The organism is Stenotrophomonas sp. PvP093, from assembly GCF_017876915.1.
In the GTDB taxonomy this organism is placed as follows: domain Bacteria; phylum Pseudomonadota; class Gammaproteobacteria; order Xanthomonadales; family Xanthomonadaceae; genus Stenotrophomonas; species Stenotrophomonas muris.
This window is the reverse complement of sequence record NZ_JAGIOX010000003.1, coordinates 1-55,447: the sequence shown is the minus strand read 5'-3', so window position 1 is coordinate 55,447 and position 55,447 is coordinate 1. Positions and strand designations below refer to the sequence as shown.

62 protein-coding genes (1 of these 62 cut by a window edge) are annotated in these 55,447 nt (G+C 61.2%); 29 read left to right on the top strand and 33 right to left on the bottom strand.

The window, feature by feature from the left end:
• Together J3A72_RS02705 and J3A72_RS22930 are read right to left on the bottom strand one after the other, a co-directional pair.
• Positions 1-989, bottom strand: the 5' portion of a protein-coding gene (locus tag J3A72_RS02705) for a PilN family type IVB pilus formation outer membrane protein (protein ID WP_164076459.1). The gene continues 613 nt to the left of window position 1, outside the view; the window shows 989 of its 1,602 coding nt (coding positions 1-989); it begins with the start codon at positions 987-989; its stop codon lies beyond the left edge, outside the window.
• A 104-nt stretch (positions 990-1,093) separates the two neighbouring features.
• Positions 1,094-1,750, bottom strand: coding sequence for a toxin co-regulated pilus biosynthesis Q family protein (locus J3A72_RS22930; RefSeq protein ID WP_245336356.1), 657 nt, complete (start codon positions 1,748-1,750; stop codon positions 1,094-1,096).
• Between the two features lie 217 nt (positions 1,751-1,967).
• On the opposite strand from J3A72_RS22930, the gene J3A72_RS02695 reads away from it, so the two are divergent.
• The 26 genes from J3A72_RS02695 (at position 1,968) to J3A72_RS02570 (ending at position 24,206) form a co-directional block, all read left to right on the top strand.
• Positions 1,968-2,828: a lytic transglycosylase domain-containing protein gene (locus J3A72_RS02695; protein WP_209571948.1), complete on the top strand. Its 861-nt coding sequence runs from the start codon at positions 1,968-1,970 to the stop codon at positions 2,826-2,828.
• Positions 2,825-3,244 (top strand): hypothetical protein, encoded by a 420-nt coding sequence (locus J3A72_RS02690; protein WP_088435643.1) that lies wholly within the window; start codon positions 2,825-2,827, stop codon positions 3,242-3,244. The genes J3A72_RS02695 and J3A72_RS02690 overlap by 4 nt, the downstream gene beginning before the upstream one ends.
• Complete coding sequence (locus J3A72_RS02685; RefSeq protein ID WP_209571946.1) at positions 3,201-4,130, top strand: TrbG/VirB9 family P-type conjugative transfer protein; 930 nt, start codon at positions 3,201-3,203, stop codon at positions 4,128-4,130. Before J3A72_RS02690 ends, J3A72_RS02685 begins: the two co-directional genes overlap by 44 nt.
• Before the next feature lie 784 nt (positions 4,131-4,914).
• Positions 4,915-5,247: a hypothetical protein gene (locus tag J3A72_RS02680; protein WP_088435646.1), complete on the top strand. Its 333-nt coding sequence runs from the start codon at positions 4,915-4,917 to the stop codon at positions 5,245-5,247.
• Positions 5,248-5,263: 16 nt separating this feature from the next.
• Entirely contained in the window at positions 5,264-5,740 is a 477-nt protein-coding gene (locus tag J3A72_RS02675) for a hypothetical protein (protein ID WP_209571943.1), read from the top strand.
• Between the two features lie 334 nt (positions 5,741-6,074).
• Entirely contained in the window at positions 6,075-6,362 is a 288-nt protein-coding gene (locus J3A72_RS02670; RefSeq protein ID WP_209571941.1) for a hypothetical protein, read from the top strand.
• 17 nt (positions 6,363-6,379) lie between these two features.
• Complete coding sequence (locus J3A72_RS02665; protein ID WP_209571940.1) at positions 6,380-6,691, top strand: hypothetical protein; 312 nt, start codon at positions 6,380-6,382, stop codon at positions 6,689-6,691.
• A 224-nt stretch (positions 6,692-6,915) separates the two neighbouring features.
• Positions 6,916-7,203, top strand: coding sequence for a hypothetical protein (locus tag J3A72_RS02660; RefSeq protein WP_209571938.1), 288 nt, complete (start codon positions 6,916-6,918; stop codon positions 7,201-7,203).
• Positions 7,204-7,580: 377 nt separating this feature from the next.
• Complete coding sequence (locus J3A72_RS02655; protein ID WP_209571937.1) at positions 7,581-7,901, top strand: hypothetical protein; 321 nt, start codon at positions 7,581-7,583, stop codon at positions 7,899-7,901.
• A gap of 302 nt (positions 7,902-8,203) precedes the next feature.
• Positions 8,204-8,620: a hypothetical protein gene (locus J3A72_RS02650; protein WP_141097885.1), complete on the top strand. Its 417-nt coding sequence runs from the start codon at positions 8,204-8,206 to the stop codon at positions 8,618-8,620.
• Positions 8,621-8,625: 5 nt separating this feature from the next.
• A complete protein-coding gene (locus tag J3A72_RS02645; RefSeq protein WP_161801738.1) occupies positions 8,626-8,967 on the top strand; it encodes a TrbC/VirB2 family protein in 342 nt (113 codons plus the stop codon).
• 15 nt (positions 8,968-8,982) lie between these two features.
• On the top strand, positions 8,983-9,327 hold the full coding sequence (locus J3A72_RS02640) for a VirB3 family type IV secretion system protein (RefSeq protein WP_049396780.1): 345 nt from the start codon (positions 8,983-8,985) through the stop codon (positions 9,325-9,327).
• The gene (locus J3A72_RS02635) at positions 9,324-11,750 is read left to right on the top strand and encodes a VirB4 family type IV secretion/conjugal transfer ATPase (protein WP_209571935.1); all 2,427 of its coding nucleotides are present in this window, start codon (positions 9,324-9,326) and stop codon (positions 11,748-11,750) included. The genes J3A72_RS02640 and J3A72_RS02635 overlap by 4 nt, the downstream gene beginning before the upstream one ends.
• A complete protein-coding gene (locus J3A72_RS02630) occupies positions 11,750-12,400 on the top strand; it encodes a type IV secretion system protein (RefSeq protein WP_164167045.1) in 651 nt (216 codons plus the stop codon). The genes J3A72_RS02635 and J3A72_RS02630 overlap by 1 nt, the downstream gene beginning before the upstream one ends.
• Positions 12,397-12,783: a hypothetical protein gene (locus tag J3A72_RS02625; RefSeq protein ID WP_209571933.1), complete on the top strand. Its 387-nt coding sequence runs from the start codon at positions 12,397-12,399 to the stop codon at positions 12,781-12,783. Before J3A72_RS02630 ends, J3A72_RS02625 begins: the two co-directional genes overlap by 4 nt.
• A 3-nt stretch (positions 12,784-12,786) precedes the next feature.
• Positions 12,787-13,848, top strand: a complete 1,062-nt coding sequence (locus J3A72_RS02620) for a type IV secretion system protein (protein ID WP_005421408.1) — start codon at positions 12,787-12,789, stop codon at positions 13,846-13,848.
• A gap of 11 nt (positions 13,849-13,859) precedes the next feature.
• Positions 13,860-14,549, top strand: a complete 690-nt coding sequence (locus J3A72_RS02615; protein WP_209571932.1) for a VirB8/TrbF family protein — start codon at positions 13,860-13,862, stop codon at positions 14,547-14,549.
• Positions 14,549-15,229, top strand: a complete 681-nt coding sequence (locus tag J3A72_RS02610; protein ID WP_209571931.1) for a hypothetical protein — start codon at positions 14,549-14,551, stop codon at positions 15,227-15,229. The genes J3A72_RS02615 and J3A72_RS02610 overlap by 1 nt, the downstream gene beginning before the upstream one ends.
• 39 nt (positions 15,230-15,268) lie before the next feature.
• Entirely contained in the window at positions 15,269-15,895 is a 627-nt protein-coding gene (virB10, locus tag J3A72_RS02605; protein WP_209571930.1) for a type IV secretion system protein VirB10, read from the top strand.
• Complete coding sequence (gene virB11, locus J3A72_RS02600; protein WP_209571929.1) at positions 15,870-16,940, top strand: P-type DNA transfer ATPase VirB11; 1,071 nt, start codon at positions 15,870-15,872, stop codon at positions 16,938-16,940. The genes virB10 and virB11 overlap by 26 nt, the downstream gene beginning before the upstream one ends.
• Positions 16,906-18,897, top strand: coding sequence for a type IV secretory system conjugative DNA transfer family protein (locus J3A72_RS02595; RefSeq protein ID WP_209571928.1), 1,992 nt, complete (start codon positions 16,906-16,908; stop codon positions 18,895-18,897). Before virB11 ends, J3A72_RS02595 begins: the two co-directional genes overlap by 35 nt.
• Before the next feature lie 65 nt (positions 18,898-18,962).
• Positions 18,963-19,610 (top strand): LPD7 domain-containing protein, encoded by a 648-nt coding sequence (locus tag J3A72_RS02590; protein ID WP_049428272.1) that lies wholly within the window; start codon positions 18,963-18,965, stop codon positions 19,608-19,610.
• 57 nt (positions 19,611-19,667) lie between these two features.
• Positions 19,668-20,690, top strand: a complete 1,023-nt coding sequence (locus J3A72_RS02585) for an LPD7 domain-containing protein (protein WP_209571927.1) — start codon at positions 19,668-19,670, stop codon at positions 20,688-20,690.
• A gap of 6 nt (positions 20,691-20,696) precedes the next feature.
• Positions 20,697-22,796 (top strand): LPD7 domain-containing protein, encoded by a 2,100-nt coding sequence (locus J3A72_RS02580; RefSeq protein WP_209571926.1) that lies wholly within the window; start codon positions 20,697-20,699, stop codon positions 22,794-22,796.
• 14 nt (positions 22,797-22,810) lie between these two features.
• Positions 22,811-23,047: a hypothetical protein gene (locus J3A72_RS02575; RefSeq protein WP_049396797.1), complete on the top strand. Its 237-nt coding sequence runs from the start codon at positions 22,811-22,813 to the stop codon at positions 23,045-23,047.
• Positions 23,040-24,206, top strand: coding sequence for a zeta toxin family protein (locus J3A72_RS02570; RefSeq protein WP_209571925.1), 1,167 nt, complete (start codon positions 23,040-23,042; stop codon positions 24,204-24,206). Before J3A72_RS02575 ends, J3A72_RS02570 begins: the two co-directional genes overlap by 8 nt.
• 1,272 nt (positions 24,207-25,478) lie before the next feature.
• Here the strand turns inward: J3A72_RS02570 and J3A72_RS02565 are convergent.
• The 13 genes from J3A72_RS02565 to J3A72_RS02505 form a co-directional block, all read right to left on the bottom strand.
• Positions 25,479-26,579, bottom strand: a complete 1,101-nt coding sequence (locus J3A72_RS02565; RefSeq protein WP_209571923.1) for an acyltransferase — start codon at positions 26,577-26,579, stop codon at positions 25,479-25,481.
• 304 nt (positions 26,580-26,883) lie between these two features.
• Entirely contained in the window at positions 26,884-28,230 is a 1,347-nt protein-coding gene (locus tag J3A72_RS02560; protein WP_164076468.1) for a relaxase/mobilization nuclease domain-containing protein, read from the bottom strand.
• 14 nt (positions 28,231-28,244) lie between these two features.
• Positions 28,245-28,790: a hypothetical protein gene (locus J3A72_RS02555; protein ID WP_164076467.1), complete on the bottom strand. Its 546-nt coding sequence runs from the start codon at positions 28,788-28,790 to the stop codon at positions 28,245-28,247.
• A 611-nt stretch (positions 28,791-29,401) separates the two neighbouring features.
• A complete protein-coding gene (locus J3A72_RS02550) occupies positions 29,402-30,616 on the bottom strand; it encodes a ParB/RepB/Spo0J family partition protein (protein WP_209571921.1) in 1,215 nt (404 codons plus the stop codon).
• Positions 30,613-31,395 (bottom strand): ParA family protein, encoded by a 783-nt coding sequence (locus tag J3A72_RS02545; protein ID WP_049427394.1) that lies wholly within the window; start codon positions 31,393-31,395, stop codon positions 30,613-30,615. Before J3A72_RS02545 ends, J3A72_RS02550 begins: the two co-directional genes overlap by 4 nt.
• Positions 31,392-31,598: a hypothetical protein gene (locus tag J3A72_RS02540; protein ID WP_005421437.1), complete on the bottom strand. Its 207-nt coding sequence runs from the start codon at positions 31,596-31,598 to the stop codon at positions 31,392-31,394. Before J3A72_RS02540 ends, J3A72_RS02545 begins: the two co-directional genes overlap by 4 nt.
• Positions 31,585-31,884: a hypothetical protein gene (locus J3A72_RS02535; RefSeq protein ID WP_005421439.1), complete on the bottom strand. Its 300-nt coding sequence runs from the start codon at positions 31,882-31,884 to the stop codon at positions 31,585-31,587. The genes J3A72_RS02540 and J3A72_RS02535 overlap by 14 nt, the downstream gene beginning before the upstream one ends.
• Before the next feature lie 924 nt (positions 31,885-32,808).
• Positions 32,809-33,657 carry a plasmid replication initiator TrfA gene (trfA, locus tag J3A72_RS02530; protein ID WP_049396808.1) on the bottom strand — a complete coding sequence of 283 codons (849 nt, stop codon included), beginning with the start codon at positions 33,655-33,657 and terminating at the stop codon, positions 32,809-32,811.
• 232 nt (positions 33,658-33,889) lie between these two features.
• Positions 33,890-34,099 carry a hypothetical protein gene (locus J3A72_RS02525; RefSeq protein ID WP_049427396.1) on the bottom strand — a complete coding sequence of 70 codons (210 nt, stop codon included), beginning with the start codon at positions 34,097-34,099 and terminating at the stop codon, positions 33,890-33,892.
• Positions 34,100-34,162: 63 nt separating this feature from the next.
• A complete protein-coding gene (locus tag J3A72_RS02520; protein WP_141097890.1) occupies positions 34,163-34,405 on the bottom strand; it encodes a hypothetical protein in 243 nt (80 codons plus the stop codon).
• Between the two features lie 359 nt (positions 34,406-34,764).
• Entirely contained in the window at positions 34,765-35,616 is an 852-nt protein-coding gene (locus J3A72_RS02515; RefSeq protein ID WP_088435665.1) for an N-6 DNA methylase, read from the bottom strand.
• Positions 35,617-35,693: 77 nt separating this feature from the next.
• The gene (locus J3A72_RS02510; RefSeq protein WP_088435666.1) at positions 35,694-36,098 is read right to left on the bottom strand and encodes a hypothetical protein; all 405 of its coding nucleotides are present in this window, start codon (positions 36,096-36,098) and stop codon (positions 35,694-35,696) included.
• 14 nt (positions 36,099-36,112) lie between these two features.
• Positions 36,113-36,418 carry a hypothetical protein gene (locus J3A72_RS02505; protein ID WP_088435667.1) on the bottom strand — a complete coding sequence of 102 codons (306 nt, stop codon included), beginning with the start codon at positions 36,416-36,418 and terminating at the stop codon, positions 36,113-36,115.
• Between the two features lie 736 nt (positions 36,419-37,154).
• Here J3A72_RS02505 and J3A72_RS02500 point away from each other — a divergent pair.
• Entirely contained in the window at positions 37,155-37,346 is a 192-nt protein-coding gene (locus J3A72_RS02500) for a stability determinant (protein WP_088435622.1), read from the top strand.
• Positions 37,347-39,085: 1,739 nt separating this feature from the next.
• Here J3A72_RS02500 and J3A72_RS02490 read toward each other — a convergent pair.
• Together J3A72_RS02490 and J3A72_RS02485 are read right to left on the bottom strand one after the other, a co-directional pair.
• Entirely contained in the window at positions 39,086-39,532 is a 447-nt protein-coding gene (locus J3A72_RS02490; protein WP_209571919.1) for a hypothetical protein, read from the bottom strand.
• An 82-nt stretch (positions 39,533-39,614) separates the two neighbouring features.
• Entirely contained in the window at positions 39,615-40,061 is a 447-nt protein-coding gene (locus J3A72_RS02485; protein ID WP_209571917.1) for a hypothetical protein, read from the bottom strand.
• Between the two features lie 698 nt (positions 40,062-40,759).
• Here J3A72_RS02485 and J3A72_RS02480 point away from each other — a divergent pair.
• Positions 40,760-41,002 (top strand): hypothetical protein, encoded by a 243-nt coding sequence (locus J3A72_RS02480; protein WP_209571915.1) that lies wholly within the window; start codon positions 40,760-40,762, stop codon positions 41,000-41,002.
• 370 nt (positions 41,003-41,372) lie between these two features.
• On the opposite strand, the gene J3A72_RS02475 is transcribed toward J3A72_RS02480, so the two are convergent.
• The 11 genes from J3A72_RS02475 to J3A72_RS02425 form a co-directional block, all read right to left on the bottom strand.
• Positions 41,373-41,636 carry a hypothetical protein gene (locus J3A72_RS02475; protein ID WP_049428175.1) on the bottom strand — a complete coding sequence of 88 codons (264 nt, stop codon included), beginning with the start codon at positions 41,634-41,636 and terminating at the stop codon, positions 41,373-41,375.
• A gap of 103 nt (positions 41,637-41,739) precedes the next feature.
• Complete coding sequence (locus J3A72_RS02470; protein WP_209571914.1) at positions 41,740-43,101, bottom strand: DUF3560 domain-containing protein; 1,362 nt, start codon at positions 43,099-43,101, stop codon at positions 41,740-41,742.
• Between the two features lie 562 nt (positions 43,102-43,663).
• Positions 43,664-44,149: a DNA repair protein RadC gene (gene radC, locus J3A72_RS02465; protein WP_245336353.1), complete on the bottom strand. Its 486-nt coding sequence runs from the start codon at positions 44,147-44,149 to the stop codon at positions 43,664-43,666.
• 277 nt (positions 44,150-44,426) lie between these two features.
• Positions 44,427-44,816, bottom strand: a complete 390-nt coding sequence (locus tag J3A72_RS02460; protein ID WP_209571910.1) for a hypothetical protein — start codon at positions 44,814-44,816, stop codon at positions 44,427-44,429.
• Positions 44,817-44,876: 60 nt separating this feature from the next.
• On the bottom strand, positions 44,877-46,109 hold the full coding sequence (locus J3A72_RS02455; protein WP_209571909.1) for a DUF1173 domain-containing protein: 1,233 nt from the start codon (positions 46,107-46,109) through the stop codon (positions 44,877-44,879).
• A gap of 11 nt (positions 46,110-46,120) precedes the next feature.
• The gene (locus J3A72_RS02450; RefSeq protein WP_005421353.1) at positions 46,121-46,408 is read right to left on the bottom strand and encodes a hypothetical protein; all 288 of its coding nucleotides are present in this window, start codon (positions 46,406-46,408) and stop codon (positions 46,121-46,123) included.
• Between the two features lie 18 nt (positions 46,409-46,426).
• The gene (gene dnaG, locus J3A72_RS02445) at positions 46,427-47,716 is read right to left on the bottom strand and encodes a DNA primase (RefSeq protein WP_209571907.1); all 1,290 of its coding nucleotides are present in this window, start codon (positions 47,714-47,716) and stop codon (positions 46,427-46,429) included.
• A gap of 233 nt (positions 47,717-47,949) precedes the next feature.
• Positions 47,950-48,141: a carbon storage regulator gene (locus tag J3A72_RS02440; RefSeq protein WP_049428186.1), complete on the bottom strand. Its 192-nt coding sequence runs from the start codon at positions 48,139-48,141 to the stop codon at positions 47,950-47,952.
• 13 nt (positions 48,142-48,154) lie between these two features.
• Positions 48,155-48,493 carry a hypothetical protein gene (locus J3A72_RS02435; protein ID WP_088435630.1) on the bottom strand — a complete coding sequence of 113 codons (339 nt, stop codon included), beginning with the start codon at positions 48,491-48,493 and terminating at the stop codon, positions 48,155-48,157.
• 24 nt (positions 48,494-48,517) lie between these two features.
• A complete protein-coding gene (locus J3A72_RS02430; RefSeq protein ID WP_049428192.1) occupies positions 48,518-48,823 on the bottom strand; it encodes a hypothetical protein in 306 nt (101 codons plus the stop codon).
• Positions 48,824-48,884: 61 nt separating this feature from the next.
• The gene (locus tag J3A72_RS02425) at positions 48,885-50,951 is read right to left on the bottom strand and encodes a ParB/RepB/Spo0J family partition protein (protein ID WP_209571905.1); all 2,067 of its coding nucleotides are present in this window, start codon (positions 50,949-50,951) and stop codon (positions 48,885-48,887) included.
• Positions 50,952-51,586: 635 nt separating this feature from the next.
• Between J3A72_RS02425 and J3A72_RS02420 the strand changes: the two genes are divergently transcribed.
• Positions 51,587-51,976, top strand: a complete 390-nt coding sequence (locus J3A72_RS02420; RefSeq protein WP_209571903.1) for a GntR family transcriptional regulator — start codon at positions 51,587-51,589, stop codon at positions 51,974-51,976.
• 181 nt (positions 51,977-52,157) lie between these two features.
• Here J3A72_RS02420 and J3A72_RS02415 read toward each other — a convergent pair whose 3' ends face one another.
• From J3A72_RS02415 to J3A72_RS02395, 5 genes are all read right to left on the bottom strand, one after another.
• The gene (locus J3A72_RS02415; protein ID WP_209571901.1) at positions 52,158-52,403 is read right to left on the bottom strand and encodes a hypothetical protein; all 246 of its coding nucleotides are present in this window, start codon (positions 52,401-52,403) and stop codon (positions 52,158-52,160) included.
• A 27-nt stretch (positions 52,404-52,430) separates the two neighbouring features.
• Complete coding sequence (locus tag J3A72_RS02410; RefSeq protein ID WP_209571898.1) at positions 52,431-52,880, bottom strand: hypothetical protein; 450 nt, start codon at positions 52,878-52,880, stop codon at positions 52,431-52,433.
• Position 52,881: 1 nt separating this feature from the next.
• Entirely contained in the window at positions 52,882-53,391 is a 510-nt protein-coding gene (locus J3A72_RS02405) for a lytic transglycosylase domain-containing protein (protein ID WP_209571896.1), read from the bottom strand.
• A 4-nt stretch (positions 53,392-53,395) separates the two neighbouring features.
• The gene (gene pilV / locus J3A72_RS02400; protein ID WP_209571894.1) at positions 53,396-54,862 is read right to left on the bottom strand and encodes a shufflon system plasmid conjugative transfer pilus tip adhesin PilV; all 1,467 of its coding nucleotides are present in this window, start codon (positions 54,860-54,862) and stop codon (positions 53,396-53,398) included.
• Between the two features lie 2 nt (positions 54,863-54,864).
• Positions 54,865-55,447, bottom strand: a 583-nt coding sequence (locus J3A72_RS02395; protein ID WP_209571892.1) for an ATPase, T2SS/T4P/T4SS family, incomplete at its 5' end; no start/stop codon positions are given.

Here is a 55,447-nt window from a genome sequence, read left to right as displayed (position 1 = left end):
AAGCCATACTGGTTGGCGATGCTCTTGTACGCCAGATTCCAATCGACGCCGAGCTCATTGCTGTTGTTGAGCTTTACCGTAATGAGCTCCACGTTCAGGAGAACGAACTTGGTTCGGAAGTTGTTCTCTGAGGCAACCCAGTCCTCAACAATCTGCAGACGATCCGGGGTATCCGTAACGGTGATAGTGCCCGTTGATGGCGCGAAGGACATGCGGCCAATTCCTGGCGTCAGCAGGCTCTGCACCGCCTCGCGCACGTCCTTGCTCGGGTCAATCGAGATCTCATCTGCAGTCGTGATGCTACTGGTGGAGGCGTCGCTACCGGCACCGGTGCTGGTAGTGCTGCCACCGCCGATGCCAGTCGTCGAGACGCCAGCGGTCATCGTACTGCCGGAACTGGTGGTCGATTTGATGGTTTGCGCCTTGGGCAGCGCGTAAACCTTATAGAACCGCGTTTCGGTAAAGAAAATCGTGATCCGCCCGGAACGGTATCGCCAGGAAAGGCCCAGCCTTGCCGTTGCGGCGTCAAGAAGCCCGGAAAGCTGGCCCTTGTAGCTCACGTCTACCAGATCGCCGCCCATGCCGCCCGATAGCTGCAGCGGCGCCCCGCCGGTTACGGGTGCGGGCAGGCTGATGCCGGCAGGCAACGGGATTCCTGCGGAAGCAAAGGCAGATGTGGGGCTTGGCGCTGGGCCGGCGGGCAAAGCTGCACCAGCCTGTGAGTGCGTACCTCCGCCTGCTGTTGCAGTCATAGCGTCCTGGGTGACCAGCACGGGAATACCGCACGTCCGGGTGACGTACTGGCCGAACGCCTTGATGCTCATCCCAAAGCGAGGGGCATAGGTGATTTCGCATCCGCCAGGAAGTTCCTTATCTGCGTTCAGCAGCATGGGCTCCGGCGGTGCGAACATCTCATCCTCGACTACACGGATGTTGCTGGAGTCGCGCTCCTGGTTGCCCTGTCGCAACGCGGCCAGCGCATCGTCCACCTGGCTACGTGCTTCTTTGATTTCCTGCAGTGCGGATCTCGACTGCGTGCTCGCACAGCCGGCTACCATCGTGATAGCGAGCGCTATTAGAAGTGGACGCATGTTTACTCCGTGACGTGGATGATTTTCTGGTTGGGATACGCATCAACCAGCAACGGCCGCTTCGCGCGGGCATAGGCCTTGAAGAGACCCCGGACGGCGTCAAGGAAATCGCCCTCGAAGCTCAAGGTGCCGGGAACCTGGTAGTCGATTTCCGCATCCCACTGCGGCACAGCCCATCCCGCCTTGCTAGACCAATGAGCCAGGGTCTCCCGAACTGTGCTGCCGGGGTTGGCGACCCATGTTGGTTTCGGCGGCGCTACGGGCTGTGCACTTGGCGTCTGTAGCGGGGAATCAGCGGCTGCCGCGGCGGGCGCCGCCTTCTCTTGCGGTTGGCTCGAAGCCAATGCCGCCGCGCCTGTCGGGGCGGCGGAGGGCGAAGAGGTATCGCCAGACACGACTGTGCTGTCTGGCGACGTAGATACCGGGCGGGGCTTTGCTTCAGTCGCCGGCTGAACCGCCAAGCTTGCCGTTGGGGACGGAGCGGAGCTTGGCGCTACAGAAGAAGTTGGCAGGGTAGGGGACAGGGGAGACGCTGTTTTCACTGGCTGGCGCGCTGGTTCAGAAGCAAGGGCAACTGCCGATACCTCCTGCTGCCTAGCAGTTTCGCCGGCTGGTCTCGCGTTGACGCGTTCCAGCCAGAGGGCCAAATCCTGGTTCATCGGCCGCAGATGACGGTCAGACATTGCAGGCGTCCGAGCCACGCCTGCGCCGGTGGCGCACCCAGAGAGCAGCAGCCCGAAGACCGCAACACCCGCCCATCTTTCGGAAAAACTGCTCACTTTTTCCCCATTGTTTGCCAACTTTTCGGCAATGGTATACATTTCCCGCGCTGTTGCAAGCATCCATACAAGTCCAGTAGAGCCAGCAGGGGGCGCATTGAACGGCGAGGGCGTTATCAGGGGAGTGGCGAAGCTCGCGATCTTGGTCGCGTGCACCTGCGCACCCGCCTGCGCAACGGCAGCGGGGGAGACGTTCGAGCAGCTGGCGGCTCAGTGCGCCCCGGGAATTCATCCCCAGACCCTGGCGGCCGTGGTCGGCCACGAGTCGAATTTCGACCCGCTCGCCATCGGCGTTAAGGGCGTCAGCGTCAGAGTACGTACGCTCGAAGAAGCCGTTAGCTCCGCATCGCGCCTGATTGCAGAGGGCAGATCTGTGGATATGGGGCTCGGCCAGATCAACGCCGCAAACCTCCGGCGGCTGGGGCTATCTGTTCGAGAGGTCTTCGACCCATGCATCAACCTGGCTGCAGCAGCGCGCATCCTCACGGAGAACTATCAAGAGGCGAGGAAGCAGCTCAGTGACGAGCAAGCTGCGCTCAACGCCGCCCTCAGCCAGTACAACACTGGCAATCGCGTTTCCGGGCTGAAGAATGGATATGTGGCGAAGGTGAGGAAGCATGCCGGCCTGCCTCCGCCCATCGTTCCATCGCCACTGGTGGTTGCCACGCCCCTGACTTCAAACACAGCCGCAGAATCGGGCCACGCAAATCCCTACGCCGCGTTCGGGGCCGAGAATCAGGCCAAATACGACGCCTTCTCTAGTCCGCGCGCGACCGCAATCCCCCACGACAGGGGCGTTCAAGACGCGCCTCTCCGCGCAATTCCCCAAACCGCGACCGCAATCCCCCCCACTGACAGAACAGTGGCCAGCCAGGCGCGTCTGCAGGCGACTGGCAGGGCGGACAACGGAAACCTAAGCAGCACAAGGCTTTCGGACGTAGAAGGGAACCGGCAGTGACGGTTCCCGAGCAGCAGGGCACCAGGCATGCGGCGTTGGCGGCGATAGAGCGCAGCCAACTAACGGGCGTCACCTTAAACTACAGGGAGCCCTACCCCTGTTCAGGTGACATTTTGAAGCCCAAGCCCATCACTGAACCCCTGCTGATCTCCTACATGGATCATGGCGCCGTGACCGGCATCACGATCAAGGAGACGGACGAAGGATTCAAGGTCTTGGTGTCGGTCACCTTTGACGACCAAGCGGTGTACGAGCTCCAGACGCAACGGTCGAACAAGCCGAAGCTCTGGAGCAGCCTGAACCGCCTCGTCCAGCAACTCGGCCGGTATCCAAGCCTTCCACCCATCAAGTTGGAAGTGAGGACTACCAAACGTGAAACCGTCAAAGCAAAGAAGCGCGCACCCAAAAAAGCGTGACGCGTCACGGTGGCTTGCTGCGGCCGGACTGAGCCTTCTGGCCGCCGGCCACCTCGGAGCAGCCGAACCGGCATCGACCCAGCCGCCGCCTGCAGCAACCCCGCCGCACATCGTCACCGTGCAGCGTGATTCGCGCTTGCGCGAGATCGATTACAACCCCGATCAGGTAATCGACATAACCGCCCACGTGGGCTACTTCGTACACCTGGTCTTCGCGCCAGGAGAGGAGCCGGTGCATGGGGGCGTGGTGTTGGGTGACAGCGATGCATGGAGCTTTTCCGTCGCTGGCAACAACCTGTTCCTCAAACCCAAGAACACGGATGGCAACACGAATCTGACTGTTGTTACCAACGTCGGGCGTACATACACGTTCATCCTGCTGTACGCGCAGCGCCGCCCGACAGATAGACAGCTCGGTACCGCGCTGAATCTGCGTTACAAGTTCCGATACCCAGCGGAAGAACTCGCAGCTGCCAAGCGAGCAACGGAGAAGCCCGAATCAGTGCAGATCTCGGAGCGTCTAGCGCGCCCGGAGCGCGAGATCAGGAATATTGAGTATTTCGCATGTGGCAGCGACGAGGTGAATCCTGACGTCATCTTCGATGACGGCCGATTTACTTACATGAGATTCCTCGCTAATCGCGAGCTGCCCGCAATTTTCACTGTCGCGGATGACGGATCGGAAGTCCTGGCAAACTCAAGAACGGCCGCTGACGATCCCGAGACAATAATTGTGCAACGCGTTGCAAAGCGCTTCGTTTTCCGACGTGGCCAGACGGTGGGGTGCGCAGTCAACAAAGGCTTCAGTCCCCACGGCCCAGCGCTGCAGACGGGAACGATCGATGAGGGCGTACAGCGCGTTGTAAAGGGCGCACAGACCCCATAACGCCGATCTCACCAACTAGGCCTGAGCTATAGCGCGACCATGAGAATTGCGGCCACCGAGGCGGGCGACGCCTGCGCCCAAACCAATGCTGCGCACGATCCAACGGGCGTGAGCTTGTTCGAAAATCAGTTCTTCAGCATCACGAGCCGCAGAGGCACGCTCCAGATCAAAGCGCTGGGAGTAGCTGGAAATCACGGTGAGGTAGCCATCACACCGGCGACAGTGGAACAGATTTTTGAGGCTGTCAGCTCTCCAGCGATAAGCGAGGTGAGAGCGCTTATCAGAGATCCCTGGGGCATCGGGCCGGAAAGGCCTTGTCTCTACCGGAATGATCTGATCGGGTGGCCGGATGACGACGACGGGTATCAGCATCCCATTCAGTCGACGGAGCCATGCCAGCTGTACCTTGAGGCAACCTTCCCTGGGCGTGGCCGAATCTACTTCGGGGAAGTCCACCAAGAGGCGGCGCAGATCGCAAGCTTCCTGTCGATGAGGAATCCCCTGATCGATCTACTCACGGCAAGGAAAAGTCCGCAGGCGAGGGCAGCGGCGGAACAACGGGCCAGAGCAATCAGCGCTGCTGCCGTGCGAAGTTTCCTGCCTTCCAGCGGATTCTGTTGGACATGCGACCAGGACGTTACGCCCTACCTTGTCGATGAGACGCACATTACCAGCTGCCCATTGTGCTGGCGGTCCTGGGATGACTAATTCATTGACAGCATGCAGGCATGCTGTCATGCTCGCATCGGCACAACGAACGCTTCGACTGAGAAAGATAAACGTTATGAATAGAGCTAAAGAAGCAAACAAGGCTGCCGATAAGAGGCCTGCAGCAGTCCGTATACTTGCCGCTGCCGGCATCATCGTTTCGGCTTTTCTCGTACTGCTGATGTCTCTCGGCTGGACGGGCCATATTGGTGGGCCTATCGGCATTACCCCAGTGATGCTCACGCTACTGCAGTCAGCCGCGCCGGGAGTCGACCCCAGCGTCGGCCACGGTACTGGCTTGCTTGGGATTCCGCTGGCGCATCACGCTGCCGCCCTGTCTTGGCTTGTTGTTGCAGCACTCGCTGCGATCGCATTCAAGGCACTCGCCCGGTTCCTCGCAGCAGACTGACAATTGGAGAACAAAAATGCACATCGTCCTTACCGAAAGCCAGGCTCGCCAGCGACGGATCATCATTCCACTTGTCGCGTACACCGCAATCGCAGCCATTGGCATTTCGGGAGCACTCTACTGGTTTAAGCTCCTTGGACAGGGCAGCGCAATTGCAGCAACCGCCGCTGCTGTATTCGCCCTCTTCTGTGCAATCGTACTTTTCCTTATCGCGTCAATCGCGAGAATCGACCACACACTCGCGACCAGCTACGACGTTGAGCGAGTCCTGGCAATGCTGGAAGCCGGTGTGCCTAACCTTGAAACCATTGCCAATGCAATGCGGAACGGAACTCGGCTAGCGCACAGGGACGTGGTATTCGCCCGCCGCATGGAATCCAAATGGAAGCGGAGCAAGGAGCAGGAGGCACAATCCCAGGCGACGAGCGCCCTATGCGTCAAGCAGGTAGACGCCGCGAGCCGCTATCTGGACGAGCGCCACCAGCTCCGTTGAGCTGGATGCTAGATCAGGGAAACCCCATTGATGTATACACAACGAGGCAAACTGGAGGCATCCATGAACAGCACGGAAGATTCCAAAAACAACTGTGAATCGAAAGTGTCAGATACGACTACAAGACGACGCGGGAATGGGTGGGGTGGGGTGGCCGCCGTTGTCCTAGCATTTGCAATACTGCATTTCTGGCTTGGCTTCACCACAGACAAGCTTGGTTATGTAGTCGGCGGAACTTGTCTCCTCGCCATTACGGCAATACTCCTCGCCGCGCCGCGAACAGGGGAAATCAACCAGAGGCCAGTGAAAACGCCGTCGAAACGAATAGACTGAAATGCTCAACGTCTATGACCTACTCCTGATCGCCCTAGCTGCGAGCATCATCATCATGCTCACCATTTCGTCGCGACGTCGGGGTGAGGCGCTGAGCGCATCCTTATCAGCGGCAAGCATGTCGACCGCGGGCGGGGTATTTTGGTCCATGCTGCCCTATATCTATTACGGCGTAGGCCACGGCCCAGATGCTCAGCTTTGGATTCTTTACGCATTAATTGCCGCGCTGATGCTCTTTGCGTCCTGGTTAACGTACAGATTCTTCTTTGCGCCCCGCAATGATGAATAACCCGCCACAGGAGCCACATGAGCCAGATCAAAGCATCCAATGAGGTCTCCGCCGCCGACCAAGACACGCCCTGGGTGCGTGCGTACGAGCGAATCTGGCCCGATCCTGTGGCCGACGACGATCCGCGGCGCGCCCAAATTGCCCAGGAGATGCGTGAACTGCGTGCTGCGACGACTCTTGCCGAAGGGCTGCAGGCCATCGGCTGGTGGTACAACCACAGCGGCTTCAATGAAGGAGTCCGTAATGCCGAAGTCAGAGACGCCATGCGCCGGCTACGTCGCTCAAAGCGTCTCTCGAGCCTGGCGGGCCAGGTGGACACTAACAATTGAAAGATTGGCCAGGCTGTCCTGAAATCAACAAACATAGTTACATGTGCAACTATTTCGCATAATAGTAATTATGTTATAGTATAACATTGTTAGATTTGGAGCCCCTATTCAGGTTGCCGTTGTTCCTAATTGTTGTCATTTGTCCCTAGCGCGTTTCTCATCCGTTGAGACCCTGATGAATTACCGTCGAGCGCGACAAACATTGCCAGTGCCCGGAGATTGCTGTGAACACCAAAGACTCCTCTAACGTCCATTACCTGAAGAATGCCAAGAGGACCGAAGAAGCGTCTTCCCAGCCTCAACCTGCATCGAAGATACGCAGTAATCTGAATTTTGGCGCCCCGTTGACCGGAGTCGTTTGGGCGGTGATTTTCTATTTCGCTGGTCCGTGGTCTGCATCACTTCTTGACTTCACGCCGGGCCCCGCATGGCTCTACGCTGTGTTCGGATTTGGGATTGGCACTTACATTGGCGTCGATTTGTTCGGCCATTTCCAGGAGCCAATCGAGTAGATCAGGCCCTATCCGGCTCAGCGACCACCAAAGCCGATCAACCAAGCCCTATCTGTATGACCGTGGCTTGCCTACCCGACTCACCCAATCTGGCCAGAGCACACATGCGAATTCCTTCAGTGGGCCGTGAGGGCCCCCCTTCGATCCTCATCTCATACACTGCGGTGATCCTGAGCCCGTTCGCCATCGCCACTGCCGGCTACCTTCTCTATGAGATGAAGTGGCTCCAGGCTGCAGGCCTTCTCCTGGCAACAGCAGGATTCGTCTATTCCGGAATCCGTAACATAAGGCGGCGGCGCCAAGAGCCGAAAGTGTGATGCGCGTCACTTGCATGATTGCATGATTTCATGCCAGCATTGAGCCACAAGGAGGAAGCCATGAACACCAGCGCCGCCGTATCTGAAGAGCCCATCAGCATTGCTGCTGCCGCGACGTTCTACCTCGGCGCCGTTGCCGCGCTGGCCCTGCTCATTGCGGTCAGCTTTGGTGCTCCCTGGGTGCCAATCTGGCTCTTGCCGTTCATGTACCTGGTAGCCGGCTGCATCCTCAATCGGGTCGTCCTCCGCCGCCTGGTAGAGTTCCACCCGCTCTACAACACGGTAGGTGTGGTCGCCAAGACAAAGCTCGTGTATGTCATTTTCTGGCCGATTGCCTACGCATACCTGCTTGTGATGCTGCTCATCGATCGCGTTCTGTAAGAACCACTCCCCTTCCCTGTTGATCAAAGCCCAAGGCCAGAAACCTTGGGCTTTTTCGTGCGTGGCCATCCGTAGGCCGACCTCGCTGCGCGTCGCAATTGCCCCCTCAAGCTTGACCAAGCCAAGCCGATATTGCTGGCACTTATCTCCGCCAGACCTGCCGTATAGCGGCACTTTCTCCTGGCCAACTCCGCCCTAGTTGCAACCTGTTGCACGCTTGCATACACTTGCGCGCAATGCGCACTTTTTCCGAAATAGTGAACACTTTTTCCGAAAAGATGCGTCAATGAGTTGACGCTTTGGTGTTCTTTGCAATCGCCTTCGGGGACAGAAAAATGGCAGCAGCAGCAATCAAGCCGCTCAAGATGTACGCCGTAGCGGGAAAACTTCGCGAGCACAACCGCATCTATGAGGCTGAGCTGACGCAGCTGCTGCAGCAGAAAGCGATCCGCCAACTCGTCATCACCTGCCACCAGGACGACAGCTTTTCGCTGGCCGTGCTGGCAGACCATCGCGCCGATTACGCCTATCGGCCGTATGAACGAGTCGACAGCAAGGTTGTAAAGCTGCGGCGCGTGAGCATCGAGCAGGAGGGGTTTGCGCCCCTGTTCTCGGTGCGCAACCAGGCCCTCCGGAAGTACCGCAGCCTGGACACCCTTGTTGGTGCCCTGAAGCGCTGTGGCCAGCTGCCGCCCATCTATCTCCGCCAAGGAAAATGAACACCATGAACATCGCTGCAAGCTCTGCATTGCCGCAGCCGACGCTGCTGAAGCTGGGGGCCCTTCTGAAGGCCTACGCTCCGATCATCATCATGGCCGCTGTTCTGGCCGTACTGATGCTGTACCCGGACCCCGCGTTTGCCGACGCCAAGGCCAAGGTTGCCGAGAATGGCAAGAAGGGCTTCGATCTGTTCCTCGAATGGGCACAGTACGCGGCCGGCGCAATTATCATTGGCATCGGCCTGATGACGGCAGCTGGCCGCGTCGAGCTGAAAACCTTCGGCTTCGCTGCCCTGGGTTGCGGCATCGTGTTCAGCGCGGCCGTCATCGTCGAATACTTCCGCTAACGGAAGCCGATAAGCATGAGCAGCCAGAGGGACAACGGTTCCGAGGCCGGAGCGGGTCTTCGAGAAGACCCGCTTTTTGCTGCCCTGACGCGGCCCTCGACAGTCTTCGGCATCACTGTCGACGTGTTCGCCTTCATCGTGACATTTGAAATGGCGTTGTTCATGTTCACCAAGAACGTGACCGTCTTCGCTTCAGGCCTCGCGCTCTACGGAATTGCCCGCGCAATGTCGGCAAAAGATCCGAGATTCTTCCGCTACTACCTGCTTGCCCTGCAGACCAAGTGGCGGGGTCAGACTCGTAGGCGCTGGGGCGGAAGTTCCTACTCCACCCACCCCACACGTAAGCGGAGCAAGCCATGATTCGCGCATTGAACGCCTTGCTCCAGGAGGAAAAGAGCGTAGAAGAGATGGTGCCCTACACCATCCATGTGACGCCGCACAATATACGCACCAGTGCGGGTGACATGCTCACGATTATCAAGGTCGATGGCCTGTCGCATCAGACGGCCAACGTCGAAGACCTTCAGTTGTGGCATGACCAGCTCAACAACCTCTTCAAGAACATCGCAGATCCGCAGGTTGCACTGTGGAGGACCACAATTCGGCGCAAGCAGGCGATGTATCCTGGCGGCGAATTTCCGCCGGGCTTCGCGCACGATCTGAACCAGCACTACCGCGAAGTAATGAGCAAGGAGACGATGATGGTCAACGACCATTACCTGACCCTTATTCTGCGTGGTGAACCAAAGTTGGCCAGCCTGTTCCGCAGCCCCAAGCGCACCCAAGCGGAGGTCGACAAAGAGCTCAACGAGCGCTCGGCCGCTCTGGATGAACTTGCGCAGACCGTTACCGCCGCGCTGTCAGACTACAACCCCAAGAGGCTTGGGTTCTACGATCGTCGCGTTGCGAACATAGGCCTGTCCCCTGACCGGCCGCACAGCGCTCCTGCAGAGTTCCTGTCATTCCTCCTCAATGGCGAATGGACACCGGTGCCGGTCCCAAGGCGCCGCCTGTCGGCGATTCTCCCCATCGCCCGCCCCACCTTCGGCGTGGACACGGGGCAGCTGCGCGGAGCTACTGATACCCAGCTATTCGCCATCCTGGGCGTCAATGAGTATCCGGAGACAACGGTGGCCGGGGACCTGAACGAGCTGATGGCCCTGCCGTTCGAGATCGTCACGACTCAAAGCATGTCTTTCTTTGAAAGGCAGAAGTCGCTTGAAATGATGAAGTCTCAGCAGCGCAAGCTCCGCAATGCTGGAGACGCGGCCCGGAGCCAGGTAGAGGAGCTGGACGACGCCATGGACGATCTCGCGTCAGGCCGCATCACGTATGGTGACCATCACCTCAGTGTCATGGTCAAGGCCCCCAACGACGAGGAGCTTGCAAAGAGAGTAGCGAAGCTGCGCAGCGCGCTCACCAATTCTGGCTTCATCGTGGCCCGCGAGGACGTTACGAATGAAGCCGCCTACTGGGCTCAGCTGCCGGGCAATTTTAAGTGGCGCCCCAGGACAGGTCTTATCTCTTCCAGGAATGCGGCAGGGCTGATGGCCATGCACAACTTTCCTCAAGGCAAGGCCGACCGGAACCAGTGGGGCCCTGCCCTGGCACTGCTCAAAACGACTTCAGGGACGCCCTACTTCTTCAACTTCCATCTTCCGATCAAGGGGAAGCGCGAGGACGGTAAGGAATCGGATGACGAACGGGTGGCGGGCAATACCCTGCTGGTAGGTCCCACGGGCGCTGGCAAGACGGTCGTCCAGACGTTCCTCGTCGCTATGGCCGAGAAGTACTCTCCGACCGTTTTCACCTTCGACAAGGACTACGGCCAGGAGAATTTCATTCGGGGTATGGGCGGCGTCTACAGCGTGATCCGCAAGGGTGAGGACACGGGCTTCAACCCGCTGATGCTTCCACCAACGCCCCGAAACGTGCTGTTCGTTGACAACCTGGTCCAGTCGCTGGTCCGTCGCGCTGGAGAGACCCTCACGGCCGACGTCGAATATCAAATCACGCAAGCCGTCACCGCAGTGATGAACATGCCGCGCATGGCCATGAAGCGGTTTGAAACACTGCGGTCCTTCTTCCCGGAGACCGTGGACGGCGTCAACGTGCGCCTGAAGAAGTGGTGTGCCGGCGAGTCGCTGGGCTGGGCTCTGGATTGCGCCACCGACACGCTCAGTACCGAGGGCAACAGGTACTTCGGTTTTGATATGACCGAGGTGCTGGATGATGGGCAAGTGCGATCGCCGATCATCATGTACCTGTTCCATCGCATGGAAGACATGATCCAGGGCCAGCCCTTCATCATGAACATGGATGAATTCTGGAAAATGCTTGACGACATTGATGCTGAAAAGAAAGCGAACGATGTGGTCAAGACCATCCGAAAGCGCAACGGCCTGGGCCTACTCGGCACGCAGAGCCCCAAGGACGTCTTGAAGTCCCGGATCGCACACTCGTTGATAGAGCAATGCGTCACCAAGATCTTCCTGCCTGCACCTATGGCAGAGGAGGCTGACTATATCGGTGGTTTCAAGCTGACCCAGCGCGAATTCGAGTGCGTGAAGTACGACATGCCAATCGCGAAGCTGCGTGGCTTCCTGGTCAAACAGGGCATGACCAGCGCAGTGTGCGAGCTCAACCTGGCAGGGTTTGATGATGAATTGGCCGTGCTGTCCGGCACCACGGCCTCGGTCGATGCCTGTCGTCGCGCGATCGCGAAGGCTGGTAATGATCCGCAGAAGTGGCTGCCGGTATTCCATCAACTGAGGAAGGAATGATGAACAGAGCAAAGAGCACGGCAGCTGGAATCCTGCTGGCCGCAAGCATGGCAGCAGTCGGATCTGCACAGGCGATGACGGTGTTCGATCCGTCGAACTTCGCGCAGAACATCATGCAGGTTCAGCAGATGATCCAGCAGATGAAGAAGCTCAACAACCAGCTGGCCGAAGCCCAGAAGCAGTCGAGGGAAGCTGTCGCCCAGACCGCGGCCATGACGGGCACCCGGGGAATGGAGCGAATCGTCACGGAGGCAACCCGCAACAACCCCGAACTCAATAAGCTGTCGTCCGAGATCGCGAAGCAGGCCCAGCTGTTGAGCAAGCAGGACCTGGGGTCCATCAACTCCGCCTACGGGGACATGGTTGACAAGCGAGGCAAGAACGCTGACGCCGGCATGGCCGCAAGTGCGCAGGTGTTCGCCAACGCCAACGAGCGGTTCACCAATCTGCAGCGCCTGGTCAACAGCATTGGCACCGCTACGGACGACAAGGCCATCCAGGACCTGCAGGCGCGAATCCAAGCCGAACAGGTCATGCTGCAGAATGAGGCCATCCGCGCGCAGGCCATGAACGGGCTTCTGATGCAGCAGAAGGAACAGGAACTGCAGCTGCAGCGTCGCAAGGTGCTCAGCGAGAGGTTCACGCTGTGACCGCGCGTGACACTGGCATGAAGGCCGGCCGCAGCGCATGGCCGATTGCGGGCGGCACGCGTGCCTTGGTGGCATCGGCCATTCTCGCCGGCGCAATCCTTACCGGCTGCGCCGGCCCGGGCTCGGCGGATGAGGATCTCCGCACGGCAAAGCACACTGTCGAGGAATACCGGAAAGTCCCGGAGCTGCGCGAAGCAACCCTGAACGCGTGCAGATCCACTAGCGCGCCCTCGATGGCCGAGCTTCACCAGCAGTATCCCGCATGCGAACGCGCGTTCGAGGCGCACAAGCTGCTGATGGATGAAGCGATGAGCGATGCCATTCGCACATCCAATCAGCGCGAACTCGAACGGCGCGGCGCTGCCAAGAAGCCCACGGAGTGACCCATGATCTCGGCTGCAGTCAACAACCCAATGGTGTTTCAGTTCCTCTTTGAGGACGCGCTCGCTGCCATGAACAACTTCGCCAGCAACGGGTCGGCAAAAATGGCGACCATTGCGGCTGCAGCCGGGATTCCCATGATGGGCATCTACGTGATGCTCTACGGCTTCGGAATTCTCAGCGGGAAAGTCCATACCCCGGTCAGTGAGGGCTTGGAGCGCCTCTTCAAGATGACCCTCATCTTTACCTTTGCTACTTCCGCCGGCGTCTACAACGAATACGTCATCGACTTCTTCAGCCAAGTCCCTGGCGCGATTGGCTCTGAGCTTGCCCAAGAGGGCATGAGCAAGGAGTTCTCCATGTCGGACACCAACAGTACAGCGCAGATGCTCGATGGCGCGTTGGGGGCTGGGCTGAAGGCCGGGCAGGCGGCATGGAACATGAATGCCGGGCTCGATATTCCAGCGGCGGTTGGCTACGCGATCATCGCTATTGCGATCTGGACATTCGTCGGCCTGGTGTGCGCGTTCGGCGGCGCCTTGGTTCTATGCGCGAACATGGGTCTGAACATCATGCTGGCCATCGGACCGCTGTTCATCATCCTGGCGATGTTCAAGGCCACAGCCCAGCTTTTCGTAGCTTGGACGCGACAGCTCATCACTTTCGGCGTCTTCTTCATCGTGATAGCGGCAGCGGTGACCCTCACGTTCGCGTTCTTCAGTCCCTTCGTTACACAGCTGGGCGAAGCCACCAATGAAGGTGGCGCGACTGGAACCTCCATGATCGTGGTGAGCTTTATCAAGCTGCTGTGCTTCTGCGCCACCGCAATTCTCTGCCTGGTGCAATCCATATCCTGGGCTTCCGGCCTGGCTGGCGGCGTCGGCGTAGCGGCTGACGGGCACCTGCGCAGAATGATGGGTTCGGCCATCTCGGCCGCAGGCGGGCCTGTCGCTGCCGCGGGCGGCGCCGCAATCAAGGCGATTCGGAATCGGGAGTCTTCGGGCGGATCTATCCGCAACACTGGCAAGTCGCAGGCCTACCTGCGTGGCACGTCCAAGCGCGTTTGAGGAACACTGCAATGATCGATACCAACAACGACGAATACTTGAAGGCGGCGAGAGAGTTCGAGATCGACCGTGAATCGAGCTCTGAGAAGAACAGACGCGTCGCATGGACGGTAGCGGCGATCGCGATCGCGATCGCCCTGGCCTGCATCGTGTCGATTACGGTAATGCTGCCGCTGAAGACCATTGAGACCGTCGTCATCCGCGTGGACAAGTCCACTGGTTATGCGGACGTCATTCAGAAGGGGGACGACCCCGCCGCGATGCCGCAGGAATCGGAACACAAATTCTGGCTCGCTACTTACGTGAATGCTCGTGAGGAATACAGCGACGCTCAGGGCTTTGCGAACTACCGTCGCGTTGGGCTCATGTCCACACCTGAAGAACAGGTGCGCTACTTCCCCACCATGGACCCGGACAGCCCCAAAAGCATGTTGAACGTGTTCGGGACTCATGGACGGGTGGAAGTGAAGATTCTTAGCATCGCGCTCCCGGATGAAGGGGTTGCGACCGTGCGCTTCCGCAAGATCGTGAAGATGCAGGGGGCGCCGCGGGAGAGCCAGTGGATTGCCACGATCAGTTACAGCTATGAGGGGTTGCCGACGGACGCGGCAGATCGCCTCCTCAACCCTCGCGGTTTCATGGTGAGCGAGTACCGGATCGATCCTGAGAGCAGCACGATGGCTTTCGGGGGGGACCGCTGATGGCCAAGAAGGAAGCCCAGGCGCCCACCGAAGGCGTGAGCGAAGTCGAGGAGATCTCGCCCAAGCGCGGAATTCCAAGCCTGAACGCCGGTGGCAAAGGCTCGATGCCGGCTGCAGTCAAGCTGGTGGTGGGTTGCGCTGTGATTCTAGCCATCCTCGGCGTTGTCGCTACCGTCGCCTTTCAAAAGGCCAAGCAGTCTCGTGACGAGAGGGCAACGGAAAAGGCAGAGGCCACAAAGGCCACGTCAGAGTCGAAACTGAGGCAGCTGAGCGAGAGCGACTTCGAGAAGCCGCCGCTGCCCCCAGCTGCAGGCGGCGAGCTTAACGATCAGCAGGCGCCGCAGGCGACAGCCGACGCGAGCGGCGCCACGGGCGCTCAGTATGCGTCGGCTGCAGGCCAGCCAGCTGACGGCACGACCACAAGTTCCGGCCAGTACGCCGTGCCTGCAATGTCTCCCCAGGAGCAGTACGCAGAAGCCCTGAAAGCGCGCAGGTTGGCGCCGGCTCTCGGCGCATCCATGGCGCCAACGGCCGGCCAGGACAGGCCCGCCGCCGGCGCAGTTAGCGCCCTGCCCGGCCAGCTGCCAACGGACGGAAGCGACCTCGATGCAGCGATGGCGGAGGCGCTTCGCGCGTCTGCCCGGGGGATCGGTCAGGGAGGGGCTGCGGGTGACCAGTAGCAGTCCACTCGCAACAGCCTGGAGGATTCACTTCGCGCAGTGAACCCCACGCTGAGCATCGCCGCTCAGCTATCGGACCCGTCAATGACCATCAGCCAGGGCACGATCCTGCCATGCTCCCTGGACACGGCGATCAACAGCCAGCTGCCCGGAATGGTCAAGTGCACGCTGAGCCTTCCCGTCTACAGCACTGATTCACGCGTTGTCCTGCTCGATCGCGGAACGACCCTCATTGGCCAGTATCAGGGTGGTCAGATGAAGCAGGGCATGAGCCGCATTTTCGTGCTTTGGACGCGTGCAGAGACTCCGCAGCACGTGATCGTACAACTGGACTCTCCTGGTACCGATGGACTCGGCCGTTCTGGCATTGGCGGCAAGGTCAACAACCATTTCTGGCAGAGATTCGGTGCCGGGATGGTACTGAGCGTGGTCAACGACAGCCTCACCTATGCGACGCAGCAGCGCAGCAATCGCGGTGGCGACACGCAGAACTTCCAGTTCGGCTCCACCAGCGAGACAGCTAAGGATGCTGCAGCCATCGCGGTGGAGAACTCGGTGAACATTCCGCCGACCCAGTCAACCGCTCAAGGCAGCACCATCAACGTGTTCATTGCGCGCGACCTGTACTTCGGAGGTGTCTATGGACTCCGCCTCGCAAACCAGTGACCCCCTACCCCACGGCGAAAGCAGCGGCGCCTCCGGCGCCGCTGCGCGCTTTGCGGCCCTGGAGCTGTACCTGAGTCCTGTCAGGGCGTTCATGTCAGCAGAAGTGACGGAGGTCTGTATCAATGCACCAAAGCAAATATGGACCGAAACCCACGAGGGTTGGCGAGTGCATGAGGCGCCCGAGCTGGATTACGGCACCCTGCAGCTACTAGCAAAACAGTGCGCTACGTCCTCGGGCCAAGACATAAGCGTTGCCTCGCCCCTGCTTTCTGCAGCCTTGCCGACAGGCGAACGCGTTCAAGTGGTCATTCCCGGGGCAACTTCCGCAGGCCACGTGTCTTTCACCATTCGCAAGCCGACGCCGCGATCCTTCACTATGGATCAGTATGAAGACCAGGGCTTCTTCGAGTCGGTAAAGGTCACGCACGGGAAGCTGCTGGAGCATGAGATCCGCATGCTGGAGCTGCTCAACGGCGGCAACTATCGCGAGTTCTTGCAGATGGCCGTGCAGACGCGGCAGACAATTGTGGTTTCGGGAGCAACTGGCTCTGGCAAGACCAGTTTCATGAAGACGCTGGTCAACCTGATTCCTGAGCAGGAGCGCCTTATCACGGTTGAAGACACACCTGAGCTCACGATTCAGAAACAGCCCAACCATGTGCGGCTGTTCTACTCCAAAGGCGGCACCAGCGCCTCAAAGCTCACCGCCATGGATCTCATCGAAGCGACGATGCGCATGAAGCCGGATCGTATTCTGCTGGCGGAGATTCGCGACGAAGCCGCGTACTACTTCATCGAGGCCGCGAACACGGGCCATCCCGGTTCGATCACCTCGGTACACGCAAATAGCGAGCGCGACGCGTTCTCCCGCATAGAGACGCTGATGCGCAGAGCCGAGCCGGCGCGAGGCATGAGCGATGCGCTTCTCGCCAAGGTAGTAAGGAACACGGTCGATGTGGTCGTTCACGTCGGGAAAGTAGCAGGAAAACGCCGAATCACAGGAATCTACTATGACCCAGAAAGCAAGCATTCCCTCGTGGGTTAAGTGGCCCATCATCTGCGCCGGCGGCGCAGCGATGTTGTTCATCTGGATTGCCCTGGCCTCGAAAATTTTCGTAGCGATTCTGTTCAAGGGTGACGCCCCATTTAAGGCCGAGACGTTCACGATCATTGAGTACCTCATCGCGTACTACCAGCAGCGCAAGGTTGTGACCATCGCCGTGCTCTCCCTGGCCGCCTCCGGCTTGGTGAGCATCGCTTTCCCTTTGTTGGTCATGGTTCCCAAGCAGCGCAAGCTCCACGGTGAAGCGCGCTTCGCGTCGAAGGCCGAGATTTCCAAGATGGGCTTGAATAGTGGAGACGGCCTGGTCATGGGAAAGGCCCACGGGGAATACCTGACCAGCCCCGGCCAGCACCACGTGATGCTTGCCGCCCCAACGGGCGCCGGCAAGGGTGTAGGTGCTGTGATTCCCGTTCTGTTGACCTGGGATCACTCGGCCATTGTCCTGGACGTGAAGAAGGAGAACTTCCGCCTGACCTCGAAGTTCCGCGAATCCTGTGGCCACCAGGTGTTTTTGTTCGACCCCGGCTCCTCCGATCGCCGGACCCATCGCTGGAACCCTCTCGGGTATGTCCGGGAGGCTCACGCAGACCGCGTCGACGACATTCAGAAGATCGGCGAAAAGATCTATCCGGACGTGGACGGCACTGACCCCATCTGGAGCGGTGGCTGCCGAGGCCTCTTCCTTGGCATCACGCTCTACCTGTTCGAGACTGAAGGCCGCTTGCGCACCATGGGCCAGGTCACGCGTGAGGTTTACGGCCTGGACGACGACAAGCTGCTTGCGCAACTCGACAGCCGGGCCAAGAGCGGTAAGCCCTACTCCACCGAATGCGAGCTTTCGCTCAGGGACTACCTCAAGGCACCAGACAAGACTCGCGAGTCAATTCGCAAGACCTTCACCTCGCGGCTCGAACTGTTCATGAATCCGAACATCGATGCGGCGACCTCGGCCAACGATTTCGATCTGCAGGCACTGCGGAAGGAGCGGATCACCATCTATCTCGGTGTCACGCCCGACAATCTTGATCGGATGCGCCCCCTCTTGTCCCTGTTCTTCCAACAGGTCCTCGATCTGCACACGCGTGAGCTGCCTGAGCACAATCCCGCCCTGAAGCACCAACTGTTGTTGCTTATGGATGAGTTCGTGGCTATGGGCAAGATGCCGACCCTGCTCGGCAGCATCGCCTACATCCGCGGCTACAACATCCGCCTGATGCCCATTTTCCAATCGCCCTCCCAAGTGGAAGCGCTTTACGGGAGAGCCGGCGCCTTGGGCTTCTTCCAGAACCACACCTGCAGGATGATGTTTGAGCCTGCGGACTATGAAACCGCCGAAGCACTGTCCAAAGAACTTGGAACGGAGACGGTAACAAAATGGTCCAAGTCGAAGCCGTTGCTCTTGGGCAAGGGAGGCGGATCGCAAAGCGAGAGCCAACAAGGCCGAGCCCTGCTGATGGCCCAAGAGCTCACCACCATGGGCACCAAAGCCATGATTCTGCTGATTCGTGGCCAGCCCCCGGTGAAGTGCCAAAAGCTCTTCTACTACGATGACCACACGTTCCTTGATCGCTTGAAGAGCGTTGCCCCGTCTCTCGCTGCCCTCGACAACACCTGGTACAACCAGCTGCTGAGCAAGGCAGGGATCGGACCGATTCGCCGCAAGCCGAATAAGCAGCAACTGGACCACGCGCAGTTCAGCGGCGAGCTGTCCAATGAGCCAGCCCCTGTCCCCCTGCCCCAGCAAATCAAGCTGGATCGCCCGTCCGACAAACGGCCGATGCGCAATGTTGAACTGGCGGACCTTGACAATATAGACTCGTTGCCACTATCGGACTTCAACGTAGATTTCTCGCAGGTCGAGATACCTGATGGGGATCTGGATGAGGATCAGATAGAGGCGCTTGCCGATACGGTCTATCGGCAAATGAACAAAAACTAACTCTATAGGGGTTTCCCGTGACCGAACAAAGAACCGCCAGCGCGCCGCGCAGGCCGCAACTCGCCTTGAACGAGATCCGCCGTACCGACGCTCAGGCTTCAGAGAAGCCGAGCTTCATCATCCCGGCGAGCGTTGCTCCGTACTACCACCTGGACGGCCGCGTGATGCGGTCCGCTGCAAGGCCGGACAAGATCGAAGTGGTTGATCGCGGAAGTCGAATGCACGCTTACCGTCCCGTCTCCGCCTTTACCATCCGTTCCATGGTCCAGATGGCTGAAGCACGGGGCTTCCAGGAAATCGCCATCACCGGCGACGCTGCCTTCCAGAGCCGTGCATACATTGAAGCCACGGATCGGAACATTGGGGTGAAAGGCTACACCCCGACTGCCAAGGACATGGAAATCCTCAAGAATCGCGCAGACCGGCGCGAGGCGAAGGAGAATCCGAAGGTCCAGGCCTTCTTGGCGGCTACCGAAAAGAAGCTGATGACTGCGGCCGCGAAGAAGTTCCCGGAGCTCAAGGAAGCATTCGCTGTTCGGGCGGCCACCGACAAGCATGCTGAAACCCTGCAGGGCGACAAGGCGCAGGCGCAGTTCCGCAGCGCGATGAACGATCGGATCGCACTGGCCCTGCACCGCGGCGAACCCTTGCCGGAAGTGAAGATCAGGCAGGAACCTACGAAGGCCACCAGCAAGGACGGCCAGGAACGCTAGTTTCCTTCCCGCATGGCCCGCCCTCCTGGCGGGCCATGCTCTGTCAGAGAGATCATCATGACCGGCATGCCCTACCCCATTGATGGGGTGCAGGAGGGCGACCGTGCCCTGCTTGCACAAATGACCAGGGAACAGCTGACGATCGCCGCTGCCCAAGTCAACCTGCACCATAAACAGCTCCAGCGATCGATTCTCGGAATGGGCGCAGACCAGGAGCTCCTCAACAAACGGAGCTTTCTCTCGCACTCCCAAGCCGAGCTGGATAAATCGCTGGCCAGCAATCCGCAGTTGGCCACCCCATTTCTGCGCGTGGAATCTTGGATCAAGTCTGCTTTGGCAGGCGATGGCTCTGCCCTGCGAGCACTGCAGGGCGTTGCCGGCGCAACGCTCGCCAAACAAGCAGAGGTTGAGCTTGGCGAACGCCCCCAAATCAACTCCCCACCGGAACCATTCGCAAATGCCATTGAGGGCCTCGGGTCGAGCGTCGCTACGCCTGTGGCGAAGCCGCTGTACCAACACCACTATCGACCTGACGGCTCGGTCGACAAGAGCAGCGTCCAGTATCGCGCGGAGGGACAACGCATCGAGTCGAATTTCGATGACGGCGCAACTGTAGCCGCGATGCTGGATCTGGCTGCACGGAGCGGTTGGACGGCCATCAAAACTCGCGGCAGCACCGTATTCCGACAGGCGGTTTTCATCGAAGCCATGGCGCGCGGGATTCAGGTATTCGGGTACAACCCCACCAACGCTGAGTTGGCTGAGGGCCTGCAGCGCGCAGAGGCTCGCGGTAACGCCACTGCGGCTCACCGCTCTCCCGAGGCCCAAGCCTTCATCGAGGCGAAGTCTCAGGAGGAGCGCAAGCGTACCGCAGCCACCTACCCGGAGCTCGGCAAAGCATTCGTTCTGTTGGCCAGCGCCGAAAAATGGGCCAGCTCCGTGCTCCGCCCGCAGGACGCTGCCACCTTTACGGAACGCATCCGAAACAACATCGCGCAAGACCTGGATAGCGGCATCAAGTTGCCTGCAATCCAACTCCGAGAAACGCAGCTGGCTGCCCGCAGCGCACAAGCAAGGTGAATGACCATGAGTATTGAAACCAACCAAATAGCCGCGCCGGCCACTGGCCTGACGGAAATCGATGGCAAGGCCGCAACCTCTGTTTCGTGGTCGCGCGCGGTCGACGGCGAGAAGGTCAGCTACACGCTTATTTTCCGCTCCGGGACCAAGCAGCTGGCCCGACTCAAGGATCTGACCGCCGATCAGGTCGGCGCCGCCCTCGGCGACACGAACGCCCGTAGTACGCACTACTCGACCGAAAGCAAGGGATTGCTCAAGGGCAAACAGCTTCACTATGCGCAAGGCATCTCGCCGCAATTGGCCGCCCAGTACAAGGACAGCCCTGAGAATGCGGCCGCGCAGGTGTATTCAACTACACCGCAGGCTGAGCCTGTCGCGGAAGAAACGAATGTTGATTTCCGGGACGACACCCAGAATGAACGAGCGAAAGAGATCATTGCCAGACAGTCTGGCAACGATCTACGCGAAGACGCCGGCGAGGAAACGTCGCGAGCGAGTGAGGTCGATCAGCCTGCGCCCGGGATGACCCGTCTCTATCACGGCAGCGCCACCCCAGGGCGTTTTGATGGCGATGCGTGGTACTCCACTGACAGAGCGTATGCCGAGAACTACCGCCCCGGGGCTGAGTTGCAGTACGTGGACATGCCTACCGAGTGGGTGAATTCCCAGTTGGACCCCGATGGCTACGGCCAGACCGTCGACAAAGGGCACACGCTCAACATTGAGCTCGGGGACGATGTCGCCGGCATGCGCCAACCAGTGCTGCAACCATCTGGCAGCAAGGAGTCTGCAGGTCACACTGGCGTCGACCAGGACGAAGAAGCGCAGAACGTCGTTGACAAGGATGACGCAGAGCATGCTGGTGAGCCCGCTGTCGATGAAGAATTAGAGGCGCGTGAGGCGTCGCGAAAAGCACTGCAGGAGGAGCTCGATGCAGCTTTCTATCACGTCGACAACAAGTATTACCGCCGCGACAACGACAACAAGCTTGCAATTCTTGAAGCTGGCTCAAAGTTGCGCACGGCTGACTCCGATCCTTACGTAGCTGTGTCGATGGTGAAGTTGGCTGAATCGAAGGGGTGGGATTCCATCAAGGTTGCTGGCACCCCGGAATTCCGCCGCGCAGTTTGGATGGAGGCGGCTCTTCGGGGCATTCAGGTTCGAGGGTACAAGCCTACCGAGGTCGATCTCCTGAAGCTTGCAGAGAAGCATGACGCTCGCCTCAGCAATTCGGTAGAGCAGCTTGAACAGAAGGACCACGCCTCCACGCAACGCAGCGGAAAGGCCACCTTCTCCAGGGAAGCGATGCACTCTCCGAATGAGCCATCGCAAGAGAAGCCCAGCCCGGAAGAGAATGCCCGCAAAGGTACCGTGGGCCTGGTGCTTAGCCATGGTGCCGCCAAGTTCAATTTCGACAAAGACGAATCGCTCAACTACTACGTCCGTCTGCAGACTGATGCTGGCGAGAAGGTGGTCTGGGGCATCGATCTTGAACGAGCAATGGCGAAAGGCGAAGTGCAGAACGGCCAACGTGCTGAGCTGGTTTACCTCGGCCGCCAACCCACGCAAGTGCTGGCCAATAAGAGGGATGAAACGGGTGCTGTTGTCGGCAAGGAATGGATCACCAGCCATCGCAATGCCTGGTCCGCGACACGAATCGAAGCGGACCGCGAGGACGCGGCGGTCAAACCGCAGGCGGTAGCCGTGCCGGATAAGGCAGCGGGCCAGGCGGTGGATGGCCAGAAGTCCTCCGCACCTGGGATTCCTCAGCCAATAGTGCCGCCGTCTGCAGCAAGCGATGTGGCGATACCGGACAAGGATGCGCCTCAGCGAGCTGCCCAGGCCTTCCGTTCCAACCAGCAACCTGAAACCTGGAGCACAGCGGCAAAGCAACATCCGCAACTCACTGCTGCATATGCCCAGCTGAGCGTGCTCAAACGATATGCGCAGGACAGCTTGCCCGAGGCACAGCGTGAGGCTTTCGTCTCTCGCCAAGTTCATAACATCGCCAAAGAGCTTGAGGCCGGGCGTCCACTGAGCGCGATCCAAATTGCGACGCAGATGGAAAAGAAGTCCCAGCAGAAAGAAGCATCCGCCGAACGCTAAACGGACAACCTCAGATGACAAACAACACTCACATTGCACACAACATCGACTTCGATCTCGCCCGCGATCGACTCGATGACCTGGCCGGCGTCCGGTTCCGGTCGTACCTGGAATTGAGGGAGGCCGGCAAGCCCGAGGCAACCATCCACGCTGCCCGCGTGGCCTACCTGGAAACCTCCGCACTCAGGCGCTCGCTGAAGCCAACGGACACCCAGCAGATTGAAAGCATCCTGGAGAGTTCCAATGGCTAAGTCGCGCCTATCGCCCAATGAGATCCACACCATTGCGACTGCCTATGCCGAGCTGGAGATCTACACCAGCGAGCGATCGGACAAGCCGACTGCAGTCCTGCTTCTGGGACAGGAAGGCGCCGGCCGCCACGCGCTAATTTCTGAGGTTGGGTATAACCTCAATCAGCAGGGCGGTTACGTGTCTGCCAACAAGGAGACTGTGCGCCAGCTGCTGCCGTACTACGACGAGTTGAAGCGGGATCAGGGAAACATTGATGCCGTTACACGTGAAGATGTGAAGCTGCTCTCGCGCGAGATTCACCACCAGGCGCTTGAAAGCAAGCGCAACCTGGTCATCGAGGCGGCCCAGCACGACACCAGCGAATCGTTGCACCTGGCCAAGTCGCTCAAAGCGGCCGGGTACCACGTTGAAGTCCACGCGGCCGCGGTCAACGACCAAATAAGCTATGCGCGTGCAGCTCTAAACTACGAAAAGCAGGTCAGTTCCGGGCACCCGGGAACCTACGTTTCGGCGGGCGAGCATGGGCGCAATTTCGCTGACGCATCGGAAACACTTCGACGGATCGAGTATGCCGGCGCTGCAGATCGGATCGTTGTCTACAACCGCCTGAGCGATCCTATCCTCGACAGGAAGCCCGAGCCAGGTCAGCTGACCGCGAGCGAAACTTTCGACAGAGCGCGGGGGCAGCTGTCGGAGTACGAGCGGGTCAACCTAGTGGAGACGTGGGACGCCGTGGTTGAGAGCATGCAGAAGCGCGGCGCCCCGAATGCAGAGATGGATCGTGTCACCGAATCTGTCGAGCGAGCACACTACACCATGCGCCGTTCTGAGCCAGCGCGGGAGTCCTACGAATTCCAGAATCCTACGGAAACCAATAGAAGTCGCGAATTGAGCGAGAACTACGGCGCCAAACTCGCTCATTCGTTCCGAGAGGATCGGCGTGCTGATGCGGCCATCCGGCCTGAGTTGGTCAATGCTTTCGCCCAGATGGCCCAGGCAGCTCGCGTGGCAGAGCAGGCAGAGGCGCAGGTGGGCCAGAAGTTCTTGGAGGCATACAGCAAGCGCGTTGCAGCCGGACTAGAAGCTGGAACGGACTACAAGCCGGTTGTGATCCGCGATAGCAGTGAGAAGCCCAAGACTGCAGAGTTGGAACGATAGGCACGGCGATAACGAAGCCCGGCACCCCCGGGCTTCGTCATTTATGGCATGGGTGAGCGGTGCTCACGATGACCGAACTCCTGCAACGCTGAATCTGTCTTGCACCGGCCTCCAGGTCATCGAGCGGCGCCGCCCACAGCGCGGGTAATCTCTAACGCCGCGCTTCCCACGACGTGCCCCTGCAGCTGAGGCCGGTGCCGGCGAAGCTTCCGGCCCAGCCACCCTATCCTCACGCTGAATCTGTCTTGCGCCGGCCGCCAGGTCATCGACCGGCGCCGCCGACAGCGCGGGCAATCTCTAACGCCCCGCCTGCCGCGACGTGCCCGCTGCAGTGGGCCTGCAGGGAGACTCCGTCTGGCTGGCATCTACCCTACCCCCGTCGCCTTCGGGAAGCGCCAGCGACCGCACACGCGCCCTGGGCATCATTCGCCGCTGCAGGCGGCGCGGGCAATCTCTAACGCCTACCCTCGCCGCGACGTGCGCCCTGCAGCTGAGGCCGGTGCCGGCGAAGCTTCCGGCCCAGCCACCCTACCCTCACGCTGAATCTGTCTTGCGCCGGCCGCCAGGTCATCGACCGGCGCCGCCGACAGCGCGGGCAATCTCTAACGCCCCGCCTGCCGCGACGTGCCCGCTGCAGTGGACCTGCAGGGAGACTCCGTCTGGCTTGGCATCTACCCTACCCCCGTCGCCTTCGGGAGGCGCCAGCGACCGCACACGCGCCCTGGGCATCATTCGCCGCTGCAGGCGGCGCGGGCAATCTCTAACGCCCCGCCCTGCAGGCCCGCTGCAGTGGGCCTGCAGGGAGACTCCGTCTGGCTTGGCATCTACCCTACCCCCGTCGCCTTCGGGAGGCGCCAGCGACCGCACACGCGCCCTGGGCATCATTCGCCGCTGCAGGCGGCGCGGGCAATCTCTAACGCCCCGCCCTGCAGGCCCGCTGCAGTGGGCCTGCAGGGAGACTCCGTCTGGCTTGGCATCTACCCTACCCCCGTCGCCTTCGGGAAGCGCCAGCGGCCGCACAAACGCCCTGGGCGCCATTTGCCGCTGCAGCCGGCGCGGGCAATCTCTAACGCCCACCCTCGCCACGACGTGCGCCCTGCAGCTGGTGCCGGTGCCGGTGCCGGTGCCGGTGCCGGCGAAGCTTCCGGCCCAGCCACCCTACCCTCACGCTGAATCTGTCTTGCGCCGGCCGCCAAATCATCGACCGACGCCGCCGACAGCGCGGGCAATCTCTAACGCCCGCCTGCCGCGACGTGCCCCAACACTCAGCCCTCAATCATTGCTGGTTAGTGGCTGGCCAAGCCGCTTAGGCTTCCCCTGCAACCTACGCCACGCTCCATGCCCTAAGCGCAGCATTGGCCGTTCAATCAGACGATGGACGATCATCGCCACACAGCAGGTGGCAATGAAGCTCATGATGAAAAAGGCCCAATTCCCCAAAGCAGAGCCCGTCATAGCGAAGCTGGCTGCGAGACGTCCGCAGATGGAAAGCACAAATAGATGGGTCAGATACAGTGAGTAAGATGCGTCCCCCAATAGCACAGCGACTCGCGGCACTCGAATCTTGTCGGCCAGTTCAAGCCGAGCCAGACCAGCCACAATCAAAGCAGCTGCGGGCCCGAACGCAAGCGTCCTGGTGCCGGGAGACTCACCATGATTGGGCATATCGATGAGCAGGGCGCAGGCGCCTAGAAGCCACGTAATGCCCACAGCCAACATTCCCCATGCTGCCGCCACAGTGAGTCTGCGCCAGTACAGGCCAGCTAAGGCGCCGGCAATGAACTCAAAGGCCAGAGGACTTGTCACCAGGATGGCCCAAGGTGATTGCGCCGGAAGCAGTTGCGCGAGTGCAAGGCCGACTGCCCAAGCGCCGAGCAACCAAGGCACCGTCCGCTGCGATGCTGCTGCAAGGGCGATAGCTGTCAGGACATAGAAATAGAGCTCGTAGGTCAAGGTCCAGCCGACCACAAGCAGAGGCCCTCCCTGTACGGGCAGGAGAAGCAGAGATTCCATCACGCTTTTCTCAGCCAACGCCGGGTCCAACGCAGACGGCCGAACAGCCAGGACTGCGAGGATGGCAGCAGTGCAGATCCAATAGAGCGGGTAGATCCGAATGACGCGTTTGCCGAGGAAGTCGGCTGCAGCAGTCGGTTTCCCAAAACGCCCGCTCGTCACCGTGGCCATGATGAAGCCAGAAATGACGAAGAACAGGTCGACGCCCGCAAAGCCGAAGTGAGCCAGGCCTCCGAGCACCGATACACCTGCGCCATACACACGTTCCGCGTTGATCTGATGGTAGATGACTACCCAAGCTGCAGCTAAAGCGCGCAGTGCTTGAATGGAATAGAGGGTGTTGGGGGAGCTCCGCTCCATGAATTGTGTATCCGAGTAATTGCAGGTGGGAATTGTAGGGGCCCTGGAAGTGCCCTGCCCTCAGATTGAACGAGACGTGCGGGCTGCGGGCATAGCCACAGTCATCCCCCCTCAGCTACCGAGGCAAAGCAGTCGCCTAGAGGACGCGACTCATCCCCCCCGCGCCCCCGGCGTGCAAGCTCCGCCCGGAAGTCGCGACCCCACTCATCCATTGCTTTCTCCGCCGCAATTTCCTCCGCGAGATCGAAGTCGATCGGGAACAAATCAGCCATAAAACCTCCGTCTAAATAGATGTTTGATTGCTCTATGCGTCCGGCTCATCGCGGGCGATTCTTGGTCTGCTGGCTCCAGCAGTACGGTTGGCCAACTCATCCTGTACGGCTCTGCGTAGCCTCTGGCGTTCGGTTTCGACCGGGGGCAGATCCGCAAGGAATGTCCGAATAGCGACCGCTATCCCCCCCTCCTCCCCGCCTTCGCGCTCCAGCTGGTCTGCCAAACGAGCCCAAGAGCCCCGGATTTGCCGCTGACGCTTCAAGCTTTCAGCCTCCCAAGGGTGCTGCCCCTGCTGAATCTGGCCAGCAATGCTCCGCACCGCGTCCCGCACCTTATCGCGCTGCGCCGTCGAGCTTTTACGGGCATCCAGGTGGAACACAGGTTGAGTCATCGCCTTCTGGACGACCCCCCGCGTGCGCCGAGGCGATGCCTCGGCAAGCAGGCCCTGCCCTCGCAGTTGCTGAGCCAGGTCCTCTCGCCAGAGTCGCAGATCATCCTTCTTGTGCGAAAGCCGCGTGCCGTCGTACCCGAGTGAGCGAACCGACACATGGACGTGCGGATGATCCGTGTCTCGATGCTCGACTAGCAGGTAATCATGATTGTCTCCAAACGCCCTCTCCGCGAACCGTTTTGCACCGACAACAAATTTGTCTCTGTCGGTTTCCGGCGGCATCGACAGCACCAGATTGACGGATTCCTTGGAACCGACTTGGAACTCATCTATGCGATGCGCATGAAGCGCCCCCAGCGTATTGGCTACCCCTCGGGCCAACGCTTCCTTGAACCCCTCCAACTCCGTGCCCAAAGGCAGCCTCAGCGAAAGAACCTGCTTTCTCGGGTCAGGGGAAGCAACCTCCTTGAGCTGCCAGCGCTCTGCCAGGTGGTAGCCGCGCGCCATTGAGGTGATCTCTGCCCGCACTTCGGACAACAAGGCCGCGCGCTCCACGTCGCTACGAACGACAGTGGAGAGCTTGAGGACCTCCGCGGCGGCCTGACGCCGCTGACCGACTGCCTCACCGTTGCTGTCCCACCAAGCCTGCGCAACGGTTGACACCTCTTTGCGCCCGGAAACCTCGCCATGAGGCGTTTCAGCGATGAGCTTTCCGTTTCGTGTGATGTAGTTCAGGTGTTCACCAAGCTGTTCGCGACCGCGCGAGCAACTCGACACCTTCACCATCACTTCTGGATGGCCTTCGGCAATGCGCGTGAGTTTGGCAAGTCCGCCCCCAGAGGCGTCTGACTTCGTCCGCGAAGCGCGATTGCTATCCCCCCTGCTCCGACCGGCCTTGCCTCCACTGCCAGAAAGATCGGAACGATCCTCCGACATGCCGCGTCTGCCACGCTTTGGCACGTCGATGACGATTCCCAGGTCTTCCATCTTCGGCCGTGTCATCAGAATTCACCCCGGCGCAGTCCAGCCTTCTTGATGGCTTGGATTTCCCGTTCTACTGCCCTGACCTGCTGCGACACGGCTTCCATGAGCTTTACCTGCGACATCCACTTTTCTTCTTGATTCAACCGGCGAACGGCAGTGTTGAGATTGCGGCCGAGAGCCATGAGCTGGAGTTGGGCTTGCTGAAGCGCTGCAACTTCCTGGTGCGTGTGGACAGGCGCCGCCGATAGACGTGCGCGCACCAAAGCCGCCAGCCATCCAGAAATGGAATGCCCCTCGACTGCCGCTGCCTTCTTAACGGCCGCGATCTCTTCCAGATAAAGCCTGATCGAGAGGCTAGGGCGCTTGCCGCTCCCAGCTTCTTCGGTTCTCTCCTGCAAACCAACGTCGCCTTGCTCACCGAGTATTTGCCGCATCAGCAGCACCTGTAGGGCTTTCAGGCTTAGCCCGCGGCTCTTGGCGAACGCCTTCCATCGAGAGTGCAAATCAGAAGGCACCTTCAACAACAGGGCCTTTTCAACGCTCTCCGGCTCTTTTATGGCCATTTCAGGGCTCTCACAATCCAGAATATATATTATCACCGCCGCATGGCTATCCTGCCCTAGCTTAATTGCTTCTGCAATCGGTCCGCATGCGGACCGCCCGGCATAGCCGGCTGCTCGGTTGCTCCGGGGGACGCGTTGGCAGGGGCGGACCCTCCGCGCGCGCGGGCCGAAGGCCCCGCCTGGGCATCCAGGCGCAACCCGAAAAGCCCGTCGCTGAAAACGGGCTCGCCGCCGGTGAGAATCCGGCGGCGCCGAGGGAAAAGCGGTTTGGCAGAGGCCGAGGGGATCACGCCCTCGGCGCGGCCCTGGACGACCCCGGGGAACCGACCGGCAAGGAAGTTGTCCTTCGAGCAGCCAGGGCTGGCCCGGGGCGCGGGAGTCACCGTCGGCATCGCCTCGGCCTGCCCAAGCCGGAGGCCACAAGCTGGCCACAAACAGGCGGAGCATCCGTTGATCGGTCCGCATGCGGACCGAGTGGGGGGGGTAGGGGGGGATAGCAGGCGCGCGCATGAGTTGCCAGCACAAGGGGAACAAACGTCTTCTTGGCTCGCTGATAGGCAACAAAAAGGGCGGCCAGTGGCCGCCCGATCCGAGTGCGAATGCCGGTCCTATCAGTCGCGGCTGAATCCAAGAATCCTTAGATCGGCCAACGGGAAGGACGAGATTTCGCCCATGGGCATTTCCACAGAAACGTGGCCCTCGTGCTGTCCCTGGTCGTCCATGACCAACAAGCCGAGAGGGCCTTCGCTGCCGTCCAGGCCAACCACCACGCGCAGGGTGGTAGATGCCTTTTGCTTGCGGCTGGGCTGCACAGCGGGGCTTCCGCCCCTCCCGGAAGCCCCGGCGGGTGCACTGTTCCCGGCGTCGCTATTTGCATCCGGGGACGGCACCAGATTGGAGCCCGAGTCCGATCGCAGGGCCGAGTCGCCGACACCGTCGGAATCTTTGCGCGCGCCCGAATCACCTTCGGCGCCCACCCCGGCAGCATGGGGGACTGTAGTCGCGGGACCCGCCCCGGCGTCACCTGATTGAGGGAGGGAGGTCTCCTGTACCAAGGTGGCAGCCGCTGCAGATTCACTGGCTGCGCGTTCAATCCGGCTCAGTTCCGCGCGGGAAAGAGGTGCATCGCTGGTGGCGCTGGCCAAGGCGTCAAGAACCTGGTCGGGATACTGCTCCAAGAGCTTGTTGATGCCAGCGATGACCGTGTAGTCCCGCAACTTGCCCTCGCGCACGGCGTCTTGGATTTCAGGCGGGAGCTTGAGCATGCCCATGTGGCTGGTCACCCAGGTCTTGCTCTTACCCAAAGACGTCGCGACCTGCTGATAGCTCAGCTTGTGCAGATCGATCAGCGTGCGCAGGCCCTCAGCAGTCTGCAGGGGGGTCAACTCCTTGTGCAGCAGATTCTCGATCAGCGTAGCCTTCGCGCTGTCCTCATCGGTCACATTGCTGAGCACCAGTGAATCGACAGTTCCGCGGCCGAGCTTCACATGGGCTCGCCAGCGATGTTCGCCAGCAATAAGCAGATACCGACCGGGGACCTCAGCATTCGGACGGAGGCGAATTGGATCGCCGAGTCCTTCGGCTTCGATGCTCATCGCGAGCGAGGCGACGTGATCCCAATCAATTTCCCGGTTCTGATGAGGGGAAGGGTCGATCAGGTTCACGTCGATCGCCTGAACGTAAGTCCTGCCGTTCGGCTCATCAACAGCGGCGACCACGGCCTCGAAGCTGTCGGCGCTGTCAGCGCCGAAGCCCTTCAGGCCCCGCTCCCCCATTGCCGCCAAGGTGGCGGCAAAGCCGGACTTCTTCTTCTGTGGCTTGCTCATGCTGCCACCTTGGCTCGCTCACGGGTCGCGACGCGCTGCAAGAGCTCGGCAAACACGAGCTTCATTTCCTTGCCAGCTTCCCGGGCCGCAGATTTCTCGACCTTCCACACAGGGATCTGCTCATCGATCGCTTCACCAATGCTGGTGCGATTACCGATGTACTTGGAAGTGACGAGGCCCTTGTACGCTTCGCGCAAGTGTTCAAGCTTTTCCTTGTGCGCCGGGCTGGTGTTGTTGACGCGGTTGGGTACGATTCCAATGAACTCCAGCCCGCGGCCGCTGTTCTTCTTGAACGTGATGACGCGACGGGTGTTGTCCAGGAACTCGTTCAAACCCTGGATGGCGTAGCTCTCCATATCAACCGGCGTAGCAAAATAGTCGGCAGCGAACAGTGCGGCTTCGTGGGTGCGATTCCAGGCCGGAGACGTATCGATGATGCAGAAATCGAAGCCTTCGGACAGGGTCTCGATCTTGTCCGCGAACTCGCCGACCATCATCAAGTCGCCCTCGAAGAACTTCTTCAATCCCGGATCTGCCTGCAGCAGCGAGATGTTGCCCTCCGTCGCTTCAAGGGCCGGCAGGTCACCCTGTTGGAACAACGCCGTCGACTTGATGCCGGTTGCATGCGCGATCAGCGTGGCGCTGGAGTTGGCCTGGTCGTCCAGGTCCACAAACAGCACCCGCTTCTTCATTACATAGGCAATGAACCATGCCAAGTGGACAGACAAGGTGGATTTCCCAACGCCGCCTTTGCGGTTGGCCATGACGATGGTAATCATTCGGCTTCTCCTTGCGGGTCGAGGGGATCAAGCTTGTTCTTCTTCAGCCACAGGTCGTAGGCCTCCAAAGAGATGGCCTGCATCGATGCCGAGTTGGTCTGCAGCTTGGCCAGCTGCATCTTTTGCCAGTTAGCCGGCGTCAGGCGAATAGGCAGTTGCTTCATCGTCGCCTTCGCTTTAGCCGGTTTCTTAGGCGATGCCATCAGTCTCTTCCTCGTCGGTGTAGACCAGCGATGCCTGATGAGGCCACTCGCCGGTAAGTTGAAAAATGCACTGCAATGCGGCGTCCTCAGCATTGAACCAGGCACTAACTGCATCTGAGTTGGGTGTGGTCAACCCCGTCTCGTCTGTCAGGTCAGCTGCCGCGAGTGCGGCATTCTGGGCTTGTTCGGCAGTGAAACCCTGCGTGTTCAACACCGCTTCTGCTGCCTTACAGGCTGCTTCAATGTCATCAGGCGAATCGTCGCTGTAAAAGAGCCAGAGGCCCATCACAAACTCCTTGCATCAAGGTGCGTCCCCAATGCCACTTTGCCCGCATGCAATCATGCTGTCAAGAGTTAATGAGGGCACGAATCGAACAGGGAACACGGGAGGGGAGGGCGACCCCCTTCCTGCTTACCTGGTTAGGTACTGACCGGGGTGGTTGGCAACGGTTTGCACACAAACCCGGCTGAGCGGCGGCGTTTTGTGCCGGCGCGATTTGTCCGGGCCTTAGCGCCCGCAAGGGGCGCGCGTAGCGCGAGGGCGCAGGCGAAGCCTGCGGGCCGCTTAGGCCGTTGCTGTAGGGACAGCGACGGGTGGGCTTCTACAAGCATCGCTGTCGGCGAGAGCCGACACCTTCTAGCTTCTGTGCGGGCAGGACGCCCGCGCAAAGGCCGTAGCGAAGCGGAGGGGCGACTACAGGGAAGCCGCCGATAGGCGGCGCGTAGGAGGGTAGGCGGGTCCGGTTCAGCTGAAATGATCGAAGCCTGGAACGATGTGGAAAGAGAAGCCTGGGAAAAAGCTATGGGTGAGCTGGAAACGCTTGCAGCGCAAGCGTTTCAGTGGAATTCGCGCGACCGCAGTCCCAAGCGGGCGCGACCGCAACCCCCCGTAAGACGCGACCGCTATCCCGCACCAGGCAGAAAAGCGCGAGCGGAGTCCCCCGCGCGAAGCGCGACGCGAGCGTCAAACAACCGACGTTCTTCGGAAAAAGGAGAGACTTCTTCCGCATCTGTGCGTAACTTTGTGGGTAACAGGAGCGACCGCTATCCCACGGAAAATACCTAAGCTACTGATACTGCTACGCACCCACAGAACGCGACCGCTATCCCCCGCGACCGTCATCCCCCAATGGATGCAAAAAGTAAAAAAGCGCGACCACTGTCCCCACCCACGGGGACTGCAGTCGCGCTTTTGCTGCCGGAAAAATGACTATCGTGCCGTCGGCGGGAGTGGGGCGGGGCCAAATGTTTCGCGGCGTTCCATCCGCACGTTCCCCTTGCGGTCAAACACCAGGAACAGGTTGACACCAGCGGCGCGATTAGCGGCCGCTGCGTCTTCCAACGCCGCCTTGAAGTCCCTCACGCGCTTGTAATTGCTGTTGGACATTTGCATCAGCGATTCGACCTTGAATGTCAGCGGCCGGCTAAGGTCGGATGCGAAGCCGAACAGCCACTTGGCCAGCTGGTTCTTGCCGAGCTTCAGCCGGTTCGCCCAGTTCTGCGTAGAAAAGCCGCTGGAGTAGAGACTGGCCAGCTTCTCGTCCAGGATCAGGTAATGCATCCCCGATCCGGTGGCAGCTTCCTTCTCGCTCTCTACGCGCCCCTGCCGCAAGATGAGAGATCCGATGTATACGGCCGGACCACCCTCACTTAACCGGAACTCGATCGCGCAGGCCTGCATCCTGGCAAGGGATTTCAACAGCCACTCCCGGTCTTTACCGCCCTGGGATCGCCCAAGCTCAGCGAGCATCTGCCGAGTCTTGAATTCCACCGCGCGTCCCAAGGGGATTGCTCTGGCCAGGTGCAGCACCTGCTCGTACACGTCGAGATCGGCTTGATCGAGCTGGATGCCCGTAAAGCGGATTTCATAGGTAGAGACGCTAGCCAGCTTTTCGCGCTGCATCGAACGGCGGGTACCGGACCGCACGGGAGCAAACAGCGCGGAGCGCAGGGCAACCCATGGCACGCCGCGGGTGTGATCGGGCCAGAAGGGCAGACTGCCCTGGTAGGCTTCGGTGTTTCCGAGAGCGTCGCGTAGGCCGCGCTTGCTGCTGGTCACGGGTAGCTCCATCGTCTTGGTGGCGTTTCGTATCGTACGTTCGGGCTTACAGTCACCCCGCTCGGGGTAGCGTACACGTGCACGTCGGTCTGTATGCGTCCATTTCCGACCGGGAGGGTGGGCAGATAGGCTCTCCCCTGCAGAGAATAGTACCCCGTTGAACAGCCACTCAGAGCAAGAACGGCCAGCACGACAGGGATCGCCGATACGGCTCTGTGAAGTCGCATCCGAGTCATGGATTCTTGCTCCTGCGTGCGGCGCGAGCGGCGAGCTCACGCTCGTTCTGGGCGCGGATCTCAGCCTGCAGATCCGCCTGCGAGATGCGATTGGTTGGGGCGTCGATGCCGGCAGCGGCCTGGTTGGTCGGGATGACCTGGTTCGCACAACCAGCCTGCATACCAACGGCCACCAGCAGCATCAGGATCAAATTCAACTTCTTCATGATGTGTCTCCAGGAATGAAAGGGAATGGGCGGTACGATTACTCGGCTGGGGATTCGTGCAGATCAACGGAACATCGGAGGCTCTGCGTTCTCCATCTGGATCAACCCGTGAATTGCCTGCAGTCGCCCTAGGTTGTTCAGATCGAGGCCATCGGTCTCAACATCAGCCAGTACCTTGTCGGCAAGAATCAGTAGCTCCCGGATCTCGGAATAGCGCTCTCGCAGCGTCGGCTTACGCTTCGAGACACATGCTTTGCTAGGCTCCTGAGCCGGCTTTTGCGGTTGCGGTTGATTTCCGGTGACCATGTCATGCTCCTGCGTGTGGGTGACCATGCTTCGCTGAGGACCTTCGCCGTAGAGCGGAAACGGCCGTGCCACGGTGCGAGCGCAAGGGGGAACAGCGCTTGCGCGGCCCTTGCGCTCATCAGCAACGGGGCTAAGGCAGGGTCCAGCGATGGCGATAGGTTCGAGGCGGGTCACCACAGATGGACATGGCCACCGACAAGGAAACGCGCCCGCAAGGCGGGCCTGGCTGCCCTGCAAAGGGCAGCATGCAGAGCCAAGCTCCGCGTGCCTGCGAGAGGCGCGCGTGCCGTGTCTGCGGACAGCCTTGCTGCTCGCTGCAACGCGAGCAGCCGCCGTTGCACTGGCAGTTGCTCGCAGCTTCATGCAAACAAGCTCAGCTGCGCGTCACCGGCATGATGCGCAACGAGGTCAGCTCGACTCGGGATCACGCAAGAATCAGATGCCGGCAGCGGAGCTGCATGGGTGGTGCTTTCATGCGCACCAGCTGGGTCCAGCAGTGAACGCATCGCATCGATGCGGTCGCGATTGCGCAAGCGCTCGCTCCACCCATTGAGTACGTGGACCGGCGTGACCCAACTGCTCCAGACCGTGCCTGGTTGGAGTGCGTTTCCGTGCAGCACGAAAGCAGGTACGCCGCACAAAGAAAGCTGGATGTAGGCCATGTGCACAGCGGTTGAATCAATGTCGGTCACAACCGCATGCATGTGGTCAGCTGGATTAAACCCCTGCTCCAGGAGAGATTCCGCGAACGCGATAACCATCCCCCCTGAGCCGCAAGCGGGCTCGTTCACAGTCAGGAACCCTCGCTGTTCGATCCCCTGCCGATCAACACCCAGCGTCAGTCGAGCCATCAAGGAAGAGACCTGGTAGGGCGTGAAGAATTGGCCCTTCCAGTTGTCCCCAAGGTCAAGGGCCATGAACACCTCGCCCAGGAAATCGCCGAATTGCTGCTCAAGGCCGAGAACGACGCGTGCCGCCATCGCCCCGAATCGCTCGACCTCATCTTTGGTGTAGTGAGCTGCCAGCTGCAGATAGCGCTCTTCGCGTTCACTGTAGTGATGTTGGTCGACCGCATTACTGATCGACAGCGCGTTCATTTCGCAGAAATCGCGGAATACCTCGTGGATTCGTTGGCGGCCACAGTTCGCGCGCGCCAGCTTTACGAATTCCTGCTGGTGCTCTGAAAGATTGGATGGAAGTTTCTTGGCCATCTCGATTCGCGGTGAAATGTCGCCGGGAAGACCGGCGACAGAAGTGGAATGCCTCGCGGCGGCGCTAGATGGATGGGCTATTCCCGCGCCCACGCTCGCTTGAGCTCTGCAAGCGGGGTTGGCTCGAAGTACATGTCGAGTTCCGCGCCGGCGGACAGCAGTACGTTGAGTGGGAAGTAGCCCGCTGCTTCCGGCTCCTCTGACCCCCACCGGCAGACGCCGTAAGCCCGTTCCTGGGCGTGGGACGCGTCACGTGCCAGGACGTACCAATGGCGCGAACCCATGAAGTAGTGAAGGTGCACGGTCTCAGAGTTCGGATCGCAGATCGGCGCGTTGGCTCCCACGCGAGGCATCTGCGCAATGCGATGCGAAAGGTCGTCGATTACCCGGCGGAAGTAGGCGCCTTCCGTGCCGCGCAAAGCGCACGACAGAATCAGGCGCTGGGATGATCCGATGAAGTGATTCAGCTCATAGGAGTTCATGGCCACCTCCTCGATTACGCCGAAAGGCGGTGCAGGGTGTCGGCGACGCGACGCGCTTTCAGATCGCGCGTGTAGAGCTCGATGCAGGACGCGAAGCCGGCCAGCGACAGGACCGCGTTGGGCTGCAGCAGGAACCCGAAATCCTTGACCGCCAATTGCAGCGTTTCTTCATCGCGAGGACCAATGTTGCGGACGGGCTTGGCATGCAGCTTGTTGCCAACTCGGACGATGTGGCCAGCGGGAATTTCCATTGCGCCGAGACGGTTCACGCGGCGGGCGCTGGTCTGCTTTGCGGGCAGGGCAGTGGCGGTCAGAATCATGCGGTGGTGCTCCTGTGTGGGTGTAGGTCGGACGCCGAGCGGCCTTTAGGCCGCGCGTGCTCCGAACGGAAACCCCATAGCCGCGCCGGCCGGTGCGGCGTCAAAGGGCGGCACAGCCGCAGGGAGGGCGCTGGCGCGGCCGCTGGCGTAGCCTGCGGCACGGGCGCCCGAGTGGCCTTTGACGCCGCAGCCGGGCGGTGTGGCAGGGAGGGGGGGCCGCCCTGCCGAGGAGGCAGGGCGGGGGAGGGCGCGCCCTCCCCGGGGGTCGACGTTGCGAGCGGCGGAGCCGCGAGGACAGGGGGCGGTAGCCCCGCAACGTGCCTCTGCGCCGTTCCGGCGGCGGCGCCGACGGCTACGCGCTGCAGCGCGGACTGAGCTAAACCAGGCCGGCGGCAAGGAAATGGGGTACACGGAACACGGCGGGCTGCAGGAGGCTGCGCGTCCGATCAGGACGGCCATGCGCAGTACAGAGCGACGGCTATGCCGGCGACGTTGGCAAGCGGAGCGCGCAGCGGTGGCGGAGCCAGCGCGGAGGGCATAGGTGCCCAGGCCCGAAGGGTCGAGACCCGCAGGGGCTCGATGCGGAGCACCAGCCGAAGGCGCGGCAAAGCCGCGGGGACCGGGCCGAAGGCCGCCCCGGCGGGCACTCGATGTGATTTAGGGGGCTAAACGGGCACTAGACAAAGCTGAATTTCGGCGGTGACACAGCGACTGTCATCGGGTCTATACTCGACCCATGAACGCCGTCCGCTCCGAGCTCGCCTACGATTTTCCGACCGCCCAGGGCGAGTTGGAATACAACGCTTGGCTGCAGAAGAAGGTCGAAAAAAGCATAAGCGACGAACGTCCAACCATCACGCTTGATGAGATGGACATGCGAGTTGCGGCCCGCATTCAGGCGCTGCGCGATCGCAATCAGGTTCGTTGATGCTTCCTGTCGTTTGGCGCGACTCTGCTGCGGCCGACCTGGACGAGATTGTTGATTACGTCGGCGAATTTGATCCAGCAGCTGCTGAGCGATTGTGGCGAGATCTGCGAACGATCGTAGAGCCTCTATCCGAGCATCCTTACCTCTACCCGCCAAGTCAAAGAGCACCTGGATTCAGAGAGCTCGTTGCAACCCGTAGCTATGTGATTCTCTACCGGGTTTGCGAGACCGCTGTGGAGATCGTGGCAGTGGTGCACGCGAGGCGACAGTTCCCTCCTGCTTGACTCGGCCGGAAGCTTGACCACTGCCGCGCGGCGCAAACCGCGCGGTCATGAAAGGCTTCTCAATGCTGCGCCCGCCTGCGGGGCGGGTGCGTCGCGCAAATTGAGGCCGCACAGCAGCCTCACACTGCCTCAGCATTTCCACCAAGGCGAAGCCTGTAACAGGTACGCGCCAGCAACCAACCGTGCTGCCCGCTCGGTTAGCACGTCTGCGATCCAGATCCAGCGCTCTACTTCGTCAAAGGCGTAGATCGCCCAGTAGTGCGGCAGCTCGTGTTCTTCAGGGGGAACAGATTCAACGCTTCCGGACGCGTCTGCGCGATCGACGCGGGCGTCCACAGATGCGCAGCAATCGCCCGTCAAGGTCAGAATCGCGCCATCGGCTACCTAGCCGAGCCGGTTCCGCGCGATCGCGCGGTTGATTTGCTGCTGGTGCTGGCCAACACCAGAACCTGGTCGATGCCGGCAGTGCCAGCGCAGGCCTGCAGGAGCTGGCCTGCGAGGAACGCCCGGCATGCGGTTCAGGCGGGGTTCTGGTCCTGCCGGCGCAGGGGTCAGATGCAGCCGGCGGCCGCTTGAGCCCACTACCACAGATCGGCATCACCGCCGGGAGCGACGCCGAGGAAGCGCCGGGAGCTCACCTGGTCTTACCCTGATCCACGCCTCGATCCAGCGTATAGCCTGGGCACGGCTTCCGGCAGTGCACTCGAACTCCCGGCCCTGCCAACGAAGGACGTGCCTCCATTTTCCGTCCTGGCGAGGCTGCACGTAGGCCACACATCTGTAGTTGAAGTGGAGATACGAGCCCGTATCGGAGTGCGACCACCAGTATGCGGGCGAGAGCATGGCAAGAATGGAGATGTTCGCAGTATGGGACGGGCGAGGCTGGCGGTAACCGCCCACCTCGGGCCGTAGGCAGAGAGTCTGTAGCGAAATAGAAAGCGGCGCCACAAGGCGCCGCATGCATACAATCGAGCCGTTCCAGGGCGAGCTACGGGCCTTCTCTAAGGTCGAGACCGTACTTCGGGGTAGTTCACTTCGCTGACGTCAAGCGAGCTGACCAACTCATGCGGTGGGAGGTTGTCCTGCTGGAGCTGCAAGCCCCTTTCGCAAAAGGCCAAACATCGCGATGCCAATAGCAGCACCAACACCGAAGCCGATCACTGCGAAGATCCATCTGGGTGGAATGGAGAGATGAGTCATCACACAAAACCCAGGGCCCGAATGCCAGAAAATCCCGGCGAAAATAAGACCCATCAATGGGGGTTCAGATCTCATGCGCACCTTCTTATTTGCCGGCTGCGGCGGAGTGGTTTGGTCTCTGGTCACTGAAAGTCTCCAATAGTTGTTGGACTTGTTACTAGGCAAGTCTAGTGGTTTGATTTCTCATGCGGTGAGAACAGCGGGCGTCCAGTGGAGCCAAATCGCGGCCCCAGTGGTGTCAGGTCAAGGTCAAGGTCAGAACATGAAATCCACGCTGGCCAGCTCGTGTAGCTGGACGTTCTCCAGCTGAAAGAACAGGCCAAATGCATCCAACTCGCCCATCGCTTGAGGATCTGCCGTGACCATCTGCCCAGAGTCGTAATCGGCGTCGTCGTCGCGCTCGGGGGTGAGGGTGAACATGTCAGGATCGTAGAGGAACACCCCGAGAGTGACTTCACCGTACACGACACCGACATACTGTGGCTCAGGGCCACGGTGAATCGATTCGACCTGGAGGATGCTCACCCCAGAATAGTTGCCGCCTGCAAAGTCCAAGACGAAACTTGTGACGTGCCCGGGCATCGAAGAGATGTCTACTTCCAATTCATGCATAGTCCCGCAGTTCAGGTGTCGCAGATGGAATGCCGCCGCTATCGCGGCGGTTGCGGTATAGACGTCGGGCAAGGCGATGGATTCTTGCATGGGGTTCCTCGTAAGTCGCAGCGGTATGCCATTCGTGGCCAGGGGGGGACGGTAGGGCAGGGCGGATGCCTAGCTCCCCGTATCAGAACGCCAGATCCACAGTGGCCAACTGGCGAGGACGGCACTTCGGCACCTGGTGGAACATGCCAACGGCATCGAGCTCGTCCATCCTGCGCGGATCGGAGGTCAGCATCTGATCTGAGTCGTAGTCCGCCGACTCATCGCGCCCAGCACTGAGCGTGAAAGTGCGTGGGCTATAGAGGAACACCGTCATGACGCTTTCTCCGTAGAGCACGCCGAGGAAGTGCTGTTCGCGTCCCCGATGAATATCAACCTCGAAGATGGTCAGACCTGCGCAATCGCCTTCGGCGTAATCCAGGTCGAAGCTGCTGGCGTATCCGGGCACCGATGAAAGCTGCCGGGCCAGGGCGGGAATCATTTCACGGCGCTCATGCCACAGATGGAATGCCGCGACTACCGCAGCACATGTTGCATGGGCGGACGGCAGCGATGCGATGGCTTCTTGCATGGGGGTCCTCGTTGGTCGTAGTGCCGGGGCATTCAAGGCCGGTCGGCGCAGCCGGCAGGGCGCCGGATGCTTCGGAACGAAGACAGGAGGCCGTAGCAGGCGCTGGCATCAAGGATGGCGGCCGCAGGCCGCAGGGAATGGCCTGGCGCGGCCCGCAGCGCAGCGAGGACACGGGGCCATTCCCGGCCCTTGAGGCCGGTAAGTGCCTGCGTAGGCATCAGCGGGGCGGCGCCGCCCCGCGGCACCGATGGATGCGCACGCGCCACCCGGAGGCCGCCGGAGCGGCCGGAGTGGTGGGAACACCGGCCCGAAGTGGTGCGCGCAGCGCAGGCCTGCAGGAGCAGGCCAGCGAGGTCGCCCGGCATGCGGCTCGCCGGCCGCCATCGGCAGGCGGCGCGCCCATGTCCATCGCCTTATAGAGCTGCCGGCATCGCCGGCATCGATTCCTGCGAGCACAATGCTGCGGGTGCCGCTCCCACGCGCGGGCACGGCATGCGCCGCCCGCGCGATCGCAGTTGATCGAGAACCATTTCTGCAGGCTGCGATCGCCTGCAAGCCGCCGGCGATCGCAGCCGGTGGACACCACCGGGCAGGCCCGGCCTGACCGGTGCCCGCGCGCCCTGGGCGAGGGGACTGCCGGCGCCGATCGGCGCCGGATCTGCGCACGGCATCGAGGTCGACCAGCGTCAGGCCGGGACGTGGCTGGCGCTGCGATCGCGCTGCTTCCTTCCAGCCCGGCCGCGCTGCAGCTGCAGCGCGCCGGGCGTGCCCTGGACGTTGAAGCTCGGGCAGCTGGCCAGCTCGATGCTGCCGGCATCGAGCTGGCCAGCCGTTGGCTGTGCTCGTCCACGCCTAATCCACGGCCGGCGTGCGGTGCACGCCGCGGCCAGGCCCCGGAGAACCTCTATAGATCGCAGGGGCCGCCGGCAGCGGTGGAGTAGGGGTGGGCGAGGAGCGCCGCGACCTGCAGGGCGGCGGCGCGGTGGGGACCAGGTGGCGGGATTTATCCCGCTACGTCGCTGGCGCTGGCCAGCGCCGGCCACGGCGAGCGCGTAGCGATCGCTACCTGGTCCGGCGGTGCTCCTGGGCGCGCAGGGCGCGGCCTGCCGGCGAAGCCGGTACCGGTCATGCCCGGGGCAAGCAGGCTCGCGGAGCGCGCAGTGCTGCGGAGGCAGCACGGAAAGGCGAGGACCAGGCCCGAAGGGGCGAGACCGCTGCAGGCGGGCTCGATGCGCAGTACCGCAGGCCGAGCGGCGACAGTAGGCTTCTGCGAGGGCCAGAAATGAAAACGCCACCCGAAGGTGGCGTCAGTCAGCGCGGATCGTTCAGGCGCCGAATTGCGCGCCGAGTTCGCCAATGCAGCAGCGCATACAACATGAACGTTACGACGGCAGCACCAAGACAGACCTGATACAACACCACCAGGGCAGTAGGGAGAGGCCCTATCAAGTCCGCTGACATGCCTACGGTACCGAACAAAATCAGAACCACCAAGCAGGTTTTGAGCACGCTGGCACGGATAGTGCCTTCGATAGTACGGGCTATTTCGAGGTCACGAGACTTGTCGTGGTTCATGGTTGAACTCCTGAAGCAACGGCGAAATGATAATTCCTCTGCGTGTCAGCAGATGAGACGCTGAATCGGCGGCCGTACCGAGCTGGGCAGGCCGCCGATTTCTTTACTCAACCGGCAGCGTGACCGTTTTTGCATCGGTCAGGTAGACCTGAACCAGGGCGCCCTGATGCACCACCGAGCGGTAGCGATAGGCGGCGCTGGTGGGGGTAGCCTCTACACGCTGGACGCCCTTGTAATCCCGATGGGTGGCCTTGAATTCAGCGGCAGTCATTTCAACGACGCCCGCGCCTGGGACATTGATGATCGGCCCAAGGAAGAGCTTTGCACCCTTGGCCTCCTCGCCTGCGCCCTCGGCGGGGGCTTGATAGTCGCGCACTTCTTCAACGGGACGGACAGGGACGAACTGCGCATCAGTCCGAACGCTGATGATGCGGCCGCCCCGCTTATTCACACGCACCACCGTGTGCCATGCCCCGCGAACAAGCACAGAGCCGCCTGCCTGAATATTGAAGCGGTCTGCGGGCAGTCCGCCGGCCTCCCCGAGCATCGCGCGCTCGTAGTCCAGGCGCAGGGAATAGTGGGCAATCCAGCGCGTCAGCCGCGCTATGTTGGCTGCATAGGAGGCAGTCGACCGCTGCGCCACCTGATCGGCTGTCCACTGGCCAGATTCCAGCAGCGACCAGGTGGAGCGCTGAACCTTTGCGCCGTCCACTTCAACCGTGAACCACAGGCTGTGCATGGCGGTCAGCTTCAACGCCTGCTCCGCAGGCATGTTGCCCCGTTCCCACATGCCGCAAAGCTGGGTGGCCTCGGCAATTTCCCGCTCTGCGCGGCGCTTGTCCGCCTCGATCTTCTTGATGCGACGTGCGCGAACGTCGGGGCGCTCCTTGTACTTGGCATGCGCGAGCGACGCGGCAGCGCGCTGTGCCCAGTATTCCGACTGCTTCCAGCAATGAACTGCCTTGCGCATACCGTTGTGGATGCGTGCCTGATCGCGGCGCGCAGCGCGCTCGCTGTGGTGCCCAACAAGGATGGGTTGCCCCAGCGGGATGCGATCGCAGATGGCATCTACAGCGCGGTGTGCCGTGTCTGCATCCTTCTGGCGATTGGCGCTGTACTCGGTGAAGCGGTCGGCGCGATCTTCCTGGCGCTCGGTCAGGCTGGTGTCCTCATCGGCGATTTCACCGCACAGGCTCAACAGCAGATCCTCGCGGCCCGGCGTCCACATCGGGGCGACGAACAAGCCTTGCTTGGGTGCCCATTTGAACCCGGCAGCAATCACACGGTCCTTGGTCTCCTGATCGAGTCGACGGGCCGCATACAGCCTCAGCTTGTTGTCGTCCGGGGAATAGGTAGCGGTCAAATCGCTCCGGTAGCTCTCAGCTTCGACAACATCTGCCGGGCGGGCTTCGAGAGCCGGCTCTTCGCTGTGGCTGTTGCTGTCCTGGATGTGCTGCAGGGTCATACGATGCTCCTTGTGGTGGGGTGTATCTGCCAAGCTGGGTTCTTTCGCCGTGAGCGCGTGGAATGCCCGGGCGCAGCCGGTGGAACGGGAAGCGCAGCGACCCTGCAACCGGCTGCGTTTGGGCTAGATTCCAGCGCTGGCGAAAAACACGGCATGGCCACCACCCGGCACAGATCATGACCCGCAGCGGGCTTCCCAGGAAGCGGGCTGGGGAGGAGACGGTTCGGGCAGACGCGGCCGGCGGCCGCCAGAAACTACGGGCGCCGCCGGCGCCCGGCGTGGGCGCGCGGAGCGCGCAGTGCTGCGGAGGCAGCACGGAAAGGCGAGGACCAGGCCCGAAGGGGCGAGACCGCTGCAAGCGGGCTCGATGCGCAGCACCGCAGGCCGTGCGGCCGCACTGCGGTCCGCCGCCATGAATTCGCTCTTGCCTACCACCGTGAAATGCCGTCCATCCCACCGAACATACGCCGGCAGGAACCCGCCACCACTACTACGTGCAGATGCCGACACCGCGCTGCAGGGATTGGCCGCGCGCCTAAGGCGCGCGGCGCGGAGCAGGGCGTTACATCAACCCCCTCGAAGCCATAGAGACAGCCTCGATGCGCGAGACGACAATGTGATCCAGGAGGCGAACATCGATGAGCTGCAGGACGGTCTTGAGCTCAGCGGTAATGTTTATGTCGGCCTGGGATGGCTCCGCGTCTCCGGACGGGTGCACATGGCTGACGATGCAGGCAGCGGCATTGCAGCGCAGGGCGGCGCGAGCGACCTCGCGAGGGAAAACCGGCGCCGAGTTGATCGTGCCCTGGAACAGCGTCTCTTCGTGGATGATCCGGTGGCGATTGTCCAGGAAGAGCGCGTGGAAGACTTCGCGCGAACTGTCGCCAATCCTCAGCTGCAGTAGCTTCATGGCAGTGTCCGGGCTGGCGACCGCTGCGCCGGCAGAGTAGCGGCCCGCGAGAATGTCGCCCGCGAGAGAGATGATCTGATCGGCGGATGGCCGGGCGGGTAGCTTGTAGTTGCGATCGGCGTCTGAAATCGTGGGCATTGCTCGTCTCCGTGGCCGCGCCGGAAGGGCGCTGTGAGGCCAGGAGCGCGGTTCAGGGGCTGCCGGAACCCGGAGGGGCCAAGCACCGCGCAGGCAGCGCGAAGCGCTTGCAGGCAGCACAGGAACCGCGAGGATAGGCCGATGCAAGCGCCTCTCCAGCGCGGCCACGGCGTGATGCATCACGCTAAGAGCGAGCAAAGCGACGGTGCCCCCTATGATCTCGAACGAAGAGGGCGGCCGAAGCCGCCCAAACGTGGCGCCTACCTGGGCGCTGGACCTACGGCTGCAGCTGCAGCAGCGTGACAGGGAGATGGTACTTTCCGAACACGGTTCCTGGACTGCAGCTCGGGTGCCGATGGAGGTCGGCGATGAATCCCTCGAAAGCTTGGTGCAGTGTGTCGAGGAGCTTGCCTGCGTCAGCAGCCATGGCGTTCCGCGCGTCAGCCAGCTGGTCCTTCGTCGGATTCTCGCCGAGGCGCAGCCACTGCACGAGGAAGTCACGGGCGGCCGCTGAGGAGGGCAGGGCGTCGGTGTCGTCCACGCAGCTCAAAACGAAATCTAGCGCAGCATAGACAGTCGGCAGCGGCACGTAGCCCGCAGCATCGCCCGGGGGCGGATACGCGGTGTGCTGGGCGGTGTGCTGATACGGTGGCGGTACTTCGGACATGTCATTACTCCTTGATAAGTGGTTGGGCTACAGAAATCGCCATGGGCTCTAGCGATTGGCTTAAACGCCTTCGAGATCCAGAGACTGGCTTTCAAACCCCTCGATCTCGGGCAACGGCGGCATCGCCTCGTCAGCGCGCCAGAACCACGCCGACAGGGAGCTGTCCTTGACCAGGGCGCTCAACGCAGCGAGGTGATCCTCCTCGGACTCGGGCGCCACAACGTAGAGGGCTACGGGATTAGGGGAGGTATCATTGGTGACCACCGTGGCTAAGGGCTTCTTGTTGGACAAGTTGAAGCGCAGGCCCTTGATGAAACGCCGACCTTCAGCATGCAGACGCTGCAGCAGCAGATGGTCGTCCAAGGTCTCGAAGGGAATCCAGTTCGAGTTGACTGCCATCAGAGCGGCCTCCTCCAGCTGGGGGAACCCGGATTCCAGAACACTGAACGTTCCGACCAACATGAGGTGAGCGCCCTCGTCAGCGTTCCACATGTCGATTTCGTTACCGAAGGTCTTCTGCAGCTTCTCACCGAACTTAGCATCCATGTAGAACGGCTGGCTCGGCAGGTGCTTGAACGTGACCTTCTTGCCGAATCTTGCATCGTCAAACTGCTTGACCTCGGCAACTACGATCATCAGCTTGCGCACGCCGCCCCGCACACCGGCAATACTTCTGAAGAGGCGGCGGGCGCGCTCGGCAATCCCATCGGCCTCCGGCTGCGAGAACGGCTCGGGAATAAACAGACTGTCGGACAGCGGAGCATTCTTCGCTCGCTTGTCCGAGGCGGCCTGCAGCAGATGCCTGCGGACCACAGGATAGGACCGCTTGCCTGCCATGGCCGGGGTCCAGCGGTTGAAGCCAGCCTGGTCCCAAAGATAGTGCAGTACGCTCCGCAGGGTCAGCTTGGTCCCATCCGATTTGACGGTGGTGGTCTCTCCGTCCCCGGGAACCGGCGCATTCCGGCTCGCCCCTTTGCTCATGCTGAAGGCGAGTTTCAGCGTGGTCTCACCATTCTCGGGATCTTCCTTGATTGCCCGATCCATCACTTCACCCAAACCCGACAGCTCTGCGGGCGGATCATAGGATTCACAGTCAGGCGCGTGCTTTGAGCCAGTTCCAGGCATGCGTTTGACGATGAATGCTTCCTGCAGCTTGGCGATATACATCGGTATAGGAGGACGCCTGCACAGGCAAAGCGGACGCTCGTGCGCAGAGTGCGCTGCGGCAAGGCGCCTGCGCGAATCGGGCGCGTGCACGTCCAGGGGCGCGCCGTTGAGCTGGTAGTTCGACATGGTGAATTCCTCTAGATCTTTCGGGAGAGCTGCTCGCGAATCTGCATCGCGGTCAGCCTTAATTGCTTCTCGACCCGCGCCTTGCTGATGAAGCCGATTAGGTAGTAGCGCCTCAGCGTCTGCTGGTCGAACTGGAATGCAGCCTCAAGCATGGGCCGAGGGAACGAGCGAACCGACCTTGGCCGATGCCAGTTGATGAAGACACCGGACGCGATGCAGGCAATGAGAATCAACGGCACATACCAATATTCCTGAAGCAAAGAAACCCAGTCGAGTTGTAGGACACGTGCGACAGTCATCGGAACACTCCTTGATGGTCAGTGCGTTGAAGGGCGGCCATCCAATCCGGTGAGGCCGACCAAGTGCCGGCGCATCAACTCTTGGAAAGCGCCAGGGGGGATGGAATCAATCAATGGGAACGCGCGTTCAGCAAGCTGCGCTTTGCCCTCGAAGCTGGAGAGCTGCACGCCTTGGCTCAGCTCCGCGAATAGGAACTCCGACAGCGGTTGCGCGGCGGCAAGCTGGTCGTGGAATGCCTCGACACCGGCCCCGCGCAGCAGGGAGTCGGGATCTTCCCCGGCGGGCAGGAACACAAAGCCCACTTGGCGCTCGCCGCCCAAGTGGGGCAGGACGGTGCGGGCGGCACTGAATGCAGCGGCGCGTCCGGCCCTGTCAGCGTCGAAACAGAAATAGACCTGGTTGGTGTACTTGAACAACAACTTCGCCTGGCTGTCGGTGAAGCTCGTACCCATGGTGCCAACGGCGGGTGCTGCGTCGAACTCAGCCATGGCCAGCACGTCAAAGAAGCCCTCCACGACGACGATCCGCGGCAGGCGGCGCTGCCGGCGCACGGCCTGCCACAGCCCGTATAGGATCTGCCCTTTGTGGAAGATGGGGGATTCCGGCGAATTCAGGTACTTGGGTGATGCATCACCCAATGCGCGTCCACCGAAGCCGACGACGCGGCCGCGCTCGTCCATGATTGGAAACATGATTCTGTTGCGGAATCGGTCATACAGACGGCCAGGCTTGCGCTCGCTTTTCGACAGCAGGCCCAAGGTCAGCAGATCGCGTTCGGTCGACGCGCCCGGCTTGGCCAGCGTTGCGGCCAGTTTCAAGGCGGACCAGCTATCCGGCGCGTAGCCCAGCTCGTACTCGCTGGCGATGGCCTGGCCGACGCCGCGGCGAGCCAAATAGCTCAGCGCGGAGCCGTCGCCACCGAGCTCATGGACGAAGAACATGCCGGCCCCTTTGCAGTGCCCGTAAAGGCTTGCGTGTTGTGGTGCCGCCGCCTTCGAAGATGTGTTGCTTTGCTCTCGCGGCACTTCCCGCCCAAGCTCGCGAGCAACAATTGAAACTGCACCGAGAAAGTCCACACCCTCGTACTCCATCACGAAGTTGATGGCATTTCCATGAGCGGGGCAGCCGAAGCAGTGATAGAAGCCCTTGGAGGGACTTACGGTGAAGGACGGGGTCTTCTCGCTATGGAACGGACACAGGCCAGTGAATTCACCGCCTGCTGGCTTCAGTGCGATTCTGGCGCCAATGATGGCCACCAGATCCTCCGTTCCGATCAAGTCAAGAAAATGCTGTGGAATCCTGGACATGGTTGCTCCTTACAACGGTCGTTCCAATGCTGCTGCAGCCCGCCTCAAGCGGCGCAACGTGCGCACCTGGTTGGCTCTATCGGGAGATGCCGACAGGAGATGATCGATCAAATCGGCCCCCTGCAGGGAGGCGGTATAAAGCTCTTGCAGCCTGTCGGCGATGATGGCCAGCTGCCCCGCGTCGCAGCGCGATGCAGGCGGACGGCGCAGCCTGGCAAGCGTCGGTAGTTCAGTCACTGCCGCACCGCTCCCAGACCGTCGTCCTCCTGCGACCGAGCGAGAAGCTCTTTTCGCAGGATTCTGGTCTCCGTCGGGGCTTGAATGGCGATCCGAACGTTGCCAAGGGCATCGATTCCGCTGACAACAACGGCAACGTTGTCGCCGATCATGATTGTCTGGCCGACCTTACGAGTGAGCACAAGCATGGAAGCGCTCCTATTAGAGGGTTGAATTGGCGGGCGGAGTGGTGTTCTGCCGGGGACGCGGTGTGAGAATCGCCGGCGCTGGCGCCGGCTGCGCTACGGCCTGCATAGTCCGTAGCGCTCGCACGATTTCAGCCTGGACGTCGCCGGCGTCCGGGTACTGCTCGATGAGCTCCGCCCATTCGCCCAGCGACACGCGCCGGCGATTTGGGAGAAGGCCACCGAAGCTCCTGCAGGCGGTGTCCAGGGCCAGCAAACCGTCCAGCGGTGCGCTGGCCGGGTGGCGGGCTGAAACCTGGCCGTGGACCCGGATGGCCTCGGCCTCGGCGAGCATCGAAAGAATGGAATCCGTCATGGGGTTGAGCTCCTGCAGCCCGAATCAGGCGATGGGACGGATGAAGATGGCCACCGGATCGTTCTCGGTGTCGTACAGGCCCACCAAACGCCAGTTCCCTCCCTCGGGTGCTTCGGGGACCCAATCGGTCAGCGCGTGCGGATCTTCCGCATAGCGCTTCAACAGGGTGGGGTTGTCCGACTCCAGCGGCAGCTGGTAAAGATCGAATCCGGCACGGCGGAATGCGCTCTGGTCATAGGCTCCGGCGACCGTGAACAGGTCCAGGTCAGGGTGAACGGTGAACCCGTACTGGTCGCGGGCGGGTTGGCGATGGGCATCGAAGAAGATCATTGGGTAGCTCCAGGAGAAGATGGGTGGGAGGGCGCGCCGGGGTTACCGGCGCGCCTCTGCATCACTTGGCTTTGGCGCGCTTGGCCGGGGCCTTTGCTGCCTTGCTCACCGGCTTCTTGTCGGCGGCCTTCTTCCCGGCCAGCTTCTTGGCCGGGGTAGTGGCACCCGTCTTCGGTGCCTGATTGGTGCCCGCGCTCTCCTGCGGCACTGCTTGTCGTGCAGGGGAGCGGATCAGTTCTGGGAACCATCCGGTGCCCTTGATGCGACGCTCTGCCTCAGCCGCCAGCTCGTCCTTCTTCATGCCTTCCAAGACTGCACGCTCGTAGTCCTGCCCGGCGTCCTTCAGGGATGACAGAGTGATGGCGATGGGAACGTGCTTGAAGAAGTTGTCCGCAGTGATTTCCATGTGCTCACCGATCTGGAAATCAAGCGCGTCTAGCAGGGCGGCAGTCGCCCCCTTGTGCAACGCATTCACCGACACCGCAGCGCCAACGCCATGCGCGATGATCGCGTCAAGCTCAGCGTCGGACTTCAAAGCGAGGAACGTGAACCGCTCGCTCGGGGTTTCGGGCATTCCCTCAACCAAAGGCGCAAGGGAATTCCGCAGCAGGTCGCGGACAACTTCACCATCAGGCCCAACGAGAGGGTGATCCACGCGAGCGCCGTCGCTGTAGTTGCTGAGGGTCAGGTCGCAGACGCCGCGATCGCGCACACGAAGGCCACGGGGGTTAAACACGACCAGCGAGGCCATCGAAACAGCGAGAAGCACCTTGGCCACGCGAGGGTTATTCGCAACCTGCAGCTGCACCATCGAATTCCTGCGGCCAAGCAGCGAACGCGTGATGGCGTCGGACATGGCCGCCTCTTTCCGACCCGCTGCGGCCTTCTCGCGGCCACCTACCACACCGGTTCCGGTTGCCGCCGAAGCGCTCTTACGATCCACGGTGCGAACCTTGCCGCGCTCGATCATGATTTCGCCATCTTCGAGCCAAACCACGGCACCGCAGTGGGCCTTCTGCTCATCACTGAAAACGGCGCAGGCCACGGCGCGCCGTTCGCCCAGCTCCTCAATCTCGTCTTCCAGCTGGCCGTATTCCGCGTGGAACGCCTCATCGTCCTCCGCCGCCTCGATCTCAGCCATGCGCGCTTGGACGCGAGCAAGCTCTGCGGACAGCGTGGAATGTGCAGCCGCAAACTCCTCATCCGACAGCACGGAGGCTGGTACCGCATCCCCAAGGCGGTGGTAGCCCGGGTCTTGGCCTTCCGGCAGGTAGGAGACCCAGCTCCAGCCCTCGGCCTCCAACTCGGCAATCTTCGATTCGACCACTGCCATCACCAACTGATCCAGCAGGCCTACGTCTTCGCTGACGCCCGACTCCTCCGAGTCCGAGAAGAGGTCGCCGTGGACCACAGCGCCGGCGGCCCGGAATGCGGCGACACCACCGATCAGTTTGATACGCGGGTCGGTGCTGCAATCGATTCGCTGGGCAAGCACCGCCTTTCGGAGCGCCTTCGGCTCGCGCATATTCGGGTAGATTGCAGCTCTCCAAACCTCCAACTGTCGAGCGCGGTCGGTCGTGGTGCACAGCGCGGCCAGCTGACTGGTGGTGATCTTGTCCTCGCGGAATTCCTGGATGAGGTCGGGATGCGCGTTGGACAGCTGGAGACGGCGCTCAACAACCAATGCGCTGACTCCAAGCAGGTCCGAAATTCGGTCTACGCTGTAACCGTGAACCTCAGACATTTCACGGATTGTCTCGTACTCGTCAGCCGGTCGCATGTTCTCGCGCTGCGTGTTCTCCACCAGCGAGGCCATTTTCAGATCGCCTACCAGTTTCAGACAGCGGATTGGATGGTTCGGCTCGATCCGACCTTCCTCCAGGAGCATGTTGTATGCAGCCAGACGGCGACCGCCCAGCACCACACCAAACGGCCTGCCCTCCTCACCCGGATCAACGCCCGGCTCTTCATACACACCCAGATTCTGCAGCAGCCCGACCTGCGTGATGCATTCGGCCAGTGAGCGGACACTCTCGATGCTGTAGTCCTCCTTCTTCCGCGCGTTATGGCGCGAGTGATAGAGGGCCGACAGAGGCAGGATGAGGGTTTCGAGGGATGCAGCATTCATGCGTAAATCTCCAGTAATTGAGGTCGGTCACGGCCCGAGGCCAGCTATCCGGTTTCCCCACCACATCCGCCTTTTGCCTTGCGCAACCTGCTTTGCGAGCTTCTGAGCCGGCTCTTGCTGTTGCGTTTGATTGAGGGCTGGAATGTCGGTGCTTGCCTTAGTGGGTTTGGGAAACCTGCTTCGCTGAGTTCGTCGCCGTAGCAAACAGCGGCCCGACCGGAATGAGCGTCTTTGCAAGTGCGCTCAGCGCGTGCGCTGCACTTGCAAAGACGCGCCGGTCGGGCAGCGTGAAGCGATAGGCGATCGAACGAGGCGGGTTCCCAACCCTGCTGCGAGGCAGCACCGGGCATTCGCCCGGTCAGCGGCAGCAATGAGCCGCGCAAGCGGCACCCCCGCGATAGCGGGTGGAGGGCGTGCCAGGCGCCCTCCCGGCACTCCGGCCTGGCTGGCCGCTGCAGCGGCCACTTGCCTGCAGACGAGGCGGGCGGCAAGCTGCCCGCCCTGAACTGACGCAAGGGCGGCTGCAAGGCGCCCCCGCGGCCGAAAGGCCTGGGCTGGGCTGACCAGCCCCTACCGGCCCACGGAAGCCCCCCTTCCCGCTGGCGTATTGCGCCAGCTTTACTGATACTTCCCCAATGACTATTGGCCTGCGCCTGAACTCCGAATCCCACACGCCAATTACGGTGCAAATCACCGATCGGATAGCGACGCTCATCAGGACCGGGAAGCTGCGGCCAGGTCAGCTCCTGCCCAGCGTCCGCCAGGGGGCGGAAGACTGGAGTGTCAATTTTTCGACCGTCAGCCGCGCCTATAAGGACCTGCAGGCTGAGGGGCTGATTGAGCTGAATAAGTCTCGCAGGATGCAGGTGGCAAAGGTGGCCCCGATGACGCCTGACGATCGGGCGGTTCTGCTCCGGCCGGCGATTCTTGGCCTGAAGGCACGCGCGCGCGAACTCGGTCTGACCGATGGGCAGTTCCAGGCCGAAGTCATTGCCACGCTGGGTTTGAAGGTCGCAGGCAGCTGATCGATTCTGCAGCTGCTGCGGCTGCGAATGGGCCCCTGCCAGGCCGCCTGCGCCAGCGGCCTGGCGGCTTCGGCAAGCGGAGCGCGCAGGGGAGAGGATGGCGCTGCCTAGCCGAGACGCAACGCGGCTCGGGGCGAAGCCCGCCAGCCGTGCCAAAGGCCTCCCCCGACTTGGTAGCTGCTCAGCTGCGATACGCACGAATGCGCCCCGGCACCAGGTCACCACGCCTTTCCCGCTCCACGCGGCGTGCCACACACTGGCTCGCAAGGGCCATCAGGCGATCAGGGCCCGCGTTGTCCACGTGTGTCCACTGCATACTGCCAGGGCTGAGATTCACATATAGCTGCCCCGCCACCTCGCGCAGCAGGCACTCATCAATCAGCAGGATCAGATTGCTCACGCGATCAAAAGCTGGAATCTTGGTCATGGCAGCGGCTATCTGCTGAAATGGAATTCAGGGCTGGATCACAACGCCGTTGGTCTGCGGCAAGCCCCTACCAGCGGGAAGGGAGCCGGTCGGAGCGAACGAGCCCGGCTCATACAACGAACCAGAATTCGACACCAGACACCGATTGCCCTCGGGGCACGCGGCGGCAATGTCGTACGCATCTCTGGCCGACGCAGCCTGATAGGTGACATACGCGTGGCCCTGATAGGAGTAGGCCACAACGCCAAAATGAGGCTGAAACCAGCCAGGCAGCGATGCGGCTGCGTGTGAGATCACCGTGTCGGCGTTTGGATTTGCTCGGCTGAATCGATCGGCATAGGTAGAGAAAATGGCCAGCGATGACGCGACCGCAGACTGCTGAGCCAGCCTCGCCTTGTTGATCGAGGACGTGAGGGCTGACCCTGCGAGGTTCATAACGATGAAGCTGAGCACCAAAACGTAGACAAAAGGATGCATGTCATCGCCCCTGGAGGATGTTGGACAAGTGTTGGGCAACCTTCCGCTGATACTCGATGTTTGGGCACTTCTTGCCCTTCGAGTAGAACCGCTCGCACGGCGTCCGGCTGTTGTATGCCCCGACGTTGGTCCAGTAGTCAGCGCCAGGCTTCGAGAGCTCACGGCTTAGGATGAACGCGCCAATGAAGATGTTGACGCACTCGTTGTGAATCACCATCTCGCGCGAGATGCCGTAGCGCGCGAGCTCAGGGAGGTGGATCTCATTAATCTGCATCAGCCCCAGATCGAGCGAACCATTCCCGTTCGGACGCGACGTGCGGCCGGTCGTACCACCCTCCGTCCTCATTACTGCCAGGAGCAGTGGAGAAGGGACCGCGTAGCGCTCCGCCGCCGCTGCGACGCAGGCGGCGCGCTCGCTGGTGGAGCTCGCGCTCGCAGGGCCCGTGAACCAAAAAGCGCTGGCAGCGGCCACACAGGTCAACGAATATCGAAGAGTGTCGAAGGTACTCATGGCATCAGCGGGCACAGATTGCATAAGCCATGGCGGAAGACTCTTCGATTCGAGCTTCCCAGGCATTGCCAACAGGACGATCCATGGTCGTGAATCGGTACTGCTCATTCTGAGGACGGCAGCTACGCAACCACATCGAGCCACCGCTTATCAGCGTGCTGCCATCAGGACAGTAGGCAAACGATGATCCAGTGGGGCCCGCGCAAGTCGACGCTGCGCCCGTCACAACAAAGGTGCTGATGCCGCCACTGCTGCGCCAGACCCCATCCGTGCAGGAAAGCAGTTTTCCGGAGCCATCTCGACCAACCAGGCCGTTTGGACTGCAGCCAGTGCCCTCCGCGGCACCACCATTGATCTGCACGAACTCGTTGAACGTGGCGCGGCCATTGGCAACCATCTGACCGTTAGATCGCACCAGGCCGGCCTGCATTTCGCCGCCCGTGTAGATGTTCTTGTCATTGGTTGCCCGAATCCACCACGGGTCACCCATGTACCAACCGCCGCCCCATTGATCCCAATACACGCCGCCCGATCCAGTGGCGTGGAAGCTCCCCGAAGCGTAAGCGTCGTTGACCATGACCCCTTGGGCCCGCACGCTCATCGAGGATTTGACGTCGCCCCAGAAGTTCACGTCACGGCCGCCAAACGACATGAGTTCTTGGGTGCCGGACGCGACCCGGAAGTTCATGCCAGGAGCAACCTGGATGGTTTCATAGGGATAGGGCAACGCTCCGAATGAGGCCTTGCCGATGGAAAGAGCAGCCGTTGCCATGCCGCCCTCACTGATCTCGACACCACCGGCCTCGATCCGGTTTCCGGCCACCGTACCGGCGCCGGAGATGTTATTGCCGTCCATGTCGATGCCCGTCGACATGCGGTTCAGTTCCGGCTTGCCCGGGGTGGCATTGCGGTGGAGGTAGGCCCCTCCCTGCGCTGCCATATCGGCGAATACCGCGACAGCCACGACGCCAGTACCGGGACTGCCACCGTAGGCGGCGACCGGACGTTTCCATTGCTGCATCATGCCCACCGCGTTCGCCGGATCATCAGCCGCAACATAGCCGCCCACGAAGCCCATGCTGTTCGCGATTGAGATTAGATTCCCCTTGCTGATTTGCTGGCCACCCCGATAGAAGACCATGCCGTCCAGCCCCGTCCCGTCCCGAACGACGCGAAGCTCCGGCACCTGAGCGTAGGCATTGAACTGTTGGACGCCCTGGCCGAGGTACAACGAACTGGCAGGAACAGTCACAGGACCACCGGCGGCCTGGATGTAGAGATTCTGAAAATTTGCGCGTATGTACGTCTTGGCAGCATCCAGAACCGCCGTGCCATGCTCAGCAGCAAGCTCGTTGCGCTGTTCGCTGGCGCGCCACGTCAACCAGCCGACAAGGCCGGCCAGTAAGAGGGCACCGAGGGCGAGCACAGCCATGGTCTCGATCATCGTTGCACCGCGCTGCTTACGATTCATGGTTACTGATTCCATACCTGGTCCTTGTTCTGCGCATCAATGTCTTGCGTGAGCATGTCGAACTTCATTTCGCGGATCTTGGTACGGATGCCGGACTCCAGCGCCCCGGACACCAGCAGCGATGAAAGGCGCACCCGCACACCGCCGGTCGGCGTACCGTTCGGCAACTGGACTCGATGCAGGCTCTGGTGAATGACGGAAGTCAACCCTGTTGCGAGCATGGCTGCGGCTTTCCCGCTGTCCCCGTGCGATGCAAGATCCACCAACCGCTTCACCGCCTCGATCGGCGTCTTTGAATGCATCGTGGTCACGACGAATAGACCAGCGTTACTCTGTCGAATCGCCTCTACAGCGGTGTCCTCATCACGAATCTCGCCGATCAGAAGCGCACTGACGCCGGTACGAAGGGCCCGCCTCAACTGCTCCCGATAGCTTCCGTGCCGGCGAGAGGCAGGAATCTGGAAGCAGCGCCCCTCGCCGTGCAGGCCATGCAAGACCGCTTCCGGTGGATCTTCAATTGCTACGGCGTCGCTTCCAAAGCCCCTCAATCGAGCCACTAGAATTGACGCAGCAGTGCTGCTCTTA

What these genes read in the sequence shown, in the direction of transcription:
- J3A72_RS22930 (WP_245336356.1), bottom strand. Translation starts at nt 1,750, where the DNA reads ATGAACCAGGATTTGGCCCTCTGGCTGGAACGCGTCAACGCGAGACCA.
- J3A72_RS02680 (WP_088435646.1), top strand. Translation starts at nt 4,915, where the DNA reads ATGAATAGAGCTAAAGAAGCAAACAAGGCTGCCGATAAGAGGCCTGCA.
- J3A72_RS02675 (WP_209571943.1), top strand. Translation starts at nt 5,264, where the DNA reads ATGCACATCGTCCTTACCGAAAGCCAGGCTCGCCAGCGACGGATCATC.
- J3A72_RS02670 (WP_209571941.1), top strand. Translation starts at nt 6,075, where the DNA reads ATGCTCAACGTCTATGACCTACTCCTGATCGCCCTAGCTGCGAGCATC.
- J3A72_RS02665 (WP_209571940.1), top strand. Translation starts at nt 6,380, where the DNA reads ATGAGCCAGATCAAAGCATCCAATGAGGTCTCCGCCGCCGACCAAGAC.
- J3A72_RS02655 (WP_209571937.1), top strand. Translation starts at nt 7,581, where the DNA reads ATGAACACCAGCGCCGCCGTATCTGAAGAGCCCATCAGCATTGCTGCT.
- J3A72_RS02645 (WP_161801738.1), top strand. Translation starts at nt 8,626, where the DNA reads ATGAACATCGCTGCAAGCTCTGCATTGCCGCAGCCGACGCTGCTGAAG.
- J3A72_RS02640 (WP_049396780.1), top strand. Translation starts at nt 8,983, where the DNA reads ATGAGCAGCCAGAGGGACAACGGTTCCGAGGCCGGAGCGGGTCTTCGA.
- J3A72_RS02635 (WP_209571935.1), top strand. Translation starts at nt 9,324, where the DNA reads ATGATTCGCGCATTGAACGCCTTGCTCCAGGAGGAAAAGAGCGTAGAA.
- J3A72_RS02630 (WP_164167045.1), top strand. Translation starts at nt 11,750, where the DNA reads ATGAACAGAGCAAAGAGCACGGCAGCTGGAATCCTGCTGGCCGCAAGC.
- J3A72_RS02620 (WP_005421408.1), top strand. Translation starts at nt 12,787, where the DNA reads ATGATCTCGGCTGCAGTCAACAACCCAATGGTGTTTCAGTTCCTCTTT.
- J3A72_RS02615 (WP_209571932.1), top strand. Translation starts at nt 13,860, where the DNA reads ATGATCGATACCAACAACGACGAATACTTGAAGGCGGCGAGAGAGTTC.
- J3A72_RS02610 (WP_209571931.1), top strand. Translation starts at nt 14,549, where the DNA reads ATGGCCAAGAAGGAAGCCCAGGCGCCCACCGAAGGCGTGAGCGAAGTC.
- virB11 (WP_209571929.1), top strand. Translation starts at nt 15,870, where the DNA reads ATGGACTCCGCCTCGCAAACCAGTGACCCCCTACCCCACGGCGAAAGC.
- J3A72_RS02595 (WP_209571928.1), top strand. Translation starts at nt 16,906, where the DNA reads ATGACCCAGAAAGCAAGCATTCCCTCGTGGGTTAAGTGGCCCATCATC.
- J3A72_RS02585 (WP_209571927.1), top strand. Translation starts at nt 19,668, where the DNA reads ATGACCGGCATGCCCTACCCCATTGATGGGGTGCAGGAGGGCGACCGT.
- J3A72_RS02580 (WP_209571926.1), top strand. Translation starts at nt 20,697, where the DNA reads ATGAGTATTGAAACCAACCAAATAGCCGCGCCGGCCACTGGCCTGACG.
- J3A72_RS02575 (WP_049396797.1), top strand. Translation starts at nt 22,811, where the DNA reads ATGACAAACAACACTCACATTGCACACAACATCGACTTCGATCTCGCC.
- J3A72_RS02570 (WP_209571925.1), top strand. Translation starts at nt 23,040, where the DNA reads ATGGCTAAGTCGCGCCTATCGCCCAATGAGATCCACACCATTGCGACT.
- J3A72_RS02565 (WP_209571923.1), bottom strand. Translation starts at nt 26,579, where the DNA reads ATGGAGCGGAGCTCCCCCAACACCCTCTATTCCATTCAAGCACTGCGC.
- J3A72_RS02560 (WP_164076468.1), bottom strand. Translation starts at nt 28,230, where the DNA reads ATGGAAGACCTGGGAATCGTCATCGACGTGCCAAAGCGTGGCAGACGC.
- J3A72_RS02555 (WP_164076467.1), bottom strand. Translation starts at nt 28,790, where the DNA reads ATGGCCATAAAAGAGCCGGAGAGCGTTGAAAAGGCCCTGTTGTTGAAG.
- J3A72_RS02550 (WP_209571921.1), bottom strand. Translation starts at nt 30,616, where the DNA reads ATGAGCAAGCCACAGAAGAAGAAGTCCGGCTTTGCCGCCACCTTGGCG.
- J3A72_RS02545 (WP_049427394.1), bottom strand. Translation starts at nt 31,395, where the DNA reads ATGATTACCATCGTCATGGCCAACCGCAAAGGCGGCGTTGGGAAATCC.
- J3A72_RS02540 (WP_005421437.1), bottom strand. Translation starts at nt 31,598, where the DNA reads ATGGCATCGCCTAAGAAACCGGCTAAAGCGAAGGCGACGATGAAGCAA.
- J3A72_RS02535 (WP_005421439.1), bottom strand. Translation starts at nt 31,884, where the DNA reads ATGGGCCTCTGGCTCTTTTACAGCGACGATTCGCCTGATGACATTGAA.
- J3A72_RS02525 (WP_049427396.1), bottom strand. Translation starts at nt 34,099, where the DNA reads ATGAAGAAGTTGAATTTGATCCTGATGCTGCTGGTGGCCGTTGGTATG.
- J3A72_RS02520 (WP_141097890.1), bottom strand. Translation starts at nt 34,405, where the DNA reads ATGGTCACCGGAAATCAACCGCAACCGCAAAAGCCGGCTCAGGAGCCT.
- J3A72_RS02515 (WP_088435665.1), bottom strand. Translation starts at nt 35,616, where the DNA reads ATGGCCAAGAAACTTCCATCCAATCTTTCAGAGCACCAGCAGGAATTC.
- J3A72_RS02510 (WP_088435666.1), bottom strand. Translation starts at nt 36,098, where the DNA reads ATGAACTCCTATGAGCTGAATCACTTCATCGGATCATCCCAGCGCCTG.
- J3A72_RS02505 (WP_088435667.1), bottom strand. Translation starts at nt 36,418, where the DNA reads ATGATTCTGACCGCCACTGCCCTGCCCGCAAAGCAGACCAGCGCCCGC.
- J3A72_RS02500 (WP_088435622.1), top strand. Translation starts at nt 37,155, where the DNA reads ATGAACGCCGTCCGCTCCGAGCTCGCCTACGATTTTCCGACCGCCCAG.
- J3A72_RS02490 (WP_209571919.1), bottom strand. Translation starts at nt 39,532, where the DNA reads ATGCAAGAATCCATCGCCTTGCCCGACGTCTATACCGCAACCGCCGCG.
- J3A72_RS02485 (WP_209571917.1), bottom strand. Translation starts at nt 40,061, where the DNA reads ATGCAAGAAGCCATCGCATCGCTGCCGTCCGCCCATGCAACATGTGCT.
- J3A72_RS02475 (WP_049428175.1), bottom strand. Translation starts at nt 41,636, where the DNA reads ATGAACCACGACAAGTCTCGTGACCTCGAAATAGCCCGTACTATCGAA.
- J3A72_RS02470 (WP_209571914.1), bottom strand. Translation starts at nt 43,101, where the DNA reads ATGACCCTGCAGCACATCCAGGACAGCAACAGCCACAGCGAAGAGCCG.
- radC (WP_245336353.1), bottom strand. Translation starts at nt 44,149, where the DNA reads ATGCCCACGATTTCAGACGCCGATCGCAACTACAAGCTACCCGCCCGG.
- J3A72_RS02460 (WP_209571910.1), bottom strand. Translation starts at nt 44,816, where the DNA reads ATGTCCGAAGTACCGCCACCGTATCAGCACACCGCCCAGCACACCGCG.
- J3A72_RS02455 (WP_209571909.1), bottom strand. Translation starts at nt 46,109, where the DNA reads ATGTCGAACTACCAGCTCAACGGCGCGCCCCTGGACGTGCACGCGCCC.
- J3A72_RS02450 (WP_005421353.1), bottom strand. Translation starts at nt 46,408, where the DNA reads ATGACTGTCGCACGTGTCCTACAACTCGACTGGGTTTCTTTGCTTCAG.
- dnaG (WP_209571907.1), bottom strand. Translation starts at nt 47,716, where the DNA reads ATGTCCAGGATTCCACAGCATTTTCTTGACTTGATCGGAACGGAGGAT.
- J3A72_RS02440 (WP_049428186.1), bottom strand. Translation starts at nt 48,141, where the DNA reads ATGCTTGTGCTCACTCGTAAGGTCGGCCAGACAATCATGATCGGCGAC.
- J3A72_RS02435 (WP_088435630.1), bottom strand. Translation starts at nt 48,493, where the DNA reads ATGACGGATTCCATTCTTTCGATGCTCGCCGAGGCCGAGGCCATCCGG.
- J3A72_RS02430 (WP_049428192.1), bottom strand. Translation starts at nt 48,823, where the DNA reads ATGATCTTCTTCGATGCCCATCGCCAACCCGCCCGCGACCAGTACGGG.
- J3A72_RS02425 (WP_209571905.1), bottom strand. Translation starts at nt 50,951, where the DNA reads ATGAATGCTGCATCCCTCGAAACCCTCATCCTGCCTCTGTCGGCCCTC.
- J3A72_RS02420 (WP_209571903.1), top strand. Translation starts at nt 51,587, where the DNA reads ATGACTATTGGCCTGCGCCTGAACTCCGAATCCCACACGCCAATTACG.
- J3A72_RS02415 (WP_209571901.1), bottom strand. Translation starts at nt 52,403, where the DNA reads ATGACCAAGATTCCAGCTTTTGATCGCGTGAGCAATCTGATCCTGCTG.
- J3A72_RS02410 (WP_209571898.1), bottom strand. Translation starts at nt 52,880, where the DNA reads ATGCATCCTTTTGTCTACGTTTTGGTGCTCAGCTTCATCGTTATGAAC.
- J3A72_RS02405 (WP_209571896.1), bottom strand. Translation starts at nt 53,391, where the DNA reads ATGAGTACCTTCGACACTCTTCGATATTCGTTGACCTGTGTGGCCGCT.
- pilV (WP_209571894.1), bottom strand. Translation starts at nt 54,862, where the DNA reads ATGAATCGTAAGCAGCGCGGTGCAACGATGATCGAGACCATGGCTGTG.